Here is a 57,671-nt window from a genome sequence, read left to right as displayed (position 1 = left end):
GCCGGGGTGCGCTACACCGACCTGCACGGCGGGCGGCTGGCCGCCGCGATCGCCTACTACGGGTTCTTCGCGGTCTTCGCCCTCGCCCTGGTGTCGTACGCGGCCTTCGGCGCCATCCTGGACGAGAACGACGAGGTACGCGCGGGGGCGGAGGAGTTCCTTCGGGAGAACCTGCCCTTCCTCGACCCGGCGCAGGTGGCCGAGAGCAGCGGCACGGTCGGCGTGGTCGGTCTGCTGATCCTGGTCCTGACCGGGATCGGCTGGGTGGAGGCGATCCGCTCGTCGCAGCGGCTGATCCACGGGCTGGACCAGCATCCCGGCAATCTGATCGTCCGCCGCCTGGTCGACCTCGGCGTCCTGCTCGTGGTCTTCGTGCTGCTCGGCATCTCGGTGGCGGCGGTCGACGCGCTGGAGACGCTGCTGCGGTTCCTGCTGCGCAGCACCGGCTCGGTCGGGCTGACCACGGTCAGCGCGGTGCTCAGTGTGGTGGTGAACGCGGTGCTGGCGACGCTGCTGCTGGTGGCGGTGCCCCGGCTGCGGATGAGCCGGTCCCGGCTACGGCCGGTGGTGTTGCTCGTCGCGGTCGGCATCACGCTGCTCAACACCGTCGGGCGGTTCTGGGTGGGGCGGGTGGAGCACAACCCGGCGTACACCGTGGTGGCCACCGCCGTGGGCCTGCTGGTCTATCTCTATCTGCTCAACCAGTTGGTGCTCTTCGGTGCCGCGTTGGCCGCGACCAGCCGGCGCGGCCAGGTGGTCGACCTGGCCAGCCGCCCCCGACCGGTCGACCTCGACGCGGAGAGTGATCCCGGTACCCCGGGCGGGGCCGGCTGACCGTGATGTGAGGAACCCGCCCCGACCTCGTCGGCCACCGACGATGATGGGCCCGTGGGGGCACTCGTGACGTTGGACCTGCCGAGCGATTCACCGCTGCTCGACCTGCCGTGGATCATCACGTTCGGGCCGCTCGGTGACGCCGACGAGTGGGAGCCGGTGGTCTGCGGGCCGTACGAGCGGCCGCACGCGTTGGCGCTGGCCGAGGCGGTGGTGGCCGAGGAGCAGTTGATGGCGGTGGTCGAGCCGTTGGTGCCGGCCGTGAACGTGGCGCAGATCCGTGGTGAGATCGCCGCCGCGCAGCTCGCCGCCACCGACGAGACGGTCCGGGTGGACGAGGCCGACCTGTACGGCGACTACGAGGACCTCGTCGACGAGGAGGAGATGGCGGCGGCCGAGCGGGAGGACGCGAGCGGGCCGCTGCCGGTGCCGGACGAGGCGGAGCTGCGGGCCGGGTTCGCCCGGATCGCGACTCGGCTGCCCGGGGGCTGAACACCACCCGGCACCGGTGCCCGAACGTCGTCGTCCGGGCACCGGTGCCGGCACCGCACCCCCCACCACAAGGGGTCGTCGTCTCGGTCGCCCCGGCGGGGACCAGATCGGGTGATACCCCGGTCAGCGCCGTTCGAACCAGGCGGCCGTGTCGCCGGGGAGCAGGTGGCCGCCGTCGCGTTCGGTGAGCGGCGCGCTGGCCACGAGCGGCGTGCCGTACCCGTCGATCAGGACCGGCGAGTCGCCGGTGTTCACCACGCAGGTCAGCACCGTGGCGCCGACCTCCCGGTGGAACGCGAGCACGTCCGGGCCGGTCTGCCGCCAGGTGATGCCGCCGGTGCCGGCCAACGCCGGGTGGGTGTGCCGGATCCGCAGCGCCGTGCGGTACAGCTCCAGGGTCGAGCCGGGCACGTCGGACTGTGCGGCGACCGAGAGGGCCTGCCAGGTTGCCGGGGCCGGTAGCCAGCTCAGTGCGCTGCCGGCCGGTCCGAAGCCGTACGGCGCCAGGTCGCCGCTCCACGGGATCGGGACCCGGCAGCCGTCCCGGCTCTCCCCGGTACGCAGGAAGGCCGGGTCCTGACGCAGCTCGTCGGGCAGGTCGAGCACCTCGGGCAGCCCCAGTTCCTCGCCCTGATAGAGGTAGGCGCAGCCGGGCAGGGCGAGCATCAGCAGCGCGGCGGCGCGGGCCCGTCGCAGCCCGACCTCTCCGTCGCCGTACCGGGTGACGTGCCGTTGCCGGTCGTGGTTGGAGAGCACCCAGGTGGTGGGGGCGCCGACGATGGTGGACTCGCCCAACGCGGTGTCGATCACCTTGCGGAACGAGTCGGCCGACCAGGTGGCGTCGAGGAAGTCGAAGCTGAACGCCTGGTGCAGCTCGTCCGGGCCGATGTAGCGGGCCAGCCGCTGCGGGGTCTCCGCCCACGCCTCGGCCACCGCCATCCGGTGGCCGGGGTAGCTGTCCAGGATGGGGCGCCAGGCGCGGTAGATGTCGTGCACCTCGTCCTGGTCGAAGTAGGGCAGGCGGCCCTTGCCGAGCAGTTCTGACTGGCGGCGGCCGGTGGTCATCGAGCTGAAGCCGACGTCCGGCAACCCCTCCGCCTTGATCATGCCGTGGGCCACGTCGATGCGGAATCCGTCGACGCCACGGTCCAGCCAGAACCGCAGCACGTCCTCGAACTCGGCGCGTACCTCCCGGTGGCGCCAGTTCAGGTCGGGCTGGGCCGGGTCGAACAGGTGCAGGTACCACTGGCCGTCGGGAACCCGGGTCCAGGCCGGGCCGCCGAAGATGCTCTCCCAGTCGTTCGGGGGCTGCTCACCGTGTTCGCCCTTGCCGTCGGCGAAGAGATACCGCGCCCGCTCGGCGGAACCGGGGGCGGCGGCCAGCGCGGCCTGGAACCACGGGTGCCGGTCGGAGGTGTGGTTCGGGACCAGGTCCACGATGATCCGCAGGCCGAGCGCGTGCGCGTCGGTGATCATCGCTTCGAAGTCGCCGAGGGTGCCGAACATCGGGTCGACGTCGCGGTAGTCGGCCACGTCGTAGCCGCCGTCGACCATCGGCGAGGTGTAGAAGGGGGTCAGCCAGAGCGCGTCCACGCCGAGGTCACGCAGGTAGGGCAGGCGTTCGCGGATGCCCTGGAGATCACCGATGCCGTCGCCGTCGGAGTCGGCGAAGCTGCGGACGTAGACCTGGTAGACGACGGCGGATCGCCACCAGTCGGCGTCGGAGGTCAGCGGCGACGGAGGGCTGACGGTCATCGGGTGTTCCCCGTTCTGTGGTGCGGGACGGCGGCACCCGGGCATGGGCGAGGTGGCGCGGGTGTCTGAGAAGAATGCCGCGACGCCGCTGCAAGAGTCAAGCATTTCTTGCGCAAGGGCGGCGGTGGATGTGTCGCGCTGATGGGCGGTGGGCGGCCGAAATCAGCCCGACCTCAGGTGGGGCGGCGGTGGCAGGTGTCCGGCGTCACGCCGGAACGGACAGCGCCGGCGACGACGGTCGCCGACCCTGGTCGCCCTGCGGGGCGCTGTCGTCGCGGCGGACCACCGCGGTCGAGCCACGGACCACCAGCTCGGGACGGAACAGGTACTCCGAATGCGGGGCGGCGTGGCCGTTGATCTCGTCGACCAGGGCCCGGACCGCGGCGACCGCCATCGCGGCCACCGGCTGGCGCATGGTGGTCAGCGGCGGGTCGGTGAAGGCCATCAGCGGCGAGTCGTCGTAACCGACCACCGACAGGTCCTCCGGAACGGAGAGTCCGCGCTGCCGGGCGGCCCGGATCGCGCCGAGTGCCATCAGGTCCGAGCCGCAGACGATCCCGGTGGCGCCCCGCTCGATCAGGCGGCCGGCGGCGGCCTCGCCGCCCTCCACGCCGAACAGGGAGAGCTCGGTCAGCTCGCGCAACTCGTCGTCGTCGAGCTGGACGAGGCGACTCATCGCGGTCTTGTACCCGCTGACCTTGCGCTGCACCGGCACGAACCGGTCCGGCCCGGTGATCAGGCCGATCCGGCGGTGGCCCAGGGCGCCCAGGTGCGACACGGCCAACTCCGCCGCCTCGCGGTCGTCGCAGGAGACGAAGGGGGCCGGGATGCCGGGGGCGTACCCGTTGATCATGACGATCGGCAGCGGCCGGGCGATCAGGGTGCGGTAGCGGTCGTGGTCGGCGGCGGTGTCGGCGTGCAGCCCGGAGACGAAGACGATCCCGGAGACCTGCCGGTCGAGCAGCATCTCCACGTACTCGTCCTCGCGGACGCCGCCGGGGGTCTGGGTGCACAGCACCGGGGTGAACCCGGTCGGGGCCAGCGCCGACTCGATGATCTGGGCGAAGGCGGGGAAGATCGGGTTGTCCAGTTCCGGTACCACCAGGCCGACCAGCCCGGCACTGCGCTTGCGGAGCCGGGCGGGGCGCTCGTAGCCGAGCACGTCGAGGGCGGTCAGGACGGCCTGCCGGGTCTCGGGTGCCACACCGGGTCGGTCGTTGAGCACCCGCGACACCGTGGCCTCGCTGACGTCGGCCTGCTGGGCTATGTCGGACAGGCGAGCGCGCATGGGCGCACTGTAGCTCACCCTCAACTTCTTGCGCAGTGGTCGGCAAGAACTTGCAGAATCGAGCAGCGGGCGGCGGTTCGCCCCTGCAAACGTGCTCTCGCAACGGTTGTCGCCGGGACGCTGGGTGCGTTTGCGGTGTGCAGAGCGTGATTCACTCGCCGTCCACAGTCTGCGTGGGCCCCGCGAAATGCCGGTAAAGCCGCAGTTGTGGAGTGGTCAGGTTGCGGATCCGGCTCGGTTGTTGCGGTGATGTTCGCAAGGGGTTTCGAGTTACGAAAGTTCTTGCTAATGTCCCGCCGACACCCGGCAGGAATCTAGGAGCGAACATGCGTCGCACAGCCAGGGGGATCGCCGTACTCGCCTCCGCCACCCTCGCCCTCTCCGTCGCTGCCTGCGGCGGCGGCGAGGACAACCCGGCCGATGGGCAGTCCACCGTCGACCCCGCTTCCCTCACCGCAGAGCTGACCTGGTGGGACACCTCGGACCCGCAGAACGAGGGCCCCGCGTTCCAGGAACTGATCGCCAAGTTCAACCAGACGCACCCGAACGTGAAGATCAACTATCAGTCGGTCCCGTTCGGTGAGGCGCAGAACAAGTTCAAGACCGCCGCGCAGGCCAAGAGCGGCGCGCCGGACATCCTCCGCGCCGAGGTGGCCTGGGTGCCGGAGTTCGCCTCGCTGGGCTACCTCTACGCGCTGGACGGCTCCGAGCTGCTCGCCGACTCCGCCGACTTCCTGGAGACGCCGCTGGCGTCCAACAAGTTCGACGGCAAGACGTACGGCGTCCCGCAGGTCACCGACAGCCTGGCGCTGATGTACAACAAGGAGCTGCTCAGCCAGGCTGGCGTCGGCGCGCCGCCGAAGACCTGGGCGGAGCTGAAGACCGCCGCGCAGGCGGTCAAGGAGAAGACCGACGCCGAGGGCGTGTACGTCAACCCGGCCGGCTACTTCATGCTGCCCTTCATGTACGGCGAGGGCGGCGACCTGGTCGACACCACGACCCAGAAGATCGTCATCAACTCGGAGCAGAACGCGGCCGGGCTGGCGATCGCCAAGGACCTGATCACCAGCGGCGCGGCGGCCAAGCCGTCCGCCAACGACGCCTACGGCACCATGATGACCCTCTTCAAGGAGAAGAAGGTCGCCATGATCATCAACGGCCCGTGGGAGGTCAACAACGTCACGTCGGCCCCCGGCTTCGGCGGCCTGGAGAACCTGGGCATCGCCCCGGTGCCGGGCGGGTCGGCGCGGGCCGGTGGCCCGGTCGGCGGCCACAACTACGTGATCTGGTCCGGCATGCCGCAGGAGAAGGTGGACGCCGCCGTCGCGTTCGTCAAGTTCATGAGCTCCGCCGATTCGCAGGCGTTCCTGTCCGAGAAGCTCGGCCTGCTGCCGACCCGCACCTCCGCGTACGCCCTCGACCCGGTCAAGAACAACCCGGTCGTGGCCGCGTTCCAGCCGGTCGTGGAGGCCGGTGTGGGCCGCCCGTGGATCCCCGAGGCCGGTCAGTTCTTCGGCCCGCTCGACCAGATGGCCACCGAGGTCCTGATCCAGAACAAGGACCCGAAGGCCGCGCTGGACACCGTGGCCCGGAAGTACAAGGCCGAGGTCGTGCCCGGCTACGGGCTCTGACCGCCCGCGCCGGCTCCGGCCGGTGACCTTTCGGCACCCGGCAGGGTCGCGCGGCCGTCGCGGTCGCGCGCCCCTGCCGGACTTCTCCTCGGGAGCGCTGATGACCACCGTGACAGCCGACCCGGCGCCGTCGTCCACGACGCCGCCCGGCCGGTCCGCTCGAACGTCCCGGCTGCGCCGCAGTTGGGACAAGCACTGGTACGCCTGGGCGATGGTGCTGCCCGTCGTGATCGTCCTGGCGGTGCTGATCTTCTATCCGCTGTTCCGCGGGATCTGGCTCTCCTTCACCGATCTCACCGAGGCCAACCAGGTCGCCGAGATCTGCACCAAGTCGATCACCGGCAGCGAGGTCTGCCGGGACAACCCCAACAAGTGGGAGTTCGTCGGCCTCGACAACTACGTCCGCGTCCTCACCGGCCAGGTCGGCGAATTCTGGCAGTGGACCGGCACCACGCTGATCTGGACGTTCGTCTGCGTGGCCTGCCACTTCGGTCTCGGTCTCGGCCTGGCCACCATGCTCAACCGGCCGATGTGGGGCCGCAGCATGTACCGGGTGCTGCTGGTGCTGCCCTGGGCGGTGCCGGCCTTCGTCAGCGCCTTCGCCTGGAAGTTCATCTTCAACGAGCGCTTCGGCCTGGCCAACGCCCTGCTCTCGGCGGTCGGGATCGACCCGGTCTCCTGGTTCGCCGACCGCTGGACGGCGCTGCTGACCGCCATCGTGACCAACATCTGGCTCGGCGTGCCGTTCATGATGGTGGCGCTGCTCGGCGGGATGCAGACGATCCCGTCCGAGCTGTACGAGGCAGCCGAGATCGACGGTGCCTCGCCGTGGCAGCGGTTCGTCAACATCACCCTGCCCGGCCTGCGTCCGGTCAGCATGACCGTGGTGCTGCTCGGCACCATCTGGACGTTCAACATGTTCCCGATCATCTTCCTGGTGACCGAGGGGCAGCCGGCGGGACAGAGCGAGATCCTGGTGACCGGTGCCTACCGGGCGGCGTTCGAGGGCATCCGCAACTACTCGCTCGCCTCCACGTACGGCGTACTGATCCTGTCGATCCTGCTGGTGTTCTCGGTGTTCTACCGGCGGGCCCTGCGCAAGCAAGGCGAGGTGTGGTGATGGCGCAGGCACGCAGACCCGCGCAGGCGCGCAGCCGCCGTTCCCCGGTGAAGTCGGTCCTGCTGCACGGCACGTTGATCCTGGCCTCGCTGATCGCGGTCGGCCCGATCGCCTGGGTGCTGCTGTCGTCGCTCAAGCCCGGGTACGCGATCCAGAGCAGCGAGCTGACCCTGTTCCGGGACACCACGCTGGCCAACTACAGCTACGTGCTGACCAGCACCAACTTCCCCCGGTGGTTCCTCAACTCGGTGGTCGTCGCGGCGTTCACCATGGGGATCGGCATCTTCCTGTCGGCCACCACCGGCTACGCGGTGTCCCGGTTCAACTTCCCGGGCCGCCGGCCGCTGATGATGGTCTTCCTGGTCACCCAGATGTTCCCGGTGGCGATCCTGATCGTGCCGATCTACACGATCATGGCGCGGCTCGGGCTGATCAACACGATGCCCGCGTTGATCATCGCGTACCTGACCATCGCGGTGCCGTTCTGCGCCTGGATGTTGAAGGGCTACTTCGACTCCATCCCGACCTCGCTGGACGAGGCGGCGGCGCTGGACGGGTGCGGCCCGTTCGCCACCTTCTGGCGGGTGGTGTTGCCGTTGGCCCGCCCGGCGGTGGCGGTCACCGCGTTCTACACCTTCCTCACCGCATGGGGCGAGGTGGCGTACGCGTCGGCCTTCATCCAGACCGACAACAAGTTCACCCTGGCCTACGGGCTCCAGCAGTTCGTGCCGCAGTTCAACCCGCAGTGGGAGTACCTGACGGCCGCCGCCGTCCTGGTCACCATCCCGGCCGGGCTGGTCTTCTTCTTCGCCCAGAAGCACCTCGTCTCCGGCCTGACCGCAGGGGGCACGAAGGGCTGACCGGAAGGCCCTCTACTACAAACCGTCGTTGATAGGGCAGGATGGGCCGGGTGGAAGCACTTCGACTCATCCTCCTCTACGGCCACCTGATCGGCTTCGCGCTGCTGCTCGGCGGCGCGATCGCCCAATACCTCACCGGCAAGATCCGGATCAACGCCGCGATGCTCTGGGGCGCGGTGATCCAACTTGCCACCGGCATCGGTCTGTCGGCTCCGCTGCGTGACGGCGACGAGCCGGCACCGGCGAAGCTCGGCGTGAAGCTGGTGCTCGCGCTGATGATCTTCGTAATGGTCTTCTTCTCCCGCAAGCGGGACGAGGTCAACCGGGGACACTTCCTCGCCATCGTGGGATTGACCCTGGTCAACGCCGCTGTCGCGGTCTTCTGGTGATGGGCGGCGAGCCCGCCGATCATTGCTTGAAAAGGACTTAACGGACGCACCTACGCCCACTTGCCGCCGCCCTGAGTGATCTGCCCCACCGGAGCATTACGTACGGGTAACAGGCCTCCAACAGTCCTGCACGATTGTCGTTCGGCAGGTGGGCGCGGGCGTACGCTCTGCGTCCGTAACGTGGGATGCCGGCGGCACAGCGCAAGCCGGTTCAAGGGCAGCCACCGCAACCACGCGGTGTGCAGTGGGAAGGAGACGTCTTGCGCTCGGTGCGTGGGATGCGGATCGCCTCGGTCATCGCGGCGGGTGGGCTCGTACTGAGCGCCGCCGCCTGTGGCGAGGCCCCGGATGAGGACAACAACGCCGGTACGGGCGGCGAGAAGTTCACCGCCTGTATGGTCACCGACGTCGGCGGCATCGACGACAAGTCGTTCAACGCCTCGGCCTGGAAGGGCCTGCAGGACGCCAAGGCCGAGAACAGCAACATCGAGATCAAGAACACCGCGTCCAAGGCCGAGGCGGACTACGAGCCGAACCTCACCCAGTACGTGAACCAGGACTGCAACTTCATCCTGGCCGTCGGTGGCCTGATGACCGACGCCACCAAGAAGATCGCCGAGGCGAACACGGACCAGCAGTTCGCGATCGTCGACGCCAACCCCGGGGTGGGCAACGTCTACCCGATGGAGTTCGACACCGCCCAGGCCGGCTTCCTCGCCGGCTACGTCGCCGCCGGCATGAGCGAGAGCGGCAAGGTGGCCACCTACGGCGGCATGAAGATCCCGCCGGTGACCATCTTCATGGACGGCTTCGTCGACGGCGTCGCGCACTACAACCAGGCCAAGAGCGCCAACGTGCAGGCCCTGGGCTGGAACAAGCAGACCCAGAACGGGTCGTTCACCAACGACTTCATCAAGCAGGACGAAGGCAAGAAGGTCAGCGACGCGCTGGTCGCCCAGGGCGCGGACATCATCATGCCGGTCGCCGGCGGCGCCGGCCTGGGCACCACCGGTGCGGCCAAGGCCTCCGGCGGCAAGTACAACACCATCTGGGTGGACGTCGACGGCTGCGAGAGCACGCCGGACTGCTCGGCGATCATCACCACCGTGGTGAAGAACATCCCGGGTGCCGTCAAGGAGGCCGTGCTCAAGGCCGCCGGTGGCGAGAAGCTCAACGCCGAGGAGGGCTTCGTCGGCACGCTGGCCAACGACGGCGTCTCGATCGCCCCGTACCACGAGTTCGACAGCAAGGTCCCGGCCGAGCTCAAGGCCGAGGTCGACAAGCTGAAGGCGGACATCGCCGCGGGCACCGTCAAGGTCGAGTCGGCCGCCCAGCCGAAGTGACCCGTCACCGGTCGCCCCGGTGAGACGATCACCGGGGCGACCGGTACGCGGAGCCGAATCATGATCCGGCCGCTCCGGCGCGGGGAGACCCGCGCTCGGGGCGGCCGGTCCGTGCCCCCGGTCGGGTCCCGGCCGCAAACCGTTCGCGAGCAGCTACGCTGCACCATCGCTTCGCACTCCAGGAGGTTGCGCTGAGACTCGAACTGCGCGGCATCACCAAGCGGTTCGGTGATCTGGTCGCCAACGACCACATCGACCTGACGGTGGAGCCTGGAGAGATCCACGCCCTGCTCGGCGAGAACGGCGCGGGCAAGTCGACCCTGATGAACGTCCTGTACGGGCTCTACCAGCCCGACGAGGGCGAGATCCTGGTCGACGGCAAGCCGCTCAAGCTGCGCGGCCCCTCCGACGCGATCGCGGCCGGCATCGGCATGGTGCACCAGCACTTCATGCTCGTACCGGTCTTCACGGTCACCGAGAACATCATGCTCGGTGCCGAACAGGTGCGCGGCGGCATCGCCGGGTTCCTGGACCGGCGCCGCGCCCGCCGCGAGGTCGCCGAGGTCTCGGAGCGCTACAACCTGCGGGTCGACCCGGACGCGGTGATCGAGGACCTGCCGGTCGGAGTCCAGCAGCGGGTCGAGATCGTCAAGGCGCTGACCCGCGATGTCGACCTGCTCATCCTGGACGAGCCCACTGCGGTGCTCACTCCGCAGGAGACCGAGGAACTGCTCACCGTGATGCGGTCGCTCAAGGCCGCCGGCAAGTCCATCGTCTTCATCACCCACAAGCTCGGCGAGGTCAAGGCGATCGCCGACCGGATCACGGTGATCCGGCGCGGTAAGACGGTGGGCACCGCGTCGCCCGAGGCCAGCCGGGACGAGCTGGCCGCGCTGATGGTCGGCCGCAGCGTCCGGCTCACCGTGGAGAAGGCACCGGCCACGCCGGGCGAACCGGTGCTGGAGATCTCCGGCCTGGTCGTCGACGACGACCGGCAGGTCCGCGCGGTGGACGGCGTCGACCTGACCGTACGCGCGGGCGAGGTGCTCGGCGTCGCGGGTGTGCAGGGCAACGGGCAGACCGAACTCATCGAGGCGGTCATGGGCCTGCGTCCGGTGCTCGCCGGCACGATCAGCCTCGACGGCCAGCGGGTCGACGGCTGGAGCACCAAGAAGGTGCTGCGCGCCGGGGTCGGCTACGTCCCCGAGGACCGTAGCGTCGACGGCCTGGTCAAGGAGTTCAGCGTCGCGGAGAACCTGGTGCTGGACATCTACGACCGGCCGCCCTTCGGCAGCGGGTTGTCGCTCAAGCCGGACGCGATCGCGAAGTCGGCGCAGGAGCGGATCGACCAGTTCGACGTCCGGACCTCGTCGGCCCAGGCACCGGTGGGCACGCTCTCCGGCGGCAACCAGCAGAAGGTGATCGTGGCACGGGAACTGTCCCGGCCGCTCAAGCTCTTCATCGCCGCCCAGCCCACCCGGGGCGTGGACGTGGGTTCGATCGAGTTCATCCACAGCCAGGTCATCCGCGAGCGCGACATCGGCACCGCCGTGCTGGTGGTCTCCAGCGAACTCGACGAGGTGATCGGGCTGGCCGACCGGATCGCGGTGATGTATCGCGGACGGGTCATCGGCATCGTCGGCCCGGACACCCCGCGCGAGGAGATCGGCCTGCTGATGGCGGGCATCAGCCCCGACGCGACCGGCGGCTCCCCGGACAGCACCGCCGCCGACAGCACCGCCGCGGCGACCAGCGACCGGGACGAACCGGCGGTGACCGACGCGGACGCGGTGAGCGCCGACGGCACGACCGCGACCACCGACCGCGACGTCACGGCCACCACCGACGGCGTGGCCCCGGCCCCCGAGGGTCCCGGCAACGAGGACGGCAAGGCATGAGCGAGCCAATCCCACAGCCTGGCTCGCCGGACAAGGAACCGGCGAGCGAGGAGCAGGCCAACCGGACCGCGATCGGCAACACCGAGCGCGCCGAGACGGCCACCACCGGGCAGCCCCCGCAGGAACGACCCACCCTGGGCCGGCTGTTCCTGGAGAACCTGTGGGCGGCCAACACGTTCACCGTGACGTTGCTGTCGCTGGTGCTGGCGATGCTGGTCGGCGCCATCCTCATGATCATTTCTGATCCGGACGTGCTGGCCACCTACGCCTACTTCACCGCCCGTCCCGCCGACGCGCTCAGTGCGAGCTGGACGCTGGTCAGCGAGGCGTACGCGAACCTGTTCAAGGGCAGCGTCTTCGACCCGGCCGCGACCACGGTCAACGCGGCGCTGAGCCCGATCTCGGAGACGCTCACCTACACCGCGCCGCTGGTCTTCACCGGCCTGTCGGTGGCGCTGGCCTTCCGGGGCGGTCTGTTCAACATCGGTGCCCAGGGCCAGGCCACCATGGGCGTGATCCTGGCCGCGCTGGCCGGATTCCTGCTGCCGCTGCCGCCCGGGCTGCACCTGCTGGTCGCGGTCCTGGCCGGTGCGGTCGGCGGCGCGATCTGGGGTTTCATCCCCGGCATCCTCAAGGCGCGGACCGGCGCCCACGAGGTGATCAACACGATCATGCTCAACTACATCGCGGTCTACTTCCTGACCTGGCTGATCGTGCAGAACGGCGTGCAGGACCCGAATCGCACCGACGCGATCAGTCGGCCGGTGGACGCCTCCGCCCAACTGCCGCGCCTGTTCGGGGACGGGCTGCGGGCGCACGCCGGGATCATCCTCGCCGTGCTGGCCACCCTGGCGGTCGCCTGGCTGCTCAACCGCTCCACGCTCGGCTTCGAGCTGCGCGCGGTGGGCGCCAACCCCGACGCCGCCCGCACCGCCGGCATCAGCGTCACCCGGACGTACGTGCTGATCATGGTCTTCGCCGGGGCGCTGGCCGGACTGGGCGGCTCGCAGATGGTGCTCGGCACCACCGCCGCCGCACTGACCCCGCTGGTGGTCGCGCAGATCGGCTTCGACGGCATCCTGGTCGCCCTGCTCGGCCGGGTGAAACCGTGGGGGGTGGCGCTGGCCGCGCTGCTGTTCGGCGCGTTGCAGGCCGGCGGCAACCGGATGCAGTCGTACTCGGGGATCTCGCTGGAGCTGGTCACCGTGCTCCAGGCGCTGATCGTCATCTTCATCGCCGCGCCGGCCCTGGTGAAGGCGATCTTCCAGCTCCGGGCGGCGCGGGCCGCCCGGTTGCAGACGAGCCTCGCGAAGGGCTGGTGAGGCATGTCCACCATGGCAGTCCCCGACGTCGCGGTCGCGCAGGTCGACGAGGGTTTCTGGACCCGTACCCGCAAGGTGGGCCTGGTGCTGTCGGCCCTCGGCCTGCTGGCCACCGTGCTGTTCGGCGCGCTCGCCACCGGTGAGCAGGCCCGCTTCACGCTGAGCGAGGACTCCGCCGGGGCCGCGCTGGAGATCCACGGGACGGTCGGCGCGATCCTCTTCGGACTGATCACGTTGGCCGCCGGGGCGGCGATGCTGGCCGGTCTGCCGAAACGGTGGTTCGTCCCGGTGCTCGCCGTCGGTCTGGTCGGCTTCGTGCTCTCCTTCCTCTGCTGGCAGGTCTCCGCCGCACCGACCGGGCAGAACTTCATGCCGCTGGTCAACATCGTGCGCGGCACGTTCCTGCTCGCTCTGCCGCTGATCTTCGGTGCGCTGGCCGGTGTGCTCTGCGAGCGCTCCGGCGTGGTCAACGTCGCCATCGAGGGCCAGTTGCTGATGGGCGCGTTCAGCGGCGCGCTGTTCGGCAGCATCAGTGGCAGCGTCTGGGTGGGTCTGGTCGCCGCCGCGATCGGCGGCGCGTTCATCTCGCTGCTGCTGGCCGTGTTCTGCATCCGCTACCTGGTCGACCAGGTGGTCATGGGCATCGTGCTGAACCTGCTCGCGGTCGGCATCACCGGTTTCCTCTACGAGCGGTTGATGCAGACCGACGCGGCGCGCTACAACAGCGCTCCGCGGTTCAGCAACTGGGAGATCCCGCTGCTGTCCGACATCCCGGTCCTCGGGCCGGCGCTGTTCCGGTCCAGCATCTTCCTCTACCTCGCCCTGCTGCTGGTGCTCGTGATCCACATCGCGCTGTTCCGGACCCGGTGGGGTCTGCGGACCCGGTCGGTCGGCGAGCACCCGACGGCGGCGGACACGCTGGGCGTGAAGGTGCTGCGGGTGCGCTACCGCAACGTGCTGCTGGCCGGTGTGGTCGCCGGCATCGGTGGGGCGTCGTACACGTTGGCGCTCTACTCGTTCACCAAGAACATGATCGGCGGTAAGGGCTTCATCGCCCTGGCCGCACTGATCTTCGGCCGCTGGAGCCCGACGGGGGCGCTGCTCGCGGCGCTCTTCTTCGGGTTCGCCGACCAGTTGGCCACCTACCTGGGCGCGATCAACAGCATCATCCCCGGCCAGTTCCTGGCCATGCTGCCGTACCTGGCGACGATCCTGGCGGTGGCCGGGCTGGTCGGCCGGGTCCGGGCACCCGCCGCCGACGGCAAGCCGTACATCAAGGGCTGATCCAGGGGAGCGCAGCATGGAGATCGACTGGGCGCGGTTGCGCGCCGCCGCCACCGAGGTCATGCGGCACGCGTACGTGCCGTACTCGAAGTTCCCGGTGGGCGCGGCGGCACTGGTCGACGACGGCCGGGTCGTGGTCGGCTGCAACGTCGAGAACGCCGCGTACGGTGTGGTGCTCTGCGCCGAGTGCGGCGTGGTCTCCTCGCTGCACGCCACCGGCGGCGGCCGGATCGTCGCGCTGTCCTGCGTCGACGCCACCGGCGAGCCGCTGATGCCGTGCGGGCGCTGCCGGCAACTGCTCTGGGAACAGGGCGGGCCGGAGTGCCTGATCGAGGCCAAGGACGGCCCGCTGCGGATGGCGGAACTGCTGCCGCACGCCTTCGACGTGGCCGACCTCGACGCGGTCACCCGGGAACGGCCGGTGCCGGTGGTCCCCGGCCGGCTGGCCGCCTGGCGGGGACGCGGCACCGTCTTCGTGCACCCCGACCTCTCCGCCGGCCAGCAGATCTGGACGGCCTACTGGGAACGGTCGGCCGGCGACGACGCGGGCGCCGAGACCGGGGTGCTGGAGGAGGCGCCGACCTGGGACGACTCGGCGGAGGCGATCACCTGGGGGTTGGCGCGTACGCCCCGGGTCGTGGTGGTGGACGCGTCCGGCACGATCTTCTGGGCCGGTGAGGGTGAGCCGCCGATGGAGATTCCGGTTCGCTGGGGTGGTTGAGCTTGGGCCGGGGGCCGACCGTGCCCGGCTCCGGGCGGTCAGGCTTGATCCCTGCGCCGGGCACGGTCGGCCCCCGGCCCGACGGGTGTGCGGCTTGTGCGTCTGCTGCGGGACGACGGGGTGTGCGGGATTGCCGGTGAGTGGGCCGGTGTGGGTGGGCGGCGGTGACTTGTGGAGGGATGGGGTTCAGAGGTGAGTGTGTTTACTGCGGTTGACGTTATTCGGGTGAAGCGGGACGGGGGTGTGCTCTCCGACGCGCAGATCGACTGGGTGGTGGACGCGTACACCCGGGGGGCGGTGGCCGACGAGCAGATGTCGGCGCTGGCCATGGCGATCCTGCTGAACGGGATGACGGGGCCGGAGATCGCCCGGTGGACGGCCGCGATGATCGCCAGCGGTGAGCGGCTGGACCTGTCGTCGGTGTCCCGGCCGACCGTGGACAAGCACTCGACCGGCGGCGTCGGTGACAAGATCACCCTGCCGCTCACCCCGTTGGTGGCCGCCTGCGGCGCGGCGGTGCCGCAGCTCTCCGGGCGCGGCCTCGGGCACACCGGCGGCACGCTGGACAAGCTGGAGTCGATCCCGGGCTGGCGGGCCGCGCTGAGCAACGAGGAGTTCACCGCCCAACTGCGCGATCTCGGGGCGGTGGTCTGCGCCGCCGGGTCGGGGCTGGCCCCGGCCGACCGCAAGCTGTACGCGTTGCGCGACGTCACCGGCACGGTGGAGGCGATCCCGCTGATCGCCAGCTCGATCATGAGCAAGAAGATCGCCGAGGGCACCGGCGCGCTGGTCCTCGACGTGAAGGTCGGCTCCGGCGCGTTCATGAAGTCCGTCGACGACGCCCGCGAGTTGGCCCGGACCATGGTGGAGCTGGGCGGCGCGCACGGTGTCCGCACGGTCGCCCTGCTCACCGACATGTCGACGCCGCTCGGCCTGGCCATCGGCAACGGGGTCGAGGTCACCGAGTCGGTCGAGGTGCTGGCCGGTGGCGGCCCGGCCGACGTGGTGGAACTGACGCTGGCGCTGGCCCGGGAGATGCTCGACGCCGCCGGGCTGCCCGACGCCGATCCCGCCGCCGCACTGCGCGGCGGGCGGGCGATGGACGTGTGGCGGTCGATGATCCGCGCGCAGGGCGGTGACCCCGACGCATCCATGCCCACCGCGCCCGAGGTCGAGGTGGTACGCGCCGAGACGGACGGCTACGTCGCGACCGTCGACGCGTACGCCATGGGGGTGGCCGCGTGGCGGCTCGGCGCCGGCCGGGCCCGCAAGGAGGACCCGGTCAGCGTGCCCGCCGGTGTGCTGTTGCACAAGCGGCCCGGTGACCCGGTCCGGGCCGGTGACCCCCTCTACGAGCTGCGGTCCGAGAGTCCGGAGAGGATTCCGGCGGCGCTGGCGGAGGCGGCCCGCGCGGTGACTCTCGCGGCCACACCGCCGGCCACTGTTCCGTTGGTGCTCGAACGGGTGGAGTGAGTCCATACTGGTCGCGCCCCATGGTGCCGGGCCGGTCTGGCCGCTATCCTCGCAGGCCAGGGGGGACTACTCGGCGCCCGAGACATCACGACCAGACAGGGATGTTGCCGTGATCGTGCCTGCTCCCGACCCTCGCGAGGTGCGTGAAGCGAGCCTGGAGGAGCTGTCCCGGCTGCGGCTGCCACTGCCGCCGCCGCAGTTCCCGCTGGTGTGGGAACCCGGCGACGAGATCGAGTTGCGGCCGACCCCGGAGGTCGAGGCGCGGATCGCCGTGCTGCACCTGATCCAGGCGCGCTGCTTCGGCATGCCCCCGCAGGCGGCGATGAGCTGGTTGCTGGCGTCGCACCTGCTGGAGATGGTCACCCCACCGGAGTTCCAGTTCGTCACCGGCGCCAAGGGCGACCACCGCTCGTTCGTGCTGCATCACGACGCGCTGTTCGCCCTGACCTGGGTACTCGGCCTGACCAAACAGCTCGACCCCACGCTGCCGGTGGACGAGCGGCTGGTGGAACGCCTGCCGAACATCGTCGAGGGGGAGACCCTCCGGCGCTGGCAGGCCCGCATCCTGACCGCGCCGCAGCATCCGGCCGACGCCGCCGCCCTGCTCGACCTGCACTACTGCCTCGACTGGGCGTATCTGGAGGTGAGCCGGGCCGGGCGGTTGTTGCCGGGGCTGGTGGACGCCAACGCCATCGGCCAGCGCCGCTGGGCTCTGGAGTGGGCGGTGATGCTGCGCGGGCCGTACCACGACGAGCCGCCCGGCTGGGAAGAGGTCGACCTCTCCACCTAGGGCCGTGGGCGGTACACGCCGAGCCGGACCGCGACGGTCACCCGGACCGGCTCGCCGAGGGCGGCGATCCGGTCGGCCAGCCCGACCGGATCGGTGTGCCAGGCGCTCGGGCCCATCCCGACGAGCGTGGCGACCTCCGGACCGGCCAGGCTCAGCTCCTGCCGGTGCTCGGTCTGCGACACCTCGACGAAGTGCCCGCCGAGGCCGGCGGCGATCCGGTCCGCCTTGGCCGGGTCGACCCGGAGCAGGTCGAGCGCGTCGACCAGCTCGGCGAGGTGGTCGACCACCGGCGTCACCACCAGCAGCCGCCCGGTCGGTGCGAGGACCCGGTGGAACTCCGCGCCGTTGCGGGGTGCGAAGACGTTGAGCAGCAGTGCCGTCGAGGCGTCCGCCAGCGGCAGGCGCTGCCAGGTGTCGGCGACCGCCGCGGTGATCCGGGGATGCGCCCGGGTGGCCCGGCGCAGCGCCGGCTTGGAGACGTCCAGGGCGAGACCGACGGCCGCCGGCACCGCCGCCAGCACCGCGGCGAGGTGCCGACCGGTGCCCGCGCCCGCATCCACCACCAGCGGGTACGCCCCGGCGGCGTCGGTCGGGAGACCCTGGTGCGGCCCCTTTGCTCTGCTTACCTCGACGCAACAGACCCGCCCGGCTTCCGGTGCGTCCGGTGAAGCAGAGCAAAGGCAGCGCGGGGCACCTGGGTGCGGGGCGGCGACCTCCTCGGTGACGCGGGTGCCGGCGTCGGCGAGGGCGGCGGAGATCAGGTCGTAGTGGCCGGCGGCGAGGAAGTCCGCCCGTGCGGCGATCATCTCCGCGCTGTCCCCGCCGTGCGGGGCGCGGCCGGCGAGCAGGTTGACGTAGCCCTGCCGGGCGATGTCGAAGCTGTGCCGGCGCGGGCACCGCAGCGCGCGGGGGGCACCGGCGGACACCTCGCCCAGTGGCTCTCCACAGACCGGGCAGCGCAGTCGCTCGACGACGCGAGGGTCCATCACCACAGCAGGTCGCAGGCCAGATCCACGCTCCCGAGCGTACCCAGCGGTCTGCTGCGGACTAGGGTCTGGTCATGGCCGCGAACATCGGGTACGAGGACATCGTCAAGGCACCGAAGGCGTTGCTGCACGACCACCTGGACGGCGGTCTGCGGCCCGCGACGATCGTCGAGCTGGCCGCCGAGGTCGGTCACGAGCTGCCCACCACCGACCCGGCGGAGCTGGGGCGCTGGTTCGTGGCGGCGGCCGACTCGGGTTCGCTGGAGCGCTACCTGGAGACGTTCGCGCACACCGTGGCCGTGATGCAGACCGCCCCGGCGCTGCGGCGGGTGGCCCGGGAGTGCGCGCTGGACCTGGCCGCCGACGGGGTGGTCTACGCGGAGGTGCGCTTCGCCCCGGAGCAGCACCTGGAACGCAACCTCAGCCTGGACGAGGTGGTCGAGGCGGTGCTGGCCGGGTTCGTCGAGGGCACTGCGCTCGCCGCCGAGGCCGGTACGCCGATCCGGGTCGGCACGCTGCTCACCGCGATGCGGCACGCGGCGCGTTCGCAGGAGATCGCGGAGCTGGCGGTCCGGCATCGCGACCGCGGGGTGGTGGGGTTCGACATCGCCGGTGCCGAGGCGGGTTTCCCGCCCACCCGGCACCTGGACGCCTTCGAGTACCTCCAGCGGGAGAACTTCCACTTCACGATCCACGCTGGTGAGGCGTTCGGGCTGCCCTCCATCTGGCAGGCGATCCAGTGGTGCGGGGCCGACCGGCTGGGCCACGGCGTACGCATCGTGGACGACATCACCGTCGGCGCGGAGCCGGTGCTCGGTCGGCTGGCCGCGTACGTGCGGGACAAGCGGATCCCGTTGGAGCTCTGCCCGTCGTCCAACGTGCAGACCGGTGCCGTCGCGTCGATCGCCGAGCACCCCATCGGGCTGCTGCGTGACCTGCGGTTCCGGGTCACCGTGAACACCGACAACCGGCTGATGAGCGGCACCTCGGTGTCCCGGGAGATGGCGCTGCTCTGCGAGGCGTTCGGCTACGGCTGGCGCGAGGTGCAGTGGTTCACCATCAACGCGATGAAGAGCTCCTTCATCCCGTTCGACGAACGGCTCCGGATCATCGACGAGGTCATCAAGCCCGCGTACGCCAAGCTGCTGGCCTGAGCGCCCGACGCCGGTTCACCGGGGCGGTGGTTCACCGGGCCGGTGGTTGACCGGGGCGGTGCAGACCGGCGACCTGACGCAGGATCTCCCGGGCCCGGGCGGCCTCGGCACCCAGCCCGGTCTGGCGGCGCAGCACTGCCGGCTCGGCCCGCAACAGCGTCACGCCCCGCCGCAGCAGTACCCGGGGACCCTTGCGCTGCTCGGCCAGGTCGCGGGCCAGCCGACGGAGGAAGGTCGCCCCGCGTGGCCGGCGCAGCGCGTACGCCCCGGCGACCAGGCCCCGAAGTCGGCATTCCTCGACGATCTCCGCAGCGAAGATCCCTTCGGCCACGAAAAGTGGCGAATCGGCCAGCTCGAACGGCCGAGTGGCCACCCGCCGGTCCTCATTGATGGCGTACACGGGGACGTCTGCCCGACCGTGCCTCGCCAGTCGGGTTATGACTTCAACGGCCGTTTCGGCGTCCCAGGAAGCGGGCGACTCCCAGTCGATCTGGCCATCCCGGCGCGGTAACGATGGGTCATCGCCATTCTTGTAGAAATCGTCCAAACAGAGCACTGGCAGCCCGGTTTGTCGCGCTATGTATGACTTTCCAGAGCCGGATGGGCCAGCGAGCAGGACAACTCGGTGCGGGGGTTCCATTACCTTCAGTGACTCCGAACAGACGGACCGCGATCAAATTGCGTCAACATCTCATCACACCTTTGGCTGGGGCCAACCTGGGCTTTCTCTTTCCCCAGAGGCGTGATGGAATCTCGGATGGTCCGACCCGCCGGGTCGGCTGCTGGGCGTTGTCCGCAAGACAACGCGGACGCTGCAATCACGAGGGCGGTGACGTGAGCAAACGACCGAAGACGGCAGGCTCCTTCCTGTCGCGTATGGGTCGACCGGTCGGTCGGCTCCGCGACATGCCGATCTGGTCCAAGCTCGGTCTCATCATGATCGTGCCGACCATCGCCACGGTCGTCGTGGGCACCAGTGGTCTGGTCGACCACCTGGACTCGCTCAGCGACGCCAACCGGGCCGGCGACCTCGCCGAACTCATCGGGCACTCCGGTTCGCTGGTGGACGGTCTGCAGGACGAGCGGACGGCTGCCGTTCTGCTTCTCGGCCTGGAGCCGCAGTCGGCCGGGCAGGCCGAGTCGGAGGAGAAGAAGAAGGCCTCCGCGCTCTACAGCGAGGTCTCCGGCGCTGTGGACCGGGCCACGGATCCCTACTCGTCGCAGCGCTCCGACCTGACCGACCTGCCGCCCAGCCTCCAGGAGCTGCTGACGCAGATCGACGAGCGACTCGGCGACCTGCCCGGCACCCGGAGCCAGGTGATTAACGGGAAGTTCAAGATCACCGACACGCTCCAGTCCTACGACGAGCTGATCAACCAGCTGCTCTCCGTGCGGGACTCGGCCAGCCAGCTCGCCGGTGACAACGACCTGAGCGACCGGATGCGAGCCTCGGCCGCCGTCGCGCGGGAGAAGGAGTGGCTCTCCGTCCGCCGGGTGGTCGTGCACCGCGCCCTGATCCAGGGCGGCATGAGCGCGACCCTGCGCACCGACTACATCTCCAGCGAGACCGGCCAGCAGCAGGCACAGCAGAGCTTCAACGCGGTAGCCACCGAGTCCGAGGCGGAGTTCCACGCCCAGACCATCGGTGGTGGTGACCGGCGGCAGGCGACGATCTACATCAGCCAGGTCAACGCCGACGCTTCGACGAATCTCGCCGGCCTCTCCTTCACGCCGGAGGAGTGGGACGCGGCGCTGGTCGCCAACGGGAATCTGATCCGGTCGGTGGAGTCCAAGTTCGACTCGGACGTCGCCGCCGAGGCCGCCAACCTCCGCTCCGACGTGCAGCGGCAGGTGTTCCTGGAGACCGGCCTGCTGCTGACCACGCTGCTGTTCGCCATCTTCCTGGCGTTCCTGGTGGCCCGCTCGATGGCCCGCTCGCTGCGGGAGCTCCGGCAGGGCGCGCTCTCCATCGCCCAGTACGGCCTGCCCCAGGCGGTGGCCCGGCTGCGTGACCCGCAGGTCACCGGCCAGCTCTCACCGATGCAGTTGGCCAACCAGATCGCCGAGCCGCTGCCGGTCCGCAGCAAGGACGAGTTCGGGCAGGTGACCGAGGCGTTCAACGCCGTCCACCTGGAGGCGGTCCGGACCGCCGCCGAGCAGGCCGCCCTGCGGGCGTCCGTCGCGACCATGTTCGTCAACCTCGCCCGCCGTTCCCAGATCCTGGTCGACCGGCTGATCGGTCACCTCGACCGGCTCGAGCGCGGCGAGGAGGACCCGGACCGCCTGGCCGAGCTGTTCCAGCTCGACCACCTGGCCACCCGGATGCGCCGTAACGACGAGAACCTCCTGGTGCTCGCCGGCGCGGACTCGACCCGTGTGCAGCGCGAGCCGGCTGCGCTGATCGACGTGCTGCGGGCCGCCCAGTCCGAGGTCGAGCACTACACCCGGATCGAGTTCGGCGTCATCGACCGGGACATCGAGGTCGCCGCGCACGCCGTCAACGACCTGGTTCACCTGGTCGCCGAGCTGTTCGACAACGCGACCGCCTTCTCCCCGCCGGACTCCCAGGTGCTGGTGGAGGCCCGTCGGGTCGGTGACCGCGCCTCGCTGTACGTCGAGGACCGGGGCATCGGTATCAGCGCGGAGCAGCTGACCGATCTCAACGAGCGCCTCGCCACGCCGCCTCAGGTGGACGTCGCGGTCTCCCGGATGATGGGCCTGGTCGTGGTCGCCCGGCTGGCGTCCCGGCACAGCGTCCGCGTGGAGCTGCGTCCCGGCAACGACCGGGGCACCGTCGCCGACGTCACGCTGCCGCCGACCGTGCTCGTGCCGCGTGGGCTGTCCGGCCGTGGGCAGCAGCCCGCCGCGCTGCCTCCCGCCGGCCCGCCGCCCGGCCCGGCCCCCGCGTTCGGCGGCATGCCGCCGATGGGCAACAACGGCAACGGTCCGGGCCTGCCGGCGGCTCCCGCCCAGCGTCCCGGTGGCTCCGGCAACCAGGTGACCCTGGGTGGTCGACCCTTCGACCCGGCCAGCCGCAACGGTGCCGGTACGCCGGGCTCCATGGCCGGTGCCGGCAACCTGCCCGCCTGGTCGGACCTGACCGGTGCCAGCGGCGTCCCCGGCGGCAACAACTTCGCGTCGCGTACGTCCAACGGGTCGTCGCACGACCCGCTGCCGCAGCGCCGCCACACCGACGAGTCGAACCCGGGGCAGCAGCCGACCATCCCGCGTCAGCTCCCGAGCAGCCCGGAGGCGGCTCCCTACACGCCGCCCGCGGTGTCCGCCCCGCCGGTGCCGCCGATCTCGTCGCCGCCGGTCTCGGGTACGCCGTACTCCGCGCCGCCGGTCTCCGGCGCGCCGGTCTCGGGCTCCCCGGTCTCGGGTGCGCCCGGCGGGTTGCCGCAGCGGCCCGTGTCGCCGGGCACCGGTTACCAGCAGCCCTCGGCACCGCCGGCCTGGCCGCCGGTGGCCGGGGAGACGGCCGCCCCGGCGGTGCCCGAGCGGCTGGCCGCCGCGCTGGACATGACCACCGAGCTGCCCCGGGTGTCGCGCCCGGCGCCGCAGCAGACCCCGTCCGCCTGGCCCGCCTCGGCGCCGCAGCCCCAGCCGACCACGCCGACGCCGCCGCAGGCACAGAACCGGCAGCGGTACGCGGATGAGACGATGGAGCTGCCGATCTTCCGGGAGCTGGAGTCCGCGTGGTTCCGCACCCGTCGTCCGGGGCCGGAGGAGTCGGCCGGTGCCCGCCAGCCGGCGGCCAACGGCGCCACGACCCAGCAGATCACCGCGATCGACACCACGGGTCGGCCCGCACCGCAGACCCCGAGCGCGACGACAGGTAACGCACCGATGGCAGAGACCCCGACGGCCGCAGGCGCGCCCGGCGGGAACGGCGCGAACGGTGGGTTCCGTCCCGGCGGCGGTGGCGAGAACAGGCCCTCGTACCGGCCCGCGCCGCAGGATAGTGTGTGGCAGACCGCGGCCGACGACGGTTGGCGGGCCGCCAGCGCGGCCAGCCAGGCACCGGCCGCCACCGCCACCACGCAGACCGGGCTGCCGAAGCGTACGCCGATGGCCCAGCTCGTGCCGGGTGCGGTGGAGAAGCCGGCGGCTACGGTGCAGAAACGCAACCCCGAGTCGGTGCGCGGTCTGCTCTCCGCCTACCACCGGGGTGTCCAGCGGGGACGTAACCACCCGTCGGACAGCAACCCGACCGGCCCGGAGGGAACTTCGGGCGGGCAGCAATCCTCGCAGTCTGGCTCAGGCCCGGTGGCCGGGAGCGGGCAGAAGGAGCAAGAAGGATGACTAGTACGCAGGATCTCGGTTGGCTGCTGGCCAACTTCGCCGATCGTGTACCCGGTGTCGCGCACGCGGTCGCCGTCTCCGCGGACGGCCTGCTCCTGGCGTCGTCACGAGACCTTCCGCGGGACCGGGCGGACCAGCTGGCGGCGATCGCCTCCGGCCTGGTCAGCCTGACCCAGGGTGCGGCCCGCTGTTTCGAGGGAGGGGCGGTGCTGCAGACCGTGGTCGAGATGGACAATGGCTTCTTGTTCCTGATGTCGATCTCCGACGGCTCGTCGTTCGCGGTCCTCGCCGCGCGTGCCAGCGACGTGGGACAGGTCGGGTACGAGATGGCCCTGCTCGTGGACCGGGTGGGCGATGCGCTGACCCCGGCGCCACGTACCGCCGTCGGGATGATGGGCTGATCGTCGCGCCAGCCGGTGGGGCGGGCGAGGCGCGAACACTACACACGAGGAGTAGCGCCGGCGAGAGCCGGTGCCGGGTACGAAGGAGGTGAGCGGCGACATGGCCGATCGTGACGAGCCGACCGGCGCTTTGGTCCGTCCATACGCCGTGACCCGCGGTCGTACCCGTCCTCGCCTCGACATCGCCCTGGAGGCGCTGGTCGAGACCACGGTGCGCGGTCGGGCCGTTGCCACAGGCAACGGCGGGCAAGGCCGAGAGCACCAGTACATCGCCGCGCTGTGTGACGGACGTGTGCAGTCGCTCGCCGAGATCGCGGCGCGCATGCAACTTCCGCTCGGCGTGGCCCGGGTGCTCATCGCCGACATGGCGACGGACGGCCTGGTCGCGGTCCACGAGCCGACCATCCTGGACGACTCGGACGACGCGGTGGGCACTGAATTGCTGGAGAGGGTGCTGAGTGGACTTCGCAGGCTCTGACATGTCGCACCGTCCGCCGACCCCGAGCGGGCGAGTGACGTCGGCGAAGATCGTTATCGCCGGTGGATTTGGCGTCGGCAAGACGACGCTGGTCGGCTCGGTCTCGGAGATCACGCCGCTGACCACCGAGGCCATCATGACGTCCGCCGGTGTCGGCGTCGACGACACCCGGCAGGTGCCGGGTAAGACGACGACCACGGTGGCCATGGACTTCGGCCGTATCTCGATCGATCGTGACCTGATCCTGTACCTCTTCGGTACGCCGGGTCAGACCCGTTTCTGGTTCATGTGGGATGAACTGGTCCGGGGCGCGATCGGCGCGGTCGTGCTGGTGGACACCCGCCGGCTGGCGGACTGCTTCGCGGCGATCGACTTCTTCGAGCACCGGCGGCTGCCGTACCTGGTGGCCATCAACTGCTTCGACGGCATGCAGTACCACGATCCGCAGGACGTCCGGGAAGCGCTCGCGATCTCCAGCGACGTACCGGTGGTGGCCTGTGACGCCCGGAACCGCGAGTCGACGAAGCACGTGCTGATCTCGCTGGTCGAGTACGTGCTCACGATGCGCCGTACCCGGGCCGTCGCACCCGCCTGACGATCGGTTGCCGCGCCCGGTGTCGACCAGGACGACACCGGGCGCGCAATGCTGTCCGTGACCCGGCCGCCGGCTCAGCTCAGACGGTTCCAGGCACCGGCGTCGACCCGGTAGACGCCGAGCGAGTGACGCTCCATGCCGCTGTGTCGGATGGGCGTGAACGAGTACATGCCCGCCATCCCGTCGGTCACCTGGTTCTGCAGGTACGCCCGGAGTCGCCCCCGGTCCACGCTGGAGGCCAGCCGGGCCGCCGTGGTGATCAGCAGCAGGGCGTCCGAGGCGTACGGGGCGAAACCGTTGTAGGCGCCGTGCTCGCGGATGTACCGCGAGACCAGGTCACGGTACGCGCGCCCGGCGGCCTGCTCGGCGGCGAGGCGAGGATCGCTGCGGTTGTCGCGCAGCTCCAGGCGTACGGTCCGGCGGAGGTTGCCGACCTGCACGCCCTTGTCGTTGAGGGTGGCCGCGCTGATCGTCAGGGCCCGCTGCTGGGCCACTCCGAGGGCCGCACCCGACCCGCTCAGCTCCAGCGTCGCCCCGACGACCAGTTCCTGACCCGGGGTCGGCCGGGTGACGGCGTTGCGTCGCTCCCGGTCCCGTCCGCAGGCGCTGAGCAGCAGAGTGCTCGCCGTCGCGGCGAGTATTCCCCGTCGGGTGAGCACGGATCGACTGGTTGCCGGTGTCGCCATGAGTCGCCTTCCCCCCGCCCGGCGACCTGCCGCCGGCTGTTCCGCCGGTATGCTCCCGGCCCCGTCGACCCGACGTCAAACTATCCGGGTGTGGGTAGGAACACGCAGGTGAGCGGGGGTATGGCGGGCGTCAGGACCGGTAGCCGGCGGAACGGTACTCGTACTCCCGGTCGTCGTCGCGCTCGCCGGTGTCCCGGGTGAAGTCCCAACCACCGGCGGACTCCCGGCCCGGTCGGCCGCCGACCGCGAAACCGCCGATCTCCTGCCCGCGACGCCAGCCGCGGAAGTAGCCGGTGGTGTTCTCGGCGAGGCTGGCCGCGTCCCGGACGATGCGCAGCGGACGCTCCTCGCGCAGCGGTGAGCCGGGCACCAGGTTGGCCTGGGGCACCCGCTTGGGCAACCCGGCCCCGGTCGCGTCACCCACCGCCGGACGGGCGGCCTGTTCGGCGGCCTCCCACCCGGTGTCGGCCAGGCTGGACCAGTCCAGGTCGGCGCTCTCGCCGTGTCCGACGAACCAGGCGGACCTGGCCTGAGCGAAGATCAGCAGGTCGCCGTCGCCCTCGTCGGGGACCGGCGGCGGCCGGTGCTCCACCGGCGGCTCCGCACGACGGGTCGGCGGGGTGAGGTCCAACCGCTCCACCGGCCGGCCGCCACGTGCCGGTTCACCCCGGTCGACCAGCCGCAGCGGCGGGTTCTCCTGGGCCGACTCGGCGGAGTTGCGCAGGGCACGGTCGGCCAGCGGCGGAGGCTCGACCAGTCGCAGCACCGGCGGCTCCGGCGGCAGGTCGTCGGCGAGCCACGGCGGGGTCACCCGACGCTCGGCACCGAGGTCGGCGGGGGGCGCCGGGGCCTCGTGCCGCTTGCGGTCGTCGTAGGAGCTGACCACCGGGTTGAGCGGCGAGGTGTCCGCCGGGTTCTCCGGGTTGTTCACCAGCGGCCAGTTGGCCCGCGATCCCGGGGGTGCCGCCGGCTCCTGATCGGGCCGGGGCGCCGGCACCGGAACGCTGAGGTCGGTGGCGCTGAATCCGCCGGTCGGCGGTTCGCCGTTGGTCTTCGGGCGGGGCGGGATGATCGTGCGCTGCCGCTCGGCCCGCGCGCTGTTGATCGCCGCGGTGGTGAGCGTCGGCCGGAACGGCTCACCCGCCTCGGCGGGCGGCACCGTCCCACGCTGCGTGGGCGCGATCGGCGTGATGCCGGGCGGCGGCGGGGGCGGCGTCGAGATCGGACGGTTGGTCGGACCGTCGATCCGCGACGGGGCGGACTCGGCGTGCGTGGGCGGCGCGGAGACGGGCGGGCCGGCCATCGCGGCCGGGGTCAGCGGCGTGGGTGCGACGGGCGGCGGCGCGAGCGGTGCCGGGGCCATCGGCGGCGGGCCGAGCGGACGCGGCGACGCGGGACCGCTGCCGGGCTGTGGCTCGGGCCGGGCGCGGCGGCCACCGCCGGCCGGCTCGGGGCCGGTGGGGCGGACCGGGCGCAGGCCGGGGGCGGGAGCCGGAGCAGGTGCGGCGGCGGTGGCGGTGGGGGTGGAGGCCAGTTCACCCACCGGCTCGCCACGCCGGGCGGCGGCCCGACGACCGGCGGCCGGCGCGGGGGTCGCGGTGCGGGCGTGCAGGGCGCCGACCAGCGCCTCGCAACCCGCGTCGCAGGCCCGGACCGAGGCGACCGCCTGCCGGATCGTCTCGGCGGCGGCGGAGGTGAGGGCCCGGTTGACCGTGGACCGGCGCGGCGTCTCGGAGATCGCCACCCGCAGCGCGGTGACCGCCTCGTCGATCGCCTCCGCCTCGCCCGCGCCCTCCGCCGCGAGCTGTGCGGTGACGGCGTCGGCGGTGACCGCCGCGTCGCGACCGCGCCCTGCGGCGTCGGTGAGCATGCCCGGCTCGGGCAGGGCGTCCAGCACCGCCAGCGGGATCGAGTCGGCCGGATCCGGGTAGGCGCGCAACGCGGCCGGGTAGAGCTCGCGCAGCACCTCGCGCAGCGCGACCGCGGCGGAGTGCCGGCCGGTGGCCAGGGCGGCGTGCGCCGCGAGCACCTGCTTGTAGCCGGCGAGGTCCCGGGGAGCCGGCAGGGTCACTGCGGACAGGGCGCCCGCCTGGAGGGCGCGGGCCAACCCGACGGCCCGCCGTACGGCCGGCGGCGCCTGCATCTCCTCCAGGGAGTCGTCGTCGGCGAACCGCTCGGCGAAGTCGTCGACCGAGTCGTCGTCGGCGATCGCCAGCGGACGACCGGCGGCGCTGAGCAGCGAGGTGACGGTGTGATCGTCGCTGTCGGCGGCTATCGCCGCACCGCTCGGCCCGCCTGAGCGCTCCACGAGCAGCGTGACCAGCAGGGCGTAACCCGCCGGGTCGTCGCTCACCTCGCAGACATGCAGCAGACGGCCTGCGTCGTCGACCACAGCGGACGTCAGCGTCGAACCGGCCGAGACCGGTCGGCCGGCCGGATCCGCCGAGGCCAGACCGCAGTACACGCGCACGAGCGCCACGGCGTCGTCCTCCTCCCGGGACACAAGGTTTTCTCTGCCAGAGACTGATGCTCCCTGGTGCGCCTCAGTCGCGCCAGTCCACGACCGCAGAGATCTTTCCGACAATGGTCCGCCAACCCAGACTTGCGGTTTGTGCCCCAATTTTCTTCAGCTTACGTCGACCGAGGAATCCACCGATCCCGCCCTTGACAGAGGCACGTAGCGCCTCGTCCAGGTCGTCGAGGCTGGAACCGCTGGAGAGCATGTCGAGCACGGCGGGCAGGCGCAGCGCGTACGACAGGTCGCGAGCGACCTCGCCCGCCTCGATGAGCAGCGTCGCGTCCCACGCGTCGTGGCCGCCCCGGAGGTTCTCCACTACCAGGTCGAGCTCGTACACGTCTTCGTCGAGCGGGGCGATGTCCGCCGGTTCCACCCGTTCGGACAATTCATTCCAGCTGTCCAGCTGGGACAGATCGTTCGGCGCACCGGAACGGACGAAGCTGACCAGGGATTCCGGGGTCTTGAACAGCAGCAGCCGTCCCCGGTGACTCAGGAAGACCGGCACTTCCTCGTCGCCGGCGTCGTCCTCCGCCTTCTCGTCGTCCTCGTCGGCGGTGTCGTCGTCCTTCTTCGAGGCGGTCTTGCCCGAGGCGGTCTTGTTCGGGTCCTCGTCGGTGTCCCGCTTCTCGTCCTCGTCGCTCTCGGCGAACTCACGGGCGACGTCCTCGTCGAGGATGACGACGTCCTCGTCGTCCTCGTCCTCGGTCTCGACGACCTGCCGGCGCGCCAGGAACGGGTCGTCGGCGTCGCGCTCGGCCACGTCGGTGGGGGTCAGGTCACGGGCCGGCCGGTAGGCCCGCAGGGTGAAGCCGGTGCCGGCGGGCAGAGCGACCTCGATCGGGTCGATCCGCAGCTCGTCCCAGAGCGCGCGGGACGCCTGGGCCGACGCGCTGTCCGCCTCCTCGACGTCCGACGACTCGTCGTCGGCCTCCCGCTCGGCGGGGTCCGGCTCGGCGACGGCCTCCGGCTCGGTGGCGTCCGGCTTGGCGGGGCCGGTGGTGTCATCGAGCTCGGGCTCGTCGGCGTCCGGCCGTTGGGGCGACTGGCGGGCCACGGTGACCTCCGTGTGCGTCGGGCTGCCCACTCACCGACTCGATGTCGATGAGTGACTCTGGGCACATACCCTAGTGGGCTGCTCTGGGTAATCGGTGCCCGCACCCCGGTGGCGGCAGCGACAACCGGTGCGACGCGCCACCGCCGCCCGCCTGGCCGGTCGGTGCCGGGCGGTCCGGCACCGGCGACGCGCCGTACAGGTCAGGGCCGGTGCCGGCCGGAGAGCGCGAGGTAACCGTGCTCGGCAGCCTGCTGCACCACCCACTGGTCGCGGTACCAGCCGTCGGTGTCGACCAGATCCGCGTGCGGTCCCCGCTGGATCACCCGACCGGCGTCGAGCACCAGCACCTCGTCGAGCCCGTCGAGCCCGGTGAGTCGATGCGTGATCAAAAGCACCGAGTGCCCGGCCGGCGTAGCGGCCAGGGTCGAGGCGAGCACCTCGTCGGCGGCGACCGGGTCGAGACCCTCGGTCGGCTCGTCCAGCACCAGCACCCCCGGTGCGGCGAGCAGCGCGCGGGCCAGCGCCAACCGCTGCCGTTGACCACCGGAGAGCTGCCCGCCCTCCTCGCCGACCACGGTGTCCCAGCCCTCCGGCTGCGCCCGTACCCAGTCCGCCAGGCCAGCGGCCTCGGTGGCGGCGGCCAGCGCGGCCTCGTCGGCGTCGGGGCGACCGAGGAGCAGGTTGTCCCGGACGGTGGCGTGGAACACGTACGCCTCGGCGAGCAGTCCGCCGACCGCCCTCGGCAGGTCCTCCGGCGGGTACGCCGACACGTCCCGCCCGTCCAGGCGCACCCGACCGGAGTCCGGGCGTACCGCACCGGTCAGCACGGCGGCGAGGGTGCTCTTGCCGGCCCCGCTCGGGCCCACCACCGCGACCCGACGACCGGGCGGCAGGTCGAGGTCGAACCGGTCGAGCGCGGCGGGCGCCCCGGCCCGGTAACGGACGGTGACCTCGTCGAACCGTACTCGGGGGACCTCGCCATCCGGCGCGGGCCGCTCACCGGCGGCGTCCGGGCGCGGCGTGGCCGACGTGTCGGCCCCATCGGTGTCGCGGAGCGACGGGACCGGTGTGTCGGAGCGGTCGTCGGCCGACGTCAGCAGCGGGGCCACCCGGGCGAGTCCGGACCGCAGGCCGGTCCACTGCCGGGCGGCGCCGACCAGCGCGAGAGCGATCTCCACCGCGGCCAACGTGCCGACCGCCAGCACTCCGATCAGCGCGCCGGACACGTCGGCCCGCAGTGCCACGACCACCACGGCACCGGCGGTCAGCCCGGCCACCAGCACCCCGAGGCCGTCGACGGCGAAGCCGAGCGCGGCGAGCCGCCGCTCCAGCCGGGCGAGTCGACGCGCCCGCCCACCGGCGGCGTCGAGCGCACCGGCGGTGGCGCCGAAGGCGGCCAGGTCGGCCGCGCCGTGGGTCAGGTCGACCGCGTCGGCGGCGAGCGCACCGCGCAACGGCGCCATCTCGGCGGCGGCCCGCCGGGTCAGCGCGGTGGCCAGCAGCGGCAGACCCACCCCGGCGACCAGCAGGCCGACGGCGAGGGCCAGCGCGGCCGGGGGCGAGACCAGGGCGGTCAGGCCGACGGCCACCAGGCTCACCGTCGCGGCGGCGGCAGCCGGGACGAGTACCCGCAGCAGCAGGTCCTGCACCGCCTCCACATCGGAGACCAGGCGACTGAGCGCGTCCCCGCTGCGCGGCGGGGCACCCCGTCGGGCGGCGAGGGTGGCGAACACCCGGGCCCGGACGTCGGTGACGAGCCGGAGCACCGCGTCGTGCCCGGCCAGCCGTTCGGTGTAGCGCAGGACACCCCGGCTCACCGCGAGCGCCCGTACCGCGACGATCGCCACGGTGAGTCGGTCCAGCTCCGGCTGACCGGCAGCGGTCATCAACAGCCAGGTGGCGGTGGCCATCAGTGCGAGGGCGGCGAACTCGGTGGCCGCCGCGAGCAGTCCCGCACCGACCAGCCGCCGCAGGTACGGCCGGGCCAGCCGGAGTACGGCCGCCTCGGGTGCGGAGTCGACGCGACCGGTCGTGGTGGCCCGGGTGGTGCTCATCGGGCCTCCCCGGCCGCCTGTGGCGTCAACTCGGTGACCCGGCCGTCCTCGACGCGCAGGATGCGGTCCGCGTCCTCCAGCAGCGCCGGCCGGTGCGCGACCAGCAGCGCGGTCCGCCCGGTCACCAGCCGACGGGTGGCCGACAGCACCACCGCCTCGGCGGCGGCGTCCAGGCGCGCGGTCGGTTCGTCGAGCAGCACCACCGGCGCGTCCCGCAGGAACGCCCGGGCCAGCGCCACCCGCTGCCGCTGACCGCTGGACAGGCCGTGCCCGCGCTCGCCGAGCCGGGTGTCCAGCCCGTCGGGTAGGGACTCGACCACCTCGTCCAGCGCCGCGTCGCGCACCGCGCTGTCGACCGCCTCCGATGCGGCGTCGGCGCTGCCGAGGCGGATGTTGTCGGCCAGCGACGCGGCGAACAGGTGGGCCCGCTGCGGCACCCAGGCCACCTGTCGACGCCATCCGTCGACGTCGGCGTCGGCCAGGTCGACACCGCCGACCGTGACCCGCCCGGAGGTCGGTGCGACGAAACCGAGCAGCAGGCCGAGCAGCGTGCTCTTGCCTGCACCGCTCGGACCGATGATCGCCACCCGCTCGCCCGGCCGGATGGTCAGCGTGACGTCCCGCAGCGCGGTGGTGCGCTCGTACGCGACGGTCACCGCCTCGAACCGGATCTCGCCGCGCCCGTCGGGCGACGCACCCGTCCGGTGCGCGGGCGTCGGGGCGGAACCGGAGAGCGTGAGCGCCTCGTCCAGCGCGGTGAGCCCCTCCATGCTGGCGTGGAACCGGCTGCCGGCGGCCCGCAACGGCAGGTACGCCTCCGGGGTGAGCAGCAGCACCAGCAGCGCGGTCTGGAGCACCAGCCCGCCGTCGAGCAGACGGAGACCGACCGGGACCGCGACCAGCGCCACCGACAGGGTGGCCACCAGCTCCAGCACCAGGGCGGAGAGGAAGGCGATGCGCAGGGTCTGCATGGTGGCGACCCGGTGTCCGTCGGCCATCCGCCGCACCGCGTCGGTCTGCGCCCGCGCCCGCCCGAACGCCCGCAGCGTGGGCAGCCCGGCCACCATGTCCAGGAAGTGCCCGCCGAGCCGGGACAGCCGCCGCCACTGCCGTTCGGTGGCGGCCTGGGCCTGCCAGCCGAGCAGTGCCCCGAAGATCGGGATGAGCGGCAGCGTCAACGCGATGATCACCGCCGAACTCCAGTCGGCGAAGAGGACCCGCCCGAGCACCGCCACCGGCACCGTGACGCTCAGCACGAGCTGCGGCAGGTAACCGGTGAAGTAGGCGTCGAGCGCGTCCAGCCCACGACCCGCCAGGGTGGCCAACTGTCCGGCCCGCTGGCCGGCGACCCAGCCCGGTCCGTGTCGGGCGACCGCGCCCAGCAGGTCGGCCCGTAGCGCCGCCTTCACCGTGGCCGCCGCCCGCGCCGAGACCGCGCCCTGCGCCCACACCACCAGCGCGCGGGCCGCGACGGCGACCACCAGACCGGCCAGCGCGACGCGGTCCAGCCGCCCGGTGAACGCGGTCGCCAACAGTGCCGCCAGGGCGGTGGCCTGCGCTACGACCAGCCCGGCGGCGAGCACCCCGAGCGCCGCGAGCAGGGTGAGGTCGCGTCGGGCCGCGGGGACCCGGCGCAGCAGCCGCGGGTCGAAGGGGCGGCGGTTCACCAGCGCACCGGTGCCCTACCGTCGGTCCGTCCCCGGAGAATCCGCCAGCACATCGCCTGGCAGCCTAGTAGGGCCGCGACGAGCGCCGACGGGCGCGGAGCCGGTACGCGGGCCACCACGTCGGTCGTCAGCTCAGGAACAGCGAGATGGGCAGGGCGGCCACGGTGGTGGTCACGGTCAGCGCGGCGGCACCGATCAGTCGGGCCGGGCGCTCCGCGACCATCAGCCGCTGCACGCGTACGTCCAGGTCCCGGTCGCCCAGACCGAGCGTGCCGGCCGGCGTGATCCGGTTGCCGGCGGCGGCGAACCGCCGCAGCGCACCGGCCAGCGGGGCCTCCGCGTGCAGTTCCCGGGCCTTGTCGTCGGCGCGCATCTCGACCAGCAGCGACACCCGCTCGTGCGCCTCGTGCACCCAGCGCAGCCAGGGCAACGCCCGGCACAGCGCGGTGAACGGCAGCAGCACCAGGTCGTGCCGCTCCTCGGCGTGCGCCCGCTCGTGCGTCAGCACCGCCGCCAACTCGGCCCGGTCGAGCAGACTCAGCGTGCCGGCACTGACCACCACCCGGGGCTTCACCCCCGGCAGGCAGTACGCCGCCGCGCTCGGATGGTCCAGCACCAGCGCCCCGGGCACGGTGGGGTCCCGCCGGGCCACCAACGCCAGCAGGTCCCGGTGCCGACGCTGCGCGCGTACCGTGCCGTGGATGCTGCGTACCGTCGTGGTCAGCAGCACCGCGCCGATGCCGAGACCGATGCCGACCAGCCCCAGGTGCACCGGGCCGACGCCCACCGGAAGCGTGCTGTGCCACAGGTCGTTCGCGAGCGCCAGCAGCGCGCTGCCGGTGCCCCGGTCGTACGCGGCCAGCCCGATCGCGATCGGCAGGCCCATCGCGGACAGCCCGGCGGCCAGGCCGACCGCCTGCCAGCACAGGATCGCGACCCGAGGGGTACGCCACGTCCACGTCGAGCGGCTGAGCACCTGCGCGATCAGCCAGCAGGCCAACATCGCGGCGGCGAAGTGCACGGTCTGCGCCACGTCGTCGCCCCTACCGCTCCGCGGTCTCGTCGGCCCGACCCGGCCGGGTCGCCCGATCCGGTGCGGGTGCCTCCACGCGATCGGTCAGCGCCGCGCCGTCACCCGGCCCGTCCGGCGTACCCGATGCCATCCCGGCCTCGGCGGAGAGCGCGGCCCGCAGCACGTCCGCCTCGGTGCCGGTCACCGACCGGGCGAATCGGACCAGCGCCGCGTCGCGGCTGCCACCCAGGTCCAGGGCGTCGAGCATGATCTGGGCGATGTACGCCTCACGGCTGGCGGCAGCCTGGTACCGCCAGGCCCGCCCTTCCCGCTCGCGCTGCACCATGCCCTTGCCGGCGAGCCGGTCCAGCACCGTCATCACCGTCGTGTAGGCCAACTCGCGCCCGGCCAGCGCATCGGCGACCTCGCGCACCGTCACCCCACCGGACGTGGCGGGAACCGTGTCCCACAGCACATCCATCACCGCACGCTCAAGATCCCCCAGCCGAGTCACCCCTAAATCCTACCCCCCGTAGTAGACCCCCCAGTGCCCGCACCACCCCCACCCCCACGTCCCGGCGTCCGCCCCCGCGTCCCCGCGTCCCGGCGTCCGCCCCCGCGCCCCCGCGTCCCGGCGTCCGCCCCCGCGCCCCCGCGTCCCGGCGTCCGCCCCCGCGTCGGCCGTTCACACCCTGCGTCGGTCGTCCACACCTGCGTCGGGCGTCCACACCTGCGTCGGGCGTCCGCACCCGCGTCGGGCGTCCGCACCCCGCGTCGGCCGTTCACACCCCGCGTCGGTCGTTCGGCTTACGTGTCTGGCGTCCGGCTCCGGCTCCCGCTCCGGCTCCCGCTCCGGCTCCGGGTCCGGCGTCCACGTCCCGTGTCGGCCGTCGGGTCCGTGCCCCGCGTTCGGCTCACGCGCCCGGCGTCCGGCTCATTCGTCCGGGTCCGCGTTCGGCGTCGGCACAACTTCCTGGAAACTGCTGCCTCCCGACCACCCCGACACAGCAACATCCAAGAAGTTGCGCAGATCTTGACCGCCCACCCGCGATGCCAAGCGAGCACGACGTGCGCCAGGCGAGGCGACGTGCGCCAAGCGAGCGCGACGTGCGCCAGGCGAGGCGACGTGTGCCAGGCGAGGCGACGTGTGCCAGCCAGGCGGGCGCGAGGGCGCGCCAGGCGTGCACGAGGCGTGCCCGAGAACACCCGCCACTCGCCCCGCTGACCCGTGACTCAGCGAAAGGCGGCACCCGAAAGCCGCCACCGACCCTCGGACCGCGTCCACGAAAGGTTTCCGGGGGGAGCCCACCCGCGCAGGGATCAAGCCTGACCGCCCGGAGCGGGTGGGCTCCCCCCGGAAACCCCCACAGCGAGAAACCGAAAAGAGCAGCGAGAGACAAAAACAGCGAGAAGAGGAATCACACCCCCTTGGGATGCCACACAGTCTTAGTCTCCAGCAACGCCGTCATCCGCCCGAGCCCCGGATCAGCGGACCAGTCGTGCCCGGAGCCCACCGGACGGAGCACCCGCTTCAGGTTCTCCGCGGCCTTGATCTCCAGGTCGACCGCCAGGTCCGCGTCGGTGACCCCGGTCAGGTCGATGGCGTTGACGTCCATGTGCGCGGCCAGCGTGGGTACGGTCTCCGGCAGCCGCCCGGTGAGGATGTTGACGACGCCGCCGGGCAGGTCGGAGGTGGCGAGCACCTCGGCCAGGGTGATCGCGGCCAGTGGCGCGGCCGGGCTGGCGGCCACCACGACGGTGTTGCCGGTGACGATCGCCGGGGCGATCACGCTGACCAGGCCGAGCAGGGCCGGGCTCTCCGGGGCCACCACGGCGACCACGCCGGTCGGCTCGGGTGCGGAGAGGTTGAAGTAGGGCCCGGCGACCGGGTTGGCACCGCCGTACACCTGCGGCAGCTTGTCGGACCAGCCCGCGTACCAGACCCAGCGGTCGGTGGCGGCGTCGACCTCGTCGGCGGGTACGCCGAGACCGATGAACTGGTCGCGGCGGCCCTCCAGCATCTCGGCGACGCGGTAGAGGATCTGACCCCGGTTGTACGCGGTCGCCCCGGCCCAGCCCTTCACGGCGGCGCGGGCGGCGACCACGGCGTCCCGGGCGTCCTTGCGGGAGGCCAGCGACACGTTGGAGTCCTGCACGAGATACGACCGTCCCGACTCGCTACGCGGGAACTTCCCGCCGATGAAGAGCTTGTACGTCTTGCGTACCGCGACCCGCTCAGACATTGAGGTACGCCTCCAGCCCGTGCCGGCCGCCCTCGCGACCGTAGCCCGACTCCTTGTAGCCGCCGAACGGCGAGGTGGGGTCGAACTTGTTGAACGTGTTGGCCCAGACGACTCCGGCGCGCAGCCGGTCGGCCATCCACAGGATGCGGGAACCCTTCTCGGTCCAGATTCCGGCGCTGAGCCCGTACGGCGTGTTGTTGGCCTTCTCCACGGCCTCGGCCGGGGTGCGGAAGGTCAGCACGGACAGCACCGGGCCGAAGATCTCCTCGCGGGCGATCCGGTGGGCCTGGGTGACGCCGGTGAAGATGGTCGGCGCGAACCAGAAGCCGCGGTCCGGGAGTTCGCACGGCGGTGACCAGCGCTGCGCGCCCTCGGCGGCGCCGGCCTCGGTCAGCTCGTGGATCCGGGCGAGCTGGGCGGCGGAGTTGATGGCACCGACGTCGGTGTTCTTGTCCAGCGGGTCACCGACGCGCAGCAGTGCCATCCGGCGCTTGAGCGATTCCAGCACCTGCTCGGCGACGGACTCCTGGACCAGCAGCCGGGATCCGGCGCAGCAGACGTGTCCCTGGTTGAAGAAGATGCCGTTGACGATGCCCTCGACCGCCTGGTCGACGGGGGCGTCGTCGAAGACGATGTTGGCGGCCTTGCCGCCGAGTTCCAGGGTGAGCTTCTTGCGGCTGCCGGCGACGGCGCGGGCGATGGCCCGGCCGACGTCGGTGGAGCCGGTGAATGCGACCTTGTCGACGCCGTCGTGTTCGACCAGGGCCCGGCCGGTCTCCCCGGCACCGGTGACGATGTTGACCACACCGGCCGGCAGGTCGGCCTGCTGGCAGATCTCGGCGAAGAGCAGCGCGGTCAAGGGGGTGGTCTCGGCGGGCTTGAGTACCACCGTGTTGCCGGCGGCGAGCGCCGGGGCGATCTTCCAGGCCAGCATGAGCAGCGGGAAGTTCCACGGGATGACCTGCGCCGCCACTCCGAGCGGTCGCGGGTTCGCGCCGAATCCGGCGTGCTCCAGCTTGTCCGCCCAGCCGGCGTAGTAGAAGAAGTGCGCGGCGACCAGCGGCAGGTCGACGTCGCGCGACTCCTTGATCGGCTTGCCGTTGTCCAGCGACTCCAGCACGGCCAGCTCACGCGAGCGTTCCTGGATGAGGCGGGCGATCCGGAACAGGTACTTGGCCCGGTCGCGGCCCGGCATCGGACCCCAGACCTTCTCGTACGCCTTCCGGGCGGCCCGGACCGCGCGGTCCACGTCCTGGCTGCCGCCCTCGGCGATCTCGGCGAGCACCTCCTCCGAGGAGGGGCTGATCGATTTGAAGCTGCCGCCGTCGGCCGGGTCGACGAAGGTGCCGTCGATGAACAGGCCGTACGAGCCCTTGATGTCCACCACCGAGCGCGACTCGGGGGCGGGTGCGTATTCGAACATCGCGTTCAGTCCAGGGTGAAGTAGTCGGGGCCGGCGTAGACACCGGTCGTCAGCTTGGTGCGCTGCATGAGCAGGTCGTTGAGGAGGCTGGACGCGCCGAAGCGGAACCAGTCCGGGTCCAGCCAGTCCGGCCCGACGGTCTCGTTGACCATGACCAGGTACTTGACGGCGTCCTTGGTGGTCTTGATGCCGCCGGCCGGCTTCACGCCGACCTGCCGACCGGTGGCGGCCCGGAAGTCGCGGACCGCCTCCAGCATGACCAGCGTCACCGGCAGGGTGGCCGCGATTGGGACCTTGCCGGTGGAGGTCTTGATGAAGTCGCCGCCGGCCAGCATCGCCAGCCAGGAGGCCCGGCGTACGTTGTCGTAGGTGGCCAGTTCGCCGGTCTCCAGGATCACCTTGAGGTGGGCGTCCCCGCAGGCTTCCTTGGTCGCCACGATCTCGTCGTACACCTCGGCGTAGCGACCGGCCAGGAACGCGCCCCGGTTGATCACCATGTCGATCTCGTCGGCGCCCGCCTCCACGGCGGCCCGGGTGTCGGCCAGCTTGATCGCAAGCGGTGCCTGACCGGACGGGAACGAGGTCGCCACGCTGGCCAGGTGCACGTTGGAGCCGCGCAGCACCTCGGCCACGTACGGGACCATCGCGGGATAGACGCAGACCGCGCCGACGTGTGGGCAGGATGGGTCGGCCGGGTCGGGGCGCAGCGCCTTGGCGGCGAGCGCGCGTACCTTGCCGGGGGTGTCCGCGCCTTCCAGCGTGGTGAGGTCGACCATTCGGATCGCGAGGTCGATCGCCTGTGCCTTGGCGGTGGTCTTGATGGAGCGGGTGCCGAGTTGGGCTGCCCGCTGCTCTGCGCCGACCTGGTCCACGCCCGGTAGGCCGTGCAGGAAGGTCCGCAGAGCGGTCTCGGATCGTCCCAGCTCGGAGAGGTCCGACCGGGCCGACGTCGCTGTCGCCGTCATGCGCCGAAGTCTACGCAGGCGGGAGCCACCCGATCTTGATCATGACGGCGGACGGGGCGGGTCGGGTGAGCGACGTCGCTGCTCCGGGCCGGGGCCCGCGCGTCCGGGGCCGGGGCGGGTAGGTTGAGCGATCGTGGACGTACTCGTCATTGACCATCCGCTCGCCCAGTCCCGGCTGACCGCCATGCGGGACGAACGGACCGACTCCGCCTCGTTCCGGGCGGCGCTGCACGAACTCACCACCATGCTGGTGTACGAGGCGGCGCGCTCCTTCCCGATCGAGCGGTACCCGGTGCAGACCCCGGTCACCGGCACCGAGGGCACCCGGCTGGCCAACCCGCCGCTGCTGGTGCCCGTGCTGCGTGCCGGTCTCGGCATGGCCGACGCCGCGTTGGGGCTGCTGCCGGAGTCGTCGATGGGCTTCGTCGGGCTGGCCCGGGACGAGGAGACCTTCGAACCGCGCGCCTACATGGAGTCGCTGCCCCGCGACCTGAGCGGCCTGCCGGTGCTGGTCCTCGACCCGATGCTGGCCACCGGTGGCTCGCTGGAGCACTGCTGCCGGCTGCTGGCCGAGCGCGGCTGCACCGACATCACGGTGCTCTGCGTACTCGCCGCACCGGCCGGCATCGCCCGGCTGGAGCGGTCCGGTCTGCCGCTGCGTCTGGTCACCGCGTCGATCGACGAGGGTCTCAACGACAGCAAGTTCATCGTGCCGGGTCTCGGTGACGCCGGGGACCGCCAGTTCGGCGGCATGCCCCGATTCTGATCCGTCCGCGTCGAGTGCGGCCCGGGCGGGTCGCCGCAGGCGGCGGGTTTGTCCTGCGGGCGGTGGCGTCGAGCGGCTACCGTCTCGGGCCATGACTGGTGTTCCGCTCGCCGAGGAACTGCTCCTGCTGGCGTACGACGACGAGTCCGGCAAGGCGACCATGCCCCGGATCAGCCTCGACCTGGGCATGGCCGCCGCAGTGTTGATCGAGCTGGCCCTGGCGGGCCGGATCGCGTACGCCGAGGGCGCCCTGACGGTGGTCGACGCGACACCGACGGGCGAGCCGGTCACCGACGACGTCCTGGCCCGGATCGCGGCGGACACCCCGCACAGCCCGTCGTCCTGGGTGCAGCGGCTGCGGCACGGCCTGCGCGACAAGGTCCTCGGTGACCTGTGCGCGCACGGGGTGGTCCGGGACGTCGACGAGACGGAGTTGGGCTTCATCCACGTGCACCGCTACCCGGTGCTGGACCCCTCGGTGGAGGCGGAGACCCGCCAACGGCTCGCCGCCGCGCTGACCGGCGACGCTCCCGACGAGCGGACCGCCGCCCTGGCGACGCTGGTCGCCGTACTCCGGATGGAATCGGCGCTGGGAGTCACCGGCGAGGACGCCACCGAGGCCCGCCGCCGGTTGGAGGAGATCGCCAGTGGTGCGGGCTTCTCCGGCGAGGTGAGCCTGGAAAGCTCCGTGGTCCGTCCCTCGGTCGGCCTGGTGGTCGCCGCCCTCGGCCGCGCCGTCCAGGCCGCTCTCGGCCCCCGTCGCTGACGCAGCCGTCCCCTCGCTCGCCGGTCCTGCCGTGCGCTCGTCGGTCGTGCCGTGCGTTCGTCGGTCGTGCCGTGCGTTCGTCGGTCGTGCCGTGCGTTCGCCGATCATGGAGTTGCGGTTCGTGAATTGTGCTTATTCGCTCACCTTTGTGACCGCCACAACTCCATGATCGCGGCGCGGCGGGGCGGGGCGCGGCGTGGTGCGGCGGGGGAGGGGGATGAGGGGCGAGGGTCGGTGGGCGGGTGGACGGTCCGGACGGCCCTTAGGAGTCCAGCGGGGGTTCGACCGGCTTGAAGTCGCGGGCGTAGAGATCCAGTGACACGAACACCTGACGCGAGCCGCTGAAGGGATCCGAAGCCAGCCCGTACAAGCGGACGTGCGCGTTCGGGTTTGCCTGGAGTGCGTCGACGACCGTGTCGGCCGCGATTCCCGTGCGAAGTCTGAGGCGCTCCCACTCGCTGGCGGGAACACGGACGTCCTCGATCCGAACGCGTCTGAAGCTGCCTCGGCGGATCCGGGGCATCCACGACGAGTTCAGTGGCAGCTTGATGAGGATGCGCGTCAGTCCGTCGGCGGTCCTTTCGTGGTCAACTCGAAGGTCGGCGTGAAATGCCACGTCGACCGCGTCGCGATGCCCGACGTTGGACACCGTGGCGACGAGTTCGGGTGCTCCCTTGCCTGCTGCGGACGGCGTCACGACCATCGGCGCGGACCAGGCAAGTCGTGGGGAGAGCACCCGGAAGACTATCCAGAGCATAAGAATCGACTGAAAGACACCGATGGGAATCCCGACGAGAAGCGGGATCATGACGTCCATTGATGCGGGATCCTCCCTGGATGGCGCGCTTTGATGGGTCGAAGAAACCTGAGTCGAATTGGCGCTCCGGGCATCCACTGTCCCAGTGATGGTCAAGCTCGCGATGAACCCAGGTCCCCGGCAGGGTCCATGCACCTCGGTCGACTGTGCATGGAACCTGACGGCGGAGACCGGCCTCGTCCACGTCGGTCGCTGGGCACGGCGGCATATGTGACGCCGGACGGGTCGAGCGCGGCTTCTCGCTCAGGCCACGGGTGCGGGGCATTCCCCGTGACGCCGCCGGTGCCGAGTCGGTGGAGCAGGGTGTCAGTGGGACTGTCAGTGGGACAGGTGGTCGGTCCGGACGGCGGTGACGAAGGCGGACCAGGCGGTCGGCGTGACGGTGAGGGCCGGGCCGGTCGGGTCCTTGCTGTCGCGGATGCCGACGACGTCCGACAGGTTATCGGCGACCTCGACGCAGTCGCCGCCGTTGGTGCCGCTGCGGGTGCTGGTGCGCCACGTCGCGCCGGTCAGGTCACTCATAGCACTCTCCCAGGATGGCATCGATGAGATCCGTCGATTCTCTCTCCCCGAGCGCGATGGATTCCAGCCCTCGCCAGACCCGCACGTAGGCGGCGATCTCGTGCGGCTGGTCGAGATAGAGCGCGCCGGTGAGCCCTTCGACATAGACGGTGGGTGGTTCGGACGGGCTTCCGAGCAGGGAGTCCGGAAAGTCGAGCAGCACGAAAGTGCCCGCCTCGGCGGCGAGTGGCGGGCCGGCGGCGAGCGGCAGGATGCGGATGGAGATGTTGTGCCGTTGCCCGACGGCAAGCAGGTGGCGGAGTTGACCGGCCATCACCGGCCGGTCGGGCACCGGGCGGCGCAGCACCGCCTCGCTGAGCATCACGGCCAGTTCCGGAGCGGGTGGGAGGCGTCGGGTCAGTAGTCCCTGCCGCTGGATTCGGAAGTGCACCGCCTTCTTCCGTTCCTCCTCGCCCAACTCGGGCCGGTTGTGCAGAAAGAGCGCGGTGGCGTACTCGGGGGTCTGTAGCAGTCCCGGCACCAGTTCGGCGTTGTAGTGCCGCACGCTACTGGCCACGTTTTCCAGTCCGACGTAGAGCGAGAACCAGGCCGGGATGGAGCGGCCGTACGCGTGCCACCACCCCTCGGCCTTGCCGACCTCGGCGAGCCCGATCAGCACGCTCGCCTGGTCGGGAGTTGCCTGGTAGAGATCGCAGAGCACGCGCACGTCCGGACCTCTGGCCGGGGAGAGGCCGCGCTCGATCCGCCAGATCTTCTGTCGCGAGCAGTCCAACTGCTCGGCTGCCGCCTCGATGCTGACCCGGGCGTCGACCCGGAGTTGGGTGAGCAGCCTGCCGAGCTGCCGTCGCGGGACGGTCGAACCGTTCGTTGCATGCACCGTGCAACACTCCTCAGTTCCAGAATGCAACCAATTCGCGCTATCGAGGAAACGTATTGCGAAGGCGTTTCCGTCGAATGCGGAATGGCGATGGCTGATGGAGTGATGCTATTTGTTGGCGCTCAATGCAGGCAAGCGGTAGCGCTCGGTGATTGTGCTCGGGTGTTAGGAGGGGACCCCTGCTATGCACGAGGCGTTAATAAGGTGCCCTTCCTTACATCCCCAAAGCGCGCGCAACCTCGCCCCGCAACTCTCCGACGGCGCTCTCCGCGCGAGCCCGGGCCGCTGCGACGTCACCGTCGGCGACCTTTTCCACCACCTCCAGGTACGCCTTGAGCTTCGGCTCGGTGCCGGAGGGCCGGATCACCACGCGCGCCGCCCCGGTACGCAGGATGATCACGTCCGCCTCGGGAAGCAGGTCCCGTGCCTCGGTGACCGGCTGACCGAGCAGCGTGTCCGGGGTCGCCGCCCGGATCCGGGCCATCGCGTCGGCGATCAGCCGCAGGTCGTCGACGCGGACTGAAAGCTGATCGGTGTGGTGGACGCCGAACTCGGCAGCCAACTCATCCAGCCGGTCGGTGAGCGTACGGCCCTGGGTCTTGAGGTCGGCGGCCAACTCGGCCACGGTCAGCGCGGCGGTGATGCCGTCCTTGTCGCGTACGTGGTCGGGGGCGACGCAGTAGCCGAGCGCCTCCTCGTAGCCGAACACCAGCGGCGCGGAGCCGTCCCCGGCCCGCACGATCCACTTGAACCCGGTCAGCGTCTCGCCGTAGGGCAGGTTCCGGGCGGTGCACATCGCCCGCAGCAGCGACGACGAGACGATGGTGGTGGCGTACAGGCCGGTCACGCCACGCCGCATCAGGTGGTCGGCGAGCAGCACCCCGACCTCGTCCCCCCGCAGCATCCGCCAGCCCGCACCGCCCGCTGCGCCGCTCGGCCCACCCGCGACGGGGGCAGAGGGCGCGCCGCCCGGGGTCCGGACCGCTACGGCGCAGCGGTCGGCGTCGGGGTCGTTGGCGATGGCGAGGTCCGCGCCGGTGGTGTCGGCGAGCGCGACCAGCAGGTCCACCGCGCCCGGCTCCTCCGGGTTGGGGAAGCTGACCGTCGGGAAGTCGGCGTCCGGTTCGGCCTGCTCCGGCACCACGCCGGGGGTCGGGAAACCGGCGGCGGCGAAGGCGGCGGTGAGGACCGCCGCGCCGACGCCGTGCAGCGGGGTGTAGGCCACGGTCAGGTCCCGGGGGCCGCCGGGCGGCACCACCTGCACCGCCCGCGCCACGTACCCGGCGACCAGGTCGTCACCGAGCACCTGGCCGGAGGGGCCGAGCGGCACCCGGGTCAGCGGGCCGACCGCTCGGATGGCGGCCTCGATGCCGGTGTCGGCCGGCGGCACGATCTGCGCTCCGGCACCGGAGTCCCCGCCCAGTTCGGCACCGAGATAGACCTTGTAGCCGTTGTCCTGCGGCGGGTTGTGGCTCGCCGTCACCATCACCCCGGCGACCGCACCCAGTTGCCGCACCGCGTACGCCAGCACGGGGGTGGGCAGCGGGCGGGGGAGGAGCAGGGCCGGCCGTCCTGCCCCGGTGGCCACCCGGGCGGTCTGCTCGGCGAACGCGCGGGAGCCGCGTCGGGCGTCGTACCCGATCACCAGCGGGCCGGTGCCGCCCTCGGCGGCGAGCCAGGCGACCAGCCCGGCTGCGGCCTGGGTGACCACGGCGAGGTTCATGCCGTTGGGGCCGGCGCGCAGCGGGCCGCGTAGCCCGGCGGTGCCGAAGGTCAGCGGCCCGGCGAAGCGGTCGGCCAGCTCGGCGGCACTGTCCGGCAGTCGGTCGAGCACCGCCCGCAGTTCCGCCTGGTCAGCAGGGTCGGGGTCGTCGGCGAGCCAGCGCTGAGCCTGCTCGCGGATGGTGTCGATGTCAGTGGTCTCCGCCGCCATGGTTGACGCATTCCCCTCTTTATCGTTACCCTCGAATATAAGCAAACTTCTATGGAGGGGTGAATTTTCGGTATGAGGTTGCGCTCCAGGATTGCACGTATCGCGTCAGTTTCGCTGCTCGTGTCGATTGGGATGGTGGGAGTCAATTCGAGCCCTGCTGCCGCATCCTGCTCGCATCCTGTGGGGGACACGTCGACCAACGGCCCACTTCGGGCAACAGGTGACCAGGTGGCGGTTCGAACTGGTCCGCACCTCAATTGTGCTGTGAAGGGGCGACTCTTCCTCGGGGAGTACGTAACCCCTTGGTGCTGGGACTATGGGGATTCAGTCACCCGAGACGGTGTAACTCTTACCACCTGGTCTTACGTGCATGCACTCGGTGGTGAGCCCTTCGGCTGGGTCTCTGATGCGTACCTCACCGAGCGTGGTGCGGACCGTAGCTGCTAGAGGTAGAGCTAGCGGGGCTGGGGAATCGCTCCCCGGCCCGTTAGCTCGTAGCTGCTGTGATTTCGAACGATTGCGCCATTTCTTCGTAGATTGGTCGGCTCTCCTCGAAGCGGGCGTCAGTTGAGGTCAAATAGAACGAGTATGCCTTATTGTTGTGAACGGTTGCTTGCCAAATTCCATGGCGGGCCGTCCCTCCGCAGGTATATTCGAACTCGACGCCCGGGCGTTCTGCAACTTGCAAACTTCTAAAAGCAATTTGCTCATATGGCTGTTTGCAGGAATTGCTTTGATTTCTTAGAAAGTTCTGAGCGCTTTCGGCCCAGCGTGTTGGCGTGCCGCTCCACCTCTCGACGAGAATGCGAACTCGGCGACCGCTGTCCTCTGGATCGGTGTAGTCGACGTACGAGCCGCCTGTCGTTCGTGTCCAGCCCTTCGGCACCATTATCCGCACCCCTCGTGCCGAGTGTTCCTCCATCTCAATGTCGGAACTCTTATCGGCTGAGATAGTCGGATCAGCAACGGGCGTGGTCGGCGGCGGGTCACCGCCGCCGCCGGAGAGCGCCACCGCGCCGATCAGCAGGACCAGCACCAGGCCACCGGCCGCCGCGAGCTGGACCTTGCGCGGCCAGCCCTTCACGGTCTCGACCGCACGGGCACCTGCGCCCTTGGCCTTGTCGAGCGGGCCGCCGCCCCCACCGGCGGGCGGCGGTGGTGCGCCGTACGGCTGGCGGGGCGCCGCCGGCCAGCGACCGCCGTAGTCGCCGCCGAGCTGCTGGGTGGCCTCCGGCCGGGCACCGAACCCGTACGCCCCGGCACTGATGTGCTGCGTCGTGTCCGCGCCGATGTGCTGGGTGGCGTCGGCCCCGATGCGTTGGGTGGCGTCCGCGCCGCCGATCCGCTGGGTGGCCTCCGACCCACCGATGCGCTGGGTCGTCTCGGACCCGCCGCCGTAGGTGCGGCCGGCGGACGAGGCGGCGTTCTGCTGACCCGGGCGGGCCAACGCGTCGGCGCTGGTGTCCTCCATCGCGGCGGCACTGGTGGCGGCGGCCTTGCCGGGACGCTCACCCCGGCTCAGTGCGGCCAGCCGGTCGGTCAGCGACTCACCGGGGGCGAGCATCGCCCGGCCGCCGATCTCACTTGCGGACTTGGACTTCTTCGCGGGGGCGGCCGGCGCGGTGATCGGCGCGGACTGCTGCGGCACCGGCACCACGGAATAGGGGTCGGTCATCGAATTGACCGCGGAGGCGGTGCTGCTCAGCGGGCCGGCGAGCAGTTCGCGCAGCATGGCGCGGGCGGTGTGCACGTCGAGCCGACGGGCCGGGTCCTTCTCCAGCAGGCCCATCAGGACCCGGGTCAGCGGGCCGCTGCGCTGCGGCGGGGCCGGCGGGTCCTCGACCACCGCGTGCATCGTCTCGATCGGGTCACCCCGGTCGAAGGGCGGCCGACCCTCCACGGCGGTGTAGAGCGTCACGCCGAGGGAGAACAGGTCGCTGGGCGGGCCGAACTCCTGGCCCATGGCCCGCTCGGGCGAGATGAAGTGCGGCGAGCCCAGCACCATCCCCGGCGTGGTGAGCTGCACGTCGGTGGGCATCCGGGCGACACCGAAGTCGGTCAGCACGCAGCGGCCGTCGGAGCAGATCAGCACGTTGGCCGGCTTGACGTCGCGGTGCAGCACCCCGATGGCGTGCGCCACCTCCAGCGCGCCGAGCAGCGCGATGCCGATCTTGGCGACCACCCGCTGGGCGATCGGCCCGTCCTCGATCACCATGTCGGCGAGGCTGCGGGCGTCCAGCAGCTCCATCACGATCCACGGGCGCCCGGCCTCGGTGACCACGTCGTACACCTGGACCACCGCCGGGTGGGCGATGGCGGCTGCCGCGCGGGCCTCGCGCAGGGTGCGTTCGTACATGGCGTCGCGGTCGCTGGGCGCCAGGCCGGGCGGCAGGACGACCTCCTTGACCGCCACGTCGCGCCGCAGAAGTGTGTCTGTGGCCCGCCAGACCGTGCCCATGCCACCGTTGCCCACCGTCGAACGCAACGAGTACCGGTCACCGATGACGGTGCCGGGTGTCGCGCGGCCGTTGGTGGGGGTGCTGACTGGTCCGCCGCTCCACGTCGGGATCTGAGTCACAGAAAAGCCACCGGGGGAAGTCGAGGGGGCTGGGACACAACCCCCCTATCTTGCTGGTTCAGACGCCCGATGCGAAACCCGGCGCGGCGGACGTTTACCGTCCGGAACGGTACGTGTGCGAGTCCTCACGTCGGGTGGTGCCGCCGGAGGGCCGAGTGTGCGCTATCCCTCACCCAGTGACCAGCACATTCGTCCTACCATCCGGTGATGAGCGAACGGCGGCGGTCAAGCGAGTCCGGCTTCCCGATCGAGGGCGTCTACGCGGCGGAGCACCTGCCGGGTGATCTGGACTCCCGGCTGGGCGCTCCGGGCGAGTACCCGTACACGCGTGGGGTCTATCCCACCATGTACACCTCCCGCCCGTGGACCATGCGCCAGTACGCCGGCTTCGGCACCGCCACCGAGTCCAACGCGCGGTACCACCAGTTGTTGCGGGCCGGCACCATGGGTCTCTCCGTCGCGTTCGACCTGCCCACCCAGATGGGGTACGACTCCGACGACCCGATCGCCTCGGGCGAGGTCGGCAAGGTCGGGGTCGCCATCGACTCCATCGAGGACATGCGGCTGCTCTTCGACGGCATCCCGCTGGACAAGGTCTCCACCTCGATGACGATCAACGCGCCGGGCTCGGTGCTGCTGCTGCTCTATCAGCTCGTCGCCGAGGAGAACGGGGTGCCGGGCGCCGCGCTCAACGGCACCATCCAGAACGACATCCTCAAGGAGTACATCGCCCGGGGCACCTACATCTTCCCGCCGAAGCCGTCGTTGCGGCTGGTCGCCGACACGTTCGGCTACTGCCGGGCCGAGGTGCCGAAGTGGAACACCATCTCGATCTCCGGCTACCACATGGCCGAGGCCGGTGCCTCCCCGGTGCAGGAGATCGCCTTCACGTTGGCCAACGGCGTCGAGTACGTCCGCGCCGCGATCGCCGCCGGGCTGGCCGTGGACGACTTCGCGCCCCGCCTGTCGTTCTTCTTCGTCGCCCGCACCACGTTGCTGGAGGAGGTGGCGAAGTTCCGGGCGGCCCGGCGGATCTGGGCCCGCCTCATGCGCGACGAGTTCGGGGCGAAGAACCCGAAGTCGATGATGCTGCGCTTCCACACCCAGACCGCAGGCGTGCAGTTGACCGCCCAGCAGCCCGAGGTCAACCTGGTCCGGGTCGCGGTGCAGGGGCTGGGCGCGGTGCTCGGCGGCACGCAGTCGCTGCACACCAACAGCTTCGACGAGGCGATCGCGCTGCCCACCGAGAAGGCAGCCCGGTTGGCGCTGCGTACCCAACAGGTGCTCGCGTACGAGACGGACCTGACCGCCACGGTGGACCCGTTCGCCGGCTCGTACGTGGTGGAGGCGATGACCGCCGAGATCGAGGCGGCGGCGGACGCGCTGATGGGTCGGGTCTTCGAGTTCGGGTCGTCGGTGGACGCCATCGAGGCGGGCTTCCAGAAGCGTGAGATCGAGCAGTCCGCGTACCAGATCGCGCAGGAGATCGACTCGGGTGAGCGGGTGGTGGTCGGGCTCAACCGGTTCACCATCGACGCCGAGGAGCCGTACGAGCCGCTGCGGGTCGACCCGGCCATCGAGGCGGCGCAGGGCGAGCGGCTGGCCAAGCTGCGCGCCGGGCGGGACGGCGCGGTCGTCGAGCGGGCCCTGAACGAGTTGCGGGAGGCCGCCTCGGGCACCGGCAACGTGCTCTATCCGATGAAGGCCGCCCTGCGCGAGCGGGCCACCGTCGGCGAGGTGTGCGGGGCGCTGCGCGAGGTGTGGGGCGTCTACCGCCCGACCGACCGGTTCTGAGCCGCTCGCCACTCTCACGGTCGCTGTGCGTGTCGAAGCGGCCGTCTCCGGGTACTCCGCCCGAATGATCTCGTTGACGCACACCCTGTGCGGTCGGCGGCGGTCCGGACGTGTGAACGTCCACCGGTGCTGATCGCCGTGGGTGGTCGGGTAATTGTCGTACCGTCAGTTCATCGCGCCGACTAATGCGACAATTCGGAACGACGGGCGACGAGTTTCGACAAGATTCTCCGCCCGAAACGCCGATTACGCGTTGTAGGAGGTGGGGGGCGGATGACTGCGTACGAACGCGATCTACCTGCTGTCCAGCCCGTCCACGGGCACTCCAAGCAGGGCATATGTGACGCTGTGCGGTCCGATCATCACCGGAACGAGGTTGCGCAGAGTTACCTTCGGGGGTCTACGCTGTCTGCTGTCCCCGATGATCCATCCATTTCTAGTGATCGAGAATTCGACGTGACGAGTGCGTTGACTATGCCGACCGGCGAGCAATTGGCGTCGTCTTGGCCCGAGGCGCCACCGACCGGTGGCCAGCCCCTGCCGTCCGAGCTGGACCACCTGCTCGCCCTCCGGGTACCGGGCCTGATCGCCACGCGCCGTCACATTCACGCGCATCCGGAGCTGTCCGGTCAGGAGTTCGACACCGCCGCCCTGATCGCCCGGGAACTCACCCTGGCCGGGCTCAGCCCCCGCATGCTGCCCAAGGGCAACGGGGTCATCTGCGACGTCGACGGCCGCCCCGACGGGCCGGTGATCGCGCTGCGCGCCGACATCGACGCGCTGCCGCTAACCGACGTCAAGGACGTGCCGTACCGCTCCACCGTGGACGGGGTCTGCCACGCCTGCGGGCACGACGTGCACACCACGATCCTGCTCGGCGTCGGCATGCTGCTCGCCCAGCTCGCCGACCTGGGCGAGCTGCCCGGCCGGGTCCGGTTGATCTTCCAGCCGGCCGAGGAGATCCTGCCCTGCGGTTCGCTCGAAGTGATCGAGGCGGGCGGCCTGGACGACGTGGTGCAGATCTTCGCGCTGCACTGCGACCCGAACCAGCCGGTCGGCAAGGTCGGCCTGCGGGTCGGGCCGATCACCGCCGCCGCCGACAACGTCACCGTCCGGTTGACCGGACCGGGCGGGCACACCGCCCGCCCACACCTGACCGTGGACCTGGTCGACGCGCTCGGCCGGCTGATCACCGAGGTGCCGGCGCTGATCAGCCGCCGGGTGCCGGCCAACAGCGGGCTGCTGCTGGTCTTCGGGCACGCCTCCGCCGGCACCCGCTACAACGTCATCCCCTCCGAGGCGTCCGCCTCCGGCACGCTGCGGGTGATGGACCGGGACGCCTGGGAACGGGCCCCGAAGATCGTCACGCAGGTGGTCCGGGACGTGATCGCCCCGACCGGGGCCACGGTCGACCTGGAGTACCTGCGGGGACGCCCACCGGTCTGCAACGATGCGGCGGCCATCAAGGTGTTGACCTCGGCCACCGTCGCCGCGCTCGGCCCGGAGGGTATCGCCGAAACCCCGCAGAGCATGGGCGGCGAGGACTTCTCCTGGTATCTGGAGTACGTCCCCGGCGCACTGGCCCGACTCGGGGTCGGCCGCTCCGGGCCGAACGTGGACCTGCACCGGGCGTCGTTCGACGTGGACGAACGGGCCATCCCGGCGGGCGTACGACTCATGGTGCAGACCGCGCTCCAGGCACTGGCGGCGGCTCGCTGACCGACGACGACCTCGGGTCCACCCCGGGCGGTGGCGGCGTGCCGACCGGCACGACCAGCGCCGGCTCGGGGCGGACGCGGCGGCGTCGGCGACGGCGACGGCTCAGCCACCACAGCGCCGCCAGCGGTACGCCGAGGACCAGCAGCCAGGGCAGCACCGCGCCGAGCACGGTGAGCAGCACCGTCATCGAGGCGAGGAAGACCGTCCAGCCCCCGCTCAGCCCGGCCAGGAAGCCGATCTCCCGCTCCTCGTCGGCGGTGCTGGCGTCCGGCCCCACCAGGCTGACGGTGATCGTGGAGAGCGCGGTCAGGTCGGCCAACCGGCGCTTCTTCGCCTCCAGCGAGGCGAGGTCGGCCTCCCGACGGGCCAACTCGTTCTCCAGGCTGACCAGGTCGGCGATCGAGTCGGCCCGGTCGAGCAGCCGGCGCGCGCTCTCCACCCGGGCCCGCTGGGTGGCGATCCGCGCGTCGAGGTCGACGGTCTCCTCGGTGACGTCCTCGGTGTCGATCTGTCGGCGTTCCTGCCGACCGAGACCCGCCAACTCCTCGACGACCGGATAGAACCGGTCTGCCGGTACCCGTAGCGTCAGCTCCGCCACCGCGTCCGCGTCCGAGCTGCGGCGCTGGTCGCCGCCGACGAAGCCGCCGGCCCGGGTGGCCGCGTCGGACGCCGCCCGCGCGGCGGCCTCCACGTCGTCCACCTTCACCCGGATCGACCCGGTGTAGACGATGGACCGCTGGTCGACCCGGGTGTCCGCCGCCGCGCCCGCACCACCGCGCTCGCCCGCCGGACCGGCACCCGCCCGCTGGTCCGCCGGACCGGCGCCGTCCACCGCCTGCGGCGCGGCGGCGCGGCCCGCCTCGTCGGAGGTCGCCGCGCTGTCGCTGCCGCTGTCGCCGCTGCCGCAGCCGGTCACCACCAGCAGCATGACCAGCGCAGTCATTCCCGCCGCCGCGTGACGGCGGGTTCTTGTCGGTGTCATCAACGTTCCCTTCCTCGGCCCGGAGCGGGTGATAGCTCGGACGTCGAGCGCTGTCCCCCGGGTTCCGGCAGACTGCGCTCAGGACGGTCACGATTCGATATGGGAGGCATCACGATGCGGATCACCAAGTACGCCCACTCGTGCCTGCGGGTCGAGCACGACGGGGGAGTGCTGGTCGTCGATCCGGGAGCGTTCAGCGAGGCCGCCGTGGCACTGGACGGGGCCGACGCGGTCCTGATCACCCACGAGCATCAGGACCACGTGGACGCCGAAGCGATCAACCGGCAACTGGCCCGGCGGCCGTTCACCATCCACGGACCGGCCTCGGTGGCCGGACCGCTCGGCGACGCGGCCGAGGCGCTGCGCCCGGTCGCCCCCGGTGACACGTTCACCGCCGCCGGTGTCCCGGTCCGCGCCTACGGCGGCCGGCACGCGGTGATCCACCCCGACATCCCGCTCGTCGACAACCTCGGCTACCTGCTCGACGAGGTGGTCTACCACCCCGGAGACGCGCTGTTCGTGCCGGACGACATCCAGGTCGACACGCTCTTCGCCCCGATTCACGCACCCTGGTCGAAGTTCTCCGAGGTGGTCGACTTCATCCGGGCGGTCTCCCCGCGCCGGGTCTTCGCGTTGCACGACGCCCTGCTCAACACCCACGGCCTCGCGGTACTCGACCGGCAGTACACCGCCCTGTCCGGCAGCGAGTACCAGCGGCTGGAGCCGGGCAGCCGAATCGACGGCTGAGCCGATGCCCGAACCTCCGTCCGACCCGGTGGCGCAGCTCTACCGCACGCCGCCGGACCGGTTCGTCGCCGCCCGCGACGCCGCGGTGGCGCAGGCCCGGCGCGCCGGGGACGGGCGGAGGGCCCGCGAGATCGCCCGACTGCGCCGCCCCACGGTGGCCGCCTGGCTGGTCAACCTGCTCGCCGTCGAGCGTCCCGAGCTGGTCGACGACCTGGCGCAGTTGGCCGACGCGTTGCGGGACGCCCAGCGCGAGCTGCGCGGCCCGCGCCTGCGGGAGCTGTCCGCGCAGCGGCGGTCCGTAGTTTCCGCCCTGGTCGCCGAGGTACGCCGGCTCGCCGCCGACGTGCCGGGGGCGCCGTCGGCCGGGAAGCTGCCGTTGGCCGAGGTCGAGGCGACCCTGAACGCGGCCCTCGCCGACCCCGGCGTGGCCGAGCAGGTGCGGTCCGGTCGGCTGCTTCGCCCGGCCCACTACGCCGGGTTCGGCGAGGTGCCCCGGCCACAGTTGCGGCTGGTCACCGGCGGGGAGGAGCCGCCCGCACCGGCGACACCCGCCCGCCCGCCGGACCGCGGCGCGATGCGTGCCGAACAGGCCCGACGAGCCGCCCGCGCCGAGTTGGCCCGCCGCCGCAAGGCGCTGGAGAAGGAGCTGGCCCGGGCGCGTACCGACCAGGAACGGGCCGAGACGGACCTCGACGCGGCGCAGTCCGCCGAGCGCGACGGGACGACCGCCCTGGACGCCGTCGAGACGGAACTGGCCGAGCTGGAACGCCGCCGGGCCATCGCCGAGCAGGAACTGAGCCGGTCCCGACTGGCCCGCCGGGCCGCCGAACGGTCCGCCGCCGTCGCCCGGCGACGTACCGGGGAGGTGGAGGCCGCGATGGAGGCGTTGACCGCCGAGGAGGGGGATGCCGAGCGGGGGGACGGCGCGGCAGACTGATCCGTCATGGACGGACCTTCGGTCGGATCCTTCGTGGACGGACCCTCGGGCGGCTGCGCTCCGGGCGGGACGGCATGACCCCGGAACAGGTGGCGGCGGCCAGCAAGCCGGCGGTGCTCGCGCTCGGCGAGGCGTACGGCCGATGCCCCACCACGCTGCGTCGAGCCCGGCTCCTCGGCATCTCCGGCTGGGCCTTCTACGTCACCGGGCGCGCCGGGGCACTCGGTGACGTACGCGCCGAGACGGTCGCCGCCGCACTCGGGTTCATCGCCCCCGACGCCGTCGCCGACGGCTGGGACGCCGCCGCCCGCACCGTACGTCCCACCGAGGTGGCCGCCGCCAGCCTGGCCGAGTGCTGCCGCTGGGGCGAGGACCGGTTGGCCGCCCTGCCCCACGTCGACCGGCTCGCCACCCTCGTGGAACGGACCGTCGCGGCGGCCGACGCCAGCGCCATGCCGCTCTTCGCCGCCTGGCGGGCCGTGCCGTCCGAGCCGGGGAGCCCGGGTGCCCGGGCCGCCGCTGGGCTGCGCCTGCTCCGGGAGCACTTCACCGGCGCGCACCTGGTGGCCGTACGGGCCTGCGGGATGACGCCGCTGGAGGCGGTGCTGGCCGGGCCGGAGGGCGAGAGCGGTGCGGTGGCCTGCGGGTGGCCGCCGCCGTACCCGCCGGTCGGGCCGCTGGTGCGTCGCCGGCTCTGGGCCGAGGCGGTGACCGACCGCCTGGTGGCGCCCGCCTTCGCCGCGCTCGGCCCGACCGAGGGCGCCGAACTGGTCGAGTTGTTGGCCGAGGCGCGGGCGCACACGCAGGGCTGACCGGACGCGCACACGCAGGGCTGACCGGGCGTGCCCGGCTGTGACCGGCGTCCGGCTCGGCGGGGGTGCCGGGCGGGGTGTCGCCGGTCGGTAGCAGACTGGGGGCGTGGGAGACGCGCTAGGCCGACGCCGTGCCGGTGGGGCGGGACCGCAGCTCGACGACGTAGTCGTCCGGCGCGCCCGCCTTCTCGGCGGCGTTCGCGATCTCCGAGACGTACCACGAGGTGGGCAGACCACCCTCGTAGCCGTCGAAGACGTAGACCCACGCTGTCACGTCGCCGTCCAGCGTCGAGACCCGGACGGTCAGCTTCCGGTACGTGCCGGAGGTGACGCCCTCGATCTCGTCGAGCTGGGCCGCGTCGTACGGGTGGATGTCGTAGAGCGCCACGAAGACCCGGTCGCCGGGGGATTCGACCACGGTGCTGACGGCACCCTCCCAGCCGATGACGTCCTCACCGGCGAAGGTGAGTCGCCAGCCCTCCAGCCAGCCGATGCCCACCATGGGGGAATGCGGGCAGTAGGCACGCATTCGGGCAGGGTCCAGGTTCGAGCCGTAGGCGGCGTAGAGACGCACGGCGATGACGATAGCCCGACGGGCGCGTGGGGGAGAATACGACGGTGCGTGTCGGACGCGTCGGGGAGAAGAAAGTCACTGTGAGCATGGACGAAGGGCGGTCGTGGTGAGCCAGATCGTGATCATCGGCGGGGGGCCGGCCGGTTACGAGGCCGCGCTGGTCGCCGCTCAACTGGACGCCGACGTGACCGTGGTGGAGTCCGACGGCGCGGGCGGTGCCTGCGTGCTGTCCGACTGCGTACCGTCGAAGACGTTCATCGCCAGCTCCGAGGTGGTGACCGGATACCGCGACACCGAGGTGTTCGGGGTGCACTCCGACGGCCTGGAGGCGGTGACCGTCGACGCCCGGGCGGTCCACGAGCGGGTCAAGCGGCTCGCTCTGGCGCAGTCCTCCGACATCCACGCGAAGCTGCTCAAGGCCGGGGTCACCTTCGTCTCCGGGCGGGCCCGGCTGGGCGAGGACACCCTGGGCCACACCCACCGGGTGATCGTCACGCCGGACGGCGGCGATGCGCCGTACTCGATCAGTGCCTCGACGGTGCTGGTCGCCACCGGTGCCACCCCGCGCCAACTGCCCACCGCCGTGCCGGACGGCGAGCGCATCCTGACCTGGCGGCAGGTGTACGACCTGCCCGAGCTGCCCGAGCACCTGATCGTGGTCGGCTCCGGCGTGACCGGCGCCGAGTTCGCGAGCGCCTACCTGGCGATGGGCGTCGAGGTGACCCTGGTCTCCAGCCGGGACCGGGTGATGCCGCACGAGGACGCCGACGCGGCGCAGGCGATCGAGCGGGTCTTCCGGGCCCGGGGCATGAGCATCCTGAACAATTCCCGCGCCGAGGGGGTCCGCCGGACCGACGACGGCGTCGAGGTCGTCCTCTCCGACGGTCGCAAGGTGTACGGCTCGCACGCGCTGATCGCGGTCGGCTCGATCCCCAACACCGAGGAGCTGGGCCTGGCCGAGTACGGCGTCACGCTGGCCCGGGGCGGGTACGTGACCGTGGACCGGGTCTCCCGCACCAACGTCCCCGGCATCTACGCGGCCGGCGACTGCACCGGCGTCCTGCCGCTGGCCAGTGTCGCCGCCATGCAGGGCCGGATCGCCATGTGGCACGCGCTCGGTGAGGCGGTCCGGCCGCTACGGCTGCGGACCGTCTCGGCGAACGTCTTCACCGACCCCGAGCTGGCCACCGTGGGCGTGTCGCAGGACGAGATGGACGCCGGCAAGGTGCCGGCCCGGCAGGTGATGCTGCCGCTGGCCGGTAACGCCCGGGCGAAGATGGACGAGGTGGCCGACGGATTCGTCAAGCTGTTCTGCCGCCCGGCCAGCGGTCAGGTGATCGGTGGCGTGGTGGTGGCACCGAAGGCGAGTGAGCTGATCCTGCCGATCACCATGGCGGTGGAGAACAACCTCACCGTCAACGAGCTGGCGCAGACCATCACCATCTATCCCAGCCTCTCCGGCTCGCTCACCGAAGCCGCCCGCCAGCTCATGCTCCACGAACTGGAGTAGCCGCCCCCACCCTCCCCCCGGCGGTGGCCAGGACGGTGAGCAGGGCCACCTCCGCGAGGATGAGGGCGCGCTCGATCAGCCCGTAGTACGCGCGGTCGCCGGGGTAGGCGGACCAGACCATCGCGGCGGCGAGGAGCAGGCTGGCGATGGTCAGCCCGCGCAGCCAGCGGGCGGTGCGGGCGGTGGCGGGCAACTGTGCGGCGATCAGCCAACCGGCGAGCGGCAGGGCCAGGAAGGCGACCACCGAGGCGTACCGGTGCACGTAGGCGGCGGTGCCCATCTCGGTGCCGGGCGGGTTGGTCGGGACCAGTCCGGCCAGCAGCAGCCCGCCGGCCCAGGCCGCGAGCAGCACCTGGGCCGTGCCGAGGCGACCGCGACCCGTACCGGTCGAAGTCCCGGATCGGCCCAGGTGGCGCAGTCCCAGGACGAGCACGGCGGAGGCCGCGGCGAGGGTGAGCATGGCGAGGTGGATGGCGCCGCCGGACTCGGAGACGGCGTAGTCGCTGACGGTCAGGCTCAGCGGGTCCAGACCCTCGACACCCGCGTGGCCGATCACGGCGAGCAGGGCCGCGAGGGCGATGCCGCCGAGTACCAGCGTCGCGCTGTTCCGGGTTGCAGGCATGGCTCAGCCTGTCGCGGCGGGCACCTCAGACGGATCCGGGACGAGCACCGAAATCCGTCCTCGGGGACACCCCGAGCGGCGATCCGGCTTTCCCCGGTGAGCGGCGTCGGGGTGCCGGAGGTGTGCCGCTCCGCTGGTGTGTCACCTCTGTCCGGTCACCAGGTGAGTTGACCGGAACATACCGAGAGTGACGGAGTGTCCGACATCACCCCGTCGGTCGCGGGCGCTGATGACCAGCCGCACCGTCTCCCGCTCCGGGGTCGTCGGGCACCTTTCGGCGGCACTACCAGGGATATCGGGCAGGGTCGTCGCCGATCGACGGTCGCGGGATCGGGTTCGGGACGCGTACCGTTGTCGGCGCGCGGCCCGGCGTGGCGTCGGGTCCCCCGTTCCTGACGCCCGGGCCGCCGCCGGGCCGCTGGCAGGTCCCGTGCCAGCGGCCCGGCCACCTTCCGTCCGCCCGCCGCCGTTGATGACGGGGTGAAAACCCGGCGGCGTGATCGGTCATGGTCCGACGGCGACCGCGATGGCGGCGGCGAGGAAGACGACCTGGAGTGCGGTACGGACGCCGAGCGGGGTGACCGGGCGCCCGGCCAGGGTGAGTCCCCGGCGCGCGGCCGAGACGTTCGCCGGGAACATCGCCAGCATCAGTACGGCCAGTCCGGCAGCGGCCCAGCGGGCGGTGGCCGGCACCAGCAGGCCGGCCGCGCCCGCGAGTTCCAGCACGCCGGTCACCGTGACCAGCAGGTCCGGTCGGGGCAGTCGGGGCGGGACCATCTCGATCAGGTCGCGTCGCCGGCCGGTGAAGTGTGCGATCCCGGTCAGCACGAACATCACGGCCAGCCCGACCCGCAGGGCCGGATGCCAACCGTCGAGCACGGAAATCCCGACCAGGCCGGCCAGCCGGGCGAGCGCGGTGCCCGCCACCAGGGCGATCAGCGGAGCCATCGGTACCTCCTCGAAGACCAATCTTG

General features: G+C 71.6%; 48 protein-coding genes and 1 pseudogene (1 of these 49 running past the window's edge). 26 read left to right on the top strand and 23 right to left on the bottom strand.

Annotated features, from left to right (window positions below; all coding sequences use genetic code 11):
• Together ABT008_RS11890 and ABT008_RS11885 are read left to right on the top strand one after the other, a co-directional pair.
• On the top strand, positions 1-834 hold the 3' portion of the coding sequence (locus ABT008_RS11890; RefSeq protein WP_350695840.1) for a YihY/virulence factor BrkB family protein. The gene continues 90 nt to the left of window position 1, outside the view; 834 of the gene's 924 nt are visible here — the last part of the coding sequence; the start codon falls outside the window, past its left edge; it ends in the stop codon at positions 832-834.
• Between the two features lie 54 nt (positions 835-888).
• The gene (locus ABT008_RS11885; RefSeq protein WP_350695839.1) at positions 889-1,326 is read left to right on the top strand and encodes a hypothetical protein; all 438 of its coding nucleotides are present in this window, start codon (positions 889-891) and stop codon (positions 1,324-1,326) included.
• A gap of 123 nt (positions 1,327-1,449) precedes the next feature.
• Here ABT008_RS11885 and ABT008_RS11880 read toward each other — a convergent pair whose 3' ends face one another.
• Together ABT008_RS11880 and ABT008_RS11875 are read right to left on the bottom strand one after the other, a co-directional pair.
• Positions 1,450-3,081 (bottom strand): glycoside hydrolase family 13 protein, encoded by a 1,632-nt coding sequence (locus tag ABT008_RS11880; RefSeq protein WP_350695838.1) that lies wholly within the window; start codon positions 3,079-3,081, stop codon positions 1,450-1,452.
• A gap of 205 nt (positions 3,082-3,286) precedes the next feature.
• Positions 3,287-4,369, bottom strand: a complete 1,083-nt coding sequence (locus ABT008_RS11875) for a LacI family DNA-binding transcriptional regulator (protein ID WP_350695837.1) — start codon at positions 4,367-4,369, stop codon at positions 3,287-3,289.
• A 326-nt stretch (positions 4,370-4,695) separates the two neighbouring features.
• Between ABT008_RS11875 and ABT008_RS11870 the strand changes: the two genes are divergently transcribed.
• From ABT008_RS11870 to ABT008_RS11820, 11 genes are all read left to right on the top strand, one after another.
• On the top strand, positions 4,696-6,000 hold the full coding sequence (locus tag ABT008_RS11870) for an extracellular solute-binding protein (protein ID WP_350695836.1): 1,305 nt from the start codon (positions 4,696-4,698) through the stop codon (positions 5,998-6,000).
• A 100-nt stretch (positions 6,001-6,100) separates the two neighbouring features.
• Positions 6,101-7,120: a carbohydrate ABC transporter permease gene (locus ABT008_RS11865; RefSeq protein ID WP_350695835.1), complete on the top strand. Its 1,020-nt coding sequence runs from the start codon at positions 6,101-6,103 to the stop codon at positions 7,118-7,120.
• Positions 7,120-7,980, top strand: a complete 861-nt coding sequence (locus ABT008_RS11860) for a sugar ABC transporter permease (protein WP_350695834.1) — start codon at positions 7,120-7,122, stop codon at positions 7,978-7,980. The genes ABT008_RS11865 and ABT008_RS11860 overlap by 1 nt, the downstream gene beginning before the upstream one ends.
• Positions 7,981-8,030: 50 nt before the next feature.
• Positions 8,031-8,369 (top strand): hypothetical protein, encoded by a 339-nt coding sequence (locus tag ABT008_RS11855; RefSeq protein ID WP_350695832.1) that lies wholly within the window; start codon positions 8,031-8,033, stop codon positions 8,367-8,369.
• A gap of 278 nt (positions 8,370-8,647) precedes the next feature.
• Entirely contained in the window at positions 8,648-9,712 is a 1,065-nt protein-coding gene (locus tag ABT008_RS11850) for a BMP family lipoprotein (RefSeq protein WP_350696174.1), read from the top strand.
• A 158-nt stretch (positions 9,713-9,870) separates the two neighbouring features.
• On the top strand, positions 9,871-11,610 hold the full coding sequence (locus ABT008_RS11845; RefSeq protein WP_350696173.1) for an ABC transporter ATP-binding protein: 1,740 nt from the start codon (positions 9,871-9,873) through the stop codon (positions 11,608-11,610).
• Positions 11,607-12,932 carry an ABC transporter permease gene (locus ABT008_RS11840; protein WP_350695830.1) on the top strand — a complete coding sequence of 442 codons (1,326 nt, stop codon included), beginning with the start codon at positions 11,607-11,609 and terminating at the stop codon, positions 12,930-12,932. Before ABT008_RS11845 ends, ABT008_RS11840 begins: the two co-directional genes overlap by 4 nt.
• A 3-nt stretch (positions 12,933-12,935) precedes the next feature.
• Positions 12,936-14,216 (top strand): ABC transporter permease, encoded by a 1,281-nt coding sequence (locus ABT008_RS11835; RefSeq protein WP_350695829.1) that lies wholly within the window; start codon positions 12,936-12,938, stop codon positions 14,214-14,216.
• Between the two features lie 16 nt (positions 14,217-14,232).
• Positions 14,233-14,937: a cytidine deaminase gene (locus tag ABT008_RS11830; RefSeq protein ID WP_350695828.1), complete on the top strand. Its 705-nt coding sequence runs from the start codon at positions 14,233-14,235 to the stop codon at positions 14,935-14,937.
• A gap of 192 nt (positions 14,938-15,129) precedes the next feature.
• Positions 15,130-16,410 carry a thymidine phosphorylase gene (locus tag ABT008_RS11825; RefSeq protein WP_350695826.1) on the top strand — a complete coding sequence of 427 codons (1,281 nt, stop codon included), beginning with the start codon at positions 15,130-15,132 and terminating at the stop codon, positions 16,408-16,410.
• Positions 16,411-16,519: 109 nt separating this feature from the next.
• Complete coding sequence (locus ABT008_RS11820) at positions 16,520-17,200, top strand: DUF4272 domain-containing protein (RefSeq protein ID WP_350695825.1); 681 nt, start codon at positions 16,520-16,522, stop codon at positions 17,198-17,200.
• On the opposite strand, the gene ABT008_RS11815 is transcribed toward ABT008_RS11820, so the two are convergent.
• Positions 17,197-18,186, bottom strand: a complete 990-nt coding sequence (locus ABT008_RS11815; RefSeq protein ID WP_350695823.1) for a putative RNA methyltransferase — start codon at positions 18,184-18,186, stop codon at positions 17,197-17,199. The two genes, ABT008_RS11820 and ABT008_RS11815, sit on opposite strands and share 4 nt — an antisense overlap.
• Positions 18,187-18,260: 74 nt before the next feature.
• Between ABT008_RS11815 and ABT008_RS11810 the strand changes: the two genes are divergently transcribed.
• Entirely contained in the window at positions 18,261-19,340 is a 1,080-nt protein-coding gene (locus ABT008_RS11810) for an adenosine deaminase (protein ID WP_350695821.1), read from the top strand.
• A gap of 31 nt (positions 19,341-19,371) precedes the next feature.
• On the opposite strand, the gene ABT008_RS11805 is transcribed toward ABT008_RS11810, so the two are convergent.
• Positions 19,372-19,980 carry a uridine kinase family protein gene (locus ABT008_RS11805; RefSeq protein ID WP_350695819.1) on the bottom strand — a complete coding sequence of 203 codons (609 nt, stop codon included), beginning with the start codon at positions 19,978-19,980 and terminating at the stop codon, positions 19,372-19,374.
• A gap of 194 nt (positions 19,981-20,174) precedes the next feature.
• Between ABT008_RS11805 and ABT008_RS11800 the strand changes: the two genes are divergently transcribed.
• The 4 genes from ABT008_RS11800 (at position 20,175) to ABT008_RS11785 (ending at position 25,119) form a co-directional block, all read left to right on the top strand.
• Positions 20,175-23,645 (top strand): sensor histidine kinase, encoded by a 3,471-nt coding sequence (locus tag ABT008_RS11800; protein ID WP_350695817.1) that lies wholly within the window; start codon positions 20,175-20,177, stop codon positions 23,643-23,645.
• Entirely contained in the window at positions 23,642-24,046 is a 405-nt protein-coding gene (locus tag ABT008_RS11795) for a roadblock/LC7 domain-containing protein (RefSeq protein WP_131057168.1), read from the top strand. The genes ABT008_RS11800 and ABT008_RS11795 overlap by 4 nt, the downstream gene beginning before the upstream one ends.
• 100 nt (positions 24,047-24,146) lie before the next feature.
• Positions 24,147-24,524 (top strand): DUF742 domain-containing protein, encoded by a 378-nt coding sequence (locus ABT008_RS11790; RefSeq protein WP_091416218.1) that lies wholly within the window; start codon positions 24,147-24,149, stop codon positions 24,522-24,524.
• A 1-nt stretch (position 24,525) separates the two neighbouring features.
• Positions 24,526-25,119, top strand: coding sequence for a GTP-binding protein (locus tag ABT008_RS11785; RefSeq protein WP_117228677.1), 594 nt, complete (start codon positions 24,526-24,528; stop codon positions 25,117-25,119).
• A gap of 74 nt (positions 25,120-25,193) precedes the next feature.
• On the opposite strand, the gene ABT008_RS11780 is transcribed toward ABT008_RS11785, so the two are convergent.
• From ABT008_RS11780 to deoC, 10 genes and pseudogenes are all read right to left on the bottom strand, one after another.
• Complete coding sequence (locus tag ABT008_RS11780; RefSeq protein ID WP_350695816.1) at positions 25,194-25,805, bottom strand: type 1 periplasmic-binding domain-containing protein; 612 nt, start codon at positions 25,803-25,805, stop codon at positions 25,194-25,196.
• Between the two features lie 130 nt (positions 25,806-25,935).
• Complete coding sequence (locus ABT008_RS11775) at positions 25,936-28,308, bottom strand: transposase (protein ID WP_350695815.1); 2,373 nt, start codon at positions 28,306-28,308, stop codon at positions 25,936-25,938.
• Positions 28,309-28,348: 40 nt separating this feature from the next.
• Positions 28,349-29,194 (bottom strand): annotated as a pseudogene (locus tag ABT008_RS11770) (SatS C-terminal domain-containing protein); the annotation flags it as partial.
• 383 nt (positions 29,195-29,577) lie between these two features.
• Positions 29,578-31,431: a thiol reductant ABC exporter subunit CydC gene (gene cydC / locus ABT008_RS11765; RefSeq protein WP_350695812.1), complete on the bottom strand. Its 1,854-nt coding sequence runs from the start codon at positions 31,429-31,431 to the stop codon at positions 29,578-29,580.
• Positions 31,428-33,098 carry a thiol reductant ABC exporter subunit CydD gene (gene cydD / locus ABT008_RS11760; RefSeq protein ID WP_350695811.1) on the bottom strand — a complete coding sequence of 557 codons (1,671 nt, stop codon included), beginning with the start codon at positions 33,096-33,098 and terminating at the stop codon, positions 31,428-31,430. The genes cydC and cydD overlap by 4 nt, the downstream gene beginning before the upstream one ends.
• A 127-nt stretch (positions 33,099-33,225) precedes the next feature.
• Positions 33,226-34,101 (bottom strand): M56 family metallopeptidase, encoded by an 876-nt coding sequence (locus ABT008_RS11755; protein WP_502890415.1) that lies wholly within the window; start codon positions 34,099-34,101, stop codon positions 33,226-33,228.
• A 40-nt stretch (positions 34,102-34,141) separates the two neighbouring features.
• On the bottom strand, positions 34,142-34,624 hold the full coding sequence (locus tag ABT008_RS11750) for a BlaI/MecI/CopY family transcriptional regulator (RefSeq protein ID WP_350695807.1): 483 nt from the start codon (positions 34,622-34,624) through the stop codon (positions 34,142-34,144).
• A gap of 904 nt (positions 34,625-35,528) precedes the next feature.
• Entirely contained in the window at positions 35,529-36,353 is an 825-nt protein-coding gene (locus tag ABT008_RS11745) for an aldehyde dehydrogenase family protein (RefSeq protein WP_350695806.1), read from the bottom strand.
• The gene (locus ABT008_RS11740) at positions 36,346-37,776 is read right to left on the bottom strand and encodes an aldehyde dehydrogenase family protein (RefSeq protein WP_350695804.1); all 1,431 of its coding nucleotides are present in this window, start codon (positions 37,774-37,776) and stop codon (positions 36,346-36,348) included. Before ABT008_RS11740 ends, ABT008_RS11745 begins: the two co-directional genes overlap by 8 nt.
• A 5-nt stretch (positions 37,777-37,781) precedes the next feature.
• Positions 37,782-38,741 (bottom strand): deoxyribose-phosphate aldolase, encoded by a 960-nt coding sequence (deoC, locus tag ABT008_RS11735; RefSeq protein WP_350695803.1) that lies wholly within the window; start codon positions 38,739-38,741, stop codon positions 37,782-37,784.
• A gap of 133 nt (positions 38,742-38,874) precedes the next feature.
• Between deoC and upp the strand changes: the two genes are divergently transcribed.
• Positions 38,875-39,507, top strand: a complete 633-nt coding sequence (upp, locus tag ABT008_RS11730) for a uracil phosphoribosyltransferase (protein ID WP_350695801.1) — start codon at positions 38,875-38,877, stop codon at positions 39,505-39,507.
• Positions 39,508-39,598: 91 nt separating this feature from the next.
• Entirely contained in the window at positions 39,599-40,273 is a 675-nt protein-coding gene (locus tag ABT008_RS11725) for a GOLPH3/VPS74 family protein (protein WP_350695800.1), read from the top strand.
• Positions 40,274-40,535: 262 nt separating this feature from the next.
• Here the strand turns inward: ABT008_RS11725 and ABT008_RS11720 are convergent, their stop codons facing one another.
• From ABT008_RS11720 to ABT008_RS11700, 5 genes are all read right to left on the bottom strand, one after another.
• A complete protein-coding gene (locus ABT008_RS11720) occupies positions 40,536-41,090 on the bottom strand; it encodes a hypothetical protein (RefSeq protein WP_350695798.1) in 555 nt (184 codons plus the stop codon).
• Between the two features lie 318 nt (positions 41,091-41,408).
• Positions 41,409-41,612, bottom strand: coding sequence for a DUF397 domain-containing protein (locus ABT008_RS11715; RefSeq protein ID WP_350695797.1), 204 nt, complete (start codon positions 41,610-41,612; stop codon positions 41,409-41,411).
• Positions 41,605-42,489 carry a helix-turn-helix domain-containing protein gene (locus ABT008_RS11710; RefSeq protein WP_350695795.1) on the bottom strand — a complete coding sequence of 295 codons (885 nt, stop codon included), beginning with the start codon at positions 42,487-42,489 and terminating at the stop codon, positions 41,605-41,607. The genes ABT008_RS11715 and ABT008_RS11710 overlap by 8 nt, the downstream gene beginning before the upstream one ends.
• A gap of 214 nt (positions 42,490-42,703) precedes the next feature.
• The gene (locus tag ABT008_RS11705; RefSeq protein ID WP_350695793.1) at positions 42,704-44,422 is read right to left on the bottom strand and encodes a phospho-sugar mutase; all 1,719 of its coding nucleotides are present in this window, start codon (positions 44,420-44,422) and stop codon (positions 42,704-42,706) included.
• A gap of 487 nt (positions 44,423-44,909) precedes the next feature.
• Positions 44,910-47,000 (bottom strand): serine/threonine-protein kinase, encoded by a 2,091-nt coding sequence (locus tag ABT008_RS11700; protein ID WP_350695792.1) that lies wholly within the window; start codon positions 46,998-47,000, stop codon positions 44,910-44,912.
• A gap of 207 nt (positions 47,001-47,207) precedes the next feature.
• Here ABT008_RS11700 and ABT008_RS11695 point away from each other — a divergent pair, with 207 nt between their 5' ends.
• Positions 47,208-48,794 carry an acyl-CoA mutase large subunit family protein gene (locus ABT008_RS11695; protein WP_350695791.1) on the top strand — a complete coding sequence of 529 codons (1,587 nt, stop codon included), beginning with the start codon at positions 47,208-47,210 and terminating at the stop codon, positions 48,792-48,794.
• Positions 48,795-49,250: 456 nt separating this feature from the next.
• Positions 49,251-50,513, top strand: a complete 1,263-nt coding sequence (locus ABT008_RS11690) for an amidohydrolase (protein ID WP_350695790.1) — start codon at positions 49,251-49,253, stop codon at positions 50,511-50,513.
• Here ABT008_RS11690 and ABT008_RS11685 read toward each other — a convergent pair.
• A complete protein-coding gene (locus ABT008_RS11685; protein ID WP_350695788.1) occupies positions 50,470-51,495 on the bottom strand; it encodes a DUF4349 domain-containing protein in 1,026 nt (341 codons plus the stop codon). The two genes, ABT008_RS11690 and ABT008_RS11685, sit on opposite strands and share 44 nt — an antisense overlap.
• A 114-nt stretch (positions 51,496-51,609) precedes the next feature.
• On the opposite strand from ABT008_RS11685, the gene ABT008_RS11680 reads away from it, so the two are divergent.
• The 3 genes from ABT008_RS11680 (at position 51,610) to ABT008_RS11670 (ending at position 53,991) form a co-directional block, all read left to right on the top strand.
• Positions 51,610-52,242: an MBL fold metallo-hydrolase gene (locus ABT008_RS11680; protein ID WP_350695786.1), complete on the top strand. Its 633-nt coding sequence runs from the start codon at positions 51,610-51,612 to the stop codon at positions 52,240-52,242.
• Positions 52,243-52,246: 4 nt separating this feature from the next.
• Complete coding sequence (locus ABT008_RS11675) at positions 52,247-53,179, top strand: hypothetical protein (protein WP_350695784.1); 933 nt, start codon at positions 52,247-52,249, stop codon at positions 53,177-53,179.
• A gap of 74 nt (positions 53,180-53,253) precedes the next feature.
• Positions 53,254-53,991, top strand: coding sequence for an SCO6745 family protein (locus ABT008_RS11670; RefSeq protein WP_350695783.1), 738 nt, complete (start codon positions 53,254-53,256; stop codon positions 53,989-53,991).
• 118 nt (positions 53,992-54,109) lie between these two features.
• On the opposite strand, the gene ABT008_RS11665 is transcribed toward ABT008_RS11670, so the two are convergent.
• Complete coding sequence (locus ABT008_RS11665; RefSeq protein ID WP_350695781.1) at positions 54,110-54,565, bottom strand: gamma-glutamylcyclotransferase; 456 nt, start codon at positions 54,563-54,565, stop codon at positions 54,110-54,112.
• A gap of 106 nt (positions 54,566-54,671) precedes the next feature.
• On the opposite strand from ABT008_RS11665, the gene ABT008_RS11660 reads away from it, so the two are divergent.
• Entirely contained in the window at positions 54,672-56,075 is a 1,404-nt protein-coding gene (locus ABT008_RS11660; RefSeq protein ID WP_350695780.1) for an NAD(P)H-quinone dehydrogenase, read from the top strand.
• On the opposite strand, the gene ABT008_RS11655 is transcribed toward ABT008_RS11660, so the two are convergent.
• Positions 56,053-56,697, bottom strand: coding sequence for a DUF998 domain-containing protein (locus tag ABT008_RS11655; RefSeq protein WP_350695779.1), 645 nt, complete (start codon positions 56,695-56,697; stop codon positions 56,053-56,055). The genes ABT008_RS11660 and ABT008_RS11655 overlap by 23 nt on opposite strands.
• Positions 56,698-57,201: 504 nt before the next feature.
• On the bottom strand, positions 57,202-57,645 hold the full coding sequence (locus tag ABT008_RS11650; RefSeq protein ID WP_350695777.1) for a DoxX family protein: 444 nt from the start codon (positions 57,643-57,645) through the stop codon (positions 57,202-57,204).
• Positions 57,646-57,671: the final 26 nt, after the last annotated feature.

This window comes from Micromonospora sp. NPDC002389 (assembly GCF_040296095.1).
GTDB lineage: Bacteria > Actinomycetota > Actinomycetes > Mycobacteriales > Micromonosporaceae > Micromonospora.
Note: the sequence above shows the minus strand (reverse complement) of the source record. Positions and strands in the feature narration are given on the sequence as shown.

Coding starts and splice junctions, on each gene's coding strand:
- ABT008_RS11880 (WP_350695838.1), bottom strand. CDS start 3,081: ATGACCGTCAGCCCTCCGTCGCCGCTGACCTCCGACGCCGACTGGTGG.
- ABT008_RS11875 (WP_350695837.1), bottom strand. CDS start 4,369: ATGCGCGCTCGCCTGTCCGACATAGCCCAGCAGGCCGACGTCAGCGAG.
- ABT008_RS11870 (WP_350695836.1), top strand. CDS start 4,696: ATGCGTCGCACAGCCAGGGGGATCGCCGTACTCGCCTCCGCCACCCTC.
- ABT008_RS11865 (WP_350695835.1), top strand. CDS start 6,101: ATGACCACCGTGACAGCCGACCCGGCGCCGTCGTCCACGACGCCGCCC.
- ABT008_RS11860 (WP_350695834.1), top strand. CDS start 7,120: ATGGCGCAGGCACGCAGACCCGCGCAGGCGCGCAGCCGCCGTTCCCCG.
- ABT008_RS11850 (WP_350696174.1), top strand. CDS start 8,648: ATGCGGATCGCCTCGGTCATCGCGGCGGGTGGGCTCGTACTGAGCGCC.
- ABT008_RS11840 (WP_350695830.1), top strand. CDS start 11,607: ATGAGCGAGCCAATCCCACAGCCTGGCTCGCCGGACAAGGAACCGGCG.
- ABT008_RS11835 (WP_350695829.1), top strand. CDS start 12,936: ATGTCCACCATGGCAGTCCCCGACGTCGCGGTCGCGCAGGTCGACGAG.
- ABT008_RS11830 (WP_350695828.1), top strand. CDS start 14,233: ATGGAGATCGACTGGGCGCGGTTGCGCGCCGCCGCCACCGAGGTCATG.
- ABT008_RS11815 (WP_350695823.1), bottom strand. CDS start 18,186: ATGGACCCTCGCGTCGTCGAGCGACTGCGCTGCCCGGTCTGTGGAGAG.
- ABT008_RS11810 (WP_350695821.1), top strand. CDS start 18,261: ATGGCCGCGAACATCGGGTACGAGGACATCGTCAAGGCACCGAAGGCG.
- ABT008_RS11805 (WP_350695819.1), bottom strand. CDS start 19,980: ATGGAACCCCCGCACCGAGTTGTCCTGCTCGCTGGCCCATCCGGCTCT.
- ABT008_RS11795 (WP_131057168.1), top strand. CDS start 23,642: ATGACTAGTACGCAGGATCTCGGTTGGCTGCTGGCCAACTTCGCCGAT.
- ABT008_RS11790 (WP_091416218.1), top strand. CDS start 24,147: ATGGCCGATCGTGACGAGCCGACCGGCGCTTTGGTCCGTCCATACGCC.
- ABT008_RS11785 (WP_117228677.1), top strand. CDS start 24,526: ATGTCGCACCGTCCGCCGACCCCGAGCGGGCGAGTGACGTCGGCGAAG.
- ABT008_RS11780 (WP_350695816.1), bottom strand. CDS start 25,805: ATGGCGACACCGGCAACCAGTCGATCCGTGCTCACCCGACGGGGAATA.
- cydC (WP_350695812.1), bottom strand. CDS start 31,431: ATGAGCACCACCCGGGCCACCACGACCGGTCGCGTCGACTCCGCACCC.
- ABT008_RS11755 (WP_502890415.1), bottom strand. CDS start 34,101: ATGTTGGCCTGCTGGCTGATCGCGCAGGTGCTCAGCCGCTCGACGTGG.
- ABT008_RS11745 (WP_350695806.1), bottom strand. CDS start 36,353: ATGTCTGAGCGGGTCGCGGTACGCAAGACGTACAAGCTCTTCATCGGC.
- ABT008_RS11740 (WP_350695804.1), bottom strand. CDS start 37,776: ATGTTCGAATACGCACCCGCCCCCGAGTCGCGCTCGGTGGTGGACATC.
- deoC (WP_350695803.1), bottom strand. CDS start 38,741: ATGACGGCGACAGCGACGTCGGCCCGGTCGGACCTCTCCGAGCTGGGA.
- ABT008_RS11725 (WP_350695800.1), top strand. CDS start 39,599: ATGACTGGTGTTCCGCTCGCCGAGGAACTGCTCCTGCTGGCGTACGAC.
- ABT008_RS11720 (WP_350695798.1), bottom strand. CDS start 41,090: ATGGACGTCATGATCCCGCTTCTCGTCGGGATTCCCATCGGTGTCTTT.
- ABT008_RS11715 (WP_350695797.1), bottom strand. CDS start 41,612: ATGAGTGACCTGACCGGCGCGACGTGGCGCACCAGCACCCGCAGCGGC.
- ABT008_RS11705 (WP_350695793.1), bottom strand. CDS start 44,422: ATGGCGGCGGAGACCACTGACATCGACACCATCCGCGAGCAGGCTCAG.
- ABT008_RS11695 (WP_350695791.1), top strand. CDS start 47,208: ATGAGCGAACGGCGGCGGTCAAGCGAGTCCGGCTTCCCGATCGAGGGC.
- ABT008_RS11685 (WP_350695788.1), bottom strand. CDS start 51,495: ATGACACCGACAAGAACCCGCCGTCACGCGGCGGCGGGAATGACTGCG.
- ABT008_RS11680 (WP_350695786.1), top strand. CDS start 51,610: ATGCGGATCACCAAGTACGCCCACTCGTGCCTGCGGGTCGAGCACGAC.
- ABT008_RS11675 (WP_350695784.1), top strand. CDS start 52,247: ATGCCCGAACCTCCGTCCGACCCGGTGGCGCAGCTCTACCGCACGCCG.
- ABT008_RS11670 (WP_350695783.1), top strand. CDS start 53,254: ATGACCCCGGAACAGGTGGCGGCGGCCAGCAAGCCGGCGGTGCTCGCG.
- ABT008_RS11655 (WP_350695779.1), bottom strand. CDS start 56,697: ATGCCTGCAACCCGGAACAGCGCGACGCTGGTACTCGGCGGCATCGCC.
- ABT008_RS11650 (WP_350695777.1), bottom strand. CDS start 57,645: ATGGCTCCGCTGATCGCCCTGGTGGCGGGCACCGCGCTCGCCCGGCTG.